Source organism: Rhodohalobacter sp. (assembly GCF_041686455.1).
Taxonomy (GTDB): Bacteria; Bacteroidota; Rhodothermia; order Balneolales; family Balneolaceae; genus Rhodohalobacter.
The window spans coordinates 1-57,671 of the sequence record NZ_JAWLDW010000004.1 but is presented as its reverse complement, the minus strand read 5'-3'; the positions used below and the strand labels follow the sequence as shown (position 1 = coordinate 57,671).

The 57,671-nt window shown below is 41.3% G+C and carries 51 protein-coding genes and 1 pseudogene (1 of these 52 running past the window's edge); 21 read left to right on the top strand and 31 right to left on the bottom strand.

Annotated elements, in window-relative coordinates:
• The 4 genes from ubiE to ACESM0_RS01215 all read right to left on the bottom strand — a co-directional run.
• A protein-coding gene (ubiE, locus tag ACESM0_RS01230) for a bifunctional demethylmenaquinone methyltransferase/2-methoxy-6-polyprenyl-1,4-benzoquinol methylase UbiE (protein ID WP_372902844.1) crosses the window boundary here: on the bottom strand, positions 1–67 show its beginning. Its footprint begins 623 nt before the window's first position; the window shows 67 of its 690 coding nt (coding positions 1–67); it begins with the start codon at positions 65–67; its stop codon lies off the left edge, out of view.
• Positions 68–98: 31 nt separating this feature from the next.
• On the bottom strand, positions 99–710 hold the full coding sequence (locus tag ACESM0_RS01225; protein ID WP_372902842.1) for a histidine phosphatase family protein: 612 nt from the start codon (positions 708–710) through the stop codon (positions 99–101).
• The gene (locus ACESM0_RS01220; RefSeq protein ID WP_372902840.1) at positions 707–1,345 is read right to left on the bottom strand and encodes a hypothetical protein; all 639 of its coding nucleotides are present in this window, start codon (positions 1,343–1,345) and stop codon (positions 707–709) included. Before ACESM0_RS01220 ends, ACESM0_RS01225 begins: the two co-directional genes overlap by 4 nt.
• Positions 1,346–1,415: 70 nt before the next feature.
• Positions 1,416–1,922 (bottom strand): ComF family protein, encoded by a 507-nt coding sequence (locus tag ACESM0_RS01215; protein WP_372902838.1) that lies wholly within the window; start codon positions 1,920–1,922, stop codon positions 1,416–1,418.
• A gap of 335 nt (positions 1,923–2,257) precedes the next feature.
• Between ACESM0_RS01215 and ACESM0_RS01210 the strand changes: the two genes are divergently transcribed.
• The 5 genes from ACESM0_RS01210 (at position 2,258) to ggt (ending at position 10,547) form a co-directional block, all read left to right on the top strand.
• Positions 2,258–3,346: a helix-turn-helix domain-containing protein gene (locus tag ACESM0_RS01210; protein ID WP_372902836.1), complete on the top strand. Its 1,089-nt coding sequence runs from the start codon at positions 2,258–2,260 to the stop codon at positions 3,344–3,346.
• A 21-nt stretch (positions 3,347–3,367) separates the two neighbouring features.
• Entirely contained in the window at positions 3,368–5,362 is a 1,995-nt protein-coding gene (gene ligA, locus ACESM0_RS01205) for an NAD-dependent DNA ligase LigA (RefSeq protein ID WP_372902834.1), read from the top strand.
• 133 nt (positions 5,363–5,495) lie between these two features.
• On the top strand, positions 5,496–7,895 hold the full coding sequence (locus tag ACESM0_RS01200; RefSeq protein WP_372902832.1) for an HD family phosphohydrolase: 2,400 nt from the start codon (positions 5,496–5,498) through the stop codon (positions 7,893–7,895).
• A 3-nt stretch (positions 7,896–7,898) separates the two neighbouring features.
• Complete coding sequence (gene xerD, locus ACESM0_RS01195; RefSeq protein ID WP_372902830.1) at positions 7,899–8,810, top strand: site-specific tyrosine recombinase XerD; 912 nt, start codon at positions 7,899–7,901, stop codon at positions 8,808–8,810.
• 30 nt (positions 8,811–8,840) lie between these two features.
• Positions 8,841–10,547 (top strand): gamma-glutamyltransferase, encoded by a 1,707-nt coding sequence (gene ggt / locus ACESM0_RS01190; protein WP_372902828.1) that lies wholly within the window; start codon positions 8,841–8,843, stop codon positions 10,545–10,547.
• Between the two features lie 111 nt (positions 10,548–10,658).
• On the opposite strand, the gene ACESM0_RS01185 is transcribed toward ggt, so the two are convergent.
• From ACESM0_RS01185 to ACESM0_RS01145, 9 genes are all read right to left on the bottom strand, one after another.
• Positions 10,659–12,323 (bottom strand): sensor histidine kinase, encoded by a 1,665-nt coding sequence (locus ACESM0_RS01185; protein WP_372902826.1) that lies wholly within the window; start codon positions 12,321–12,323, stop codon positions 10,659–10,661.
• 219 nt (positions 12,324–12,542) lie between these two features.
• Positions 12,543–13,346 (bottom strand): sulfite exporter TauE/SafE family protein, encoded by an 804-nt coding sequence (locus tag ACESM0_RS01180; RefSeq protein WP_372902824.1) that lies wholly within the window; start codon positions 13,344–13,346, stop codon positions 12,543–12,545.
• Positions 13,347–14,123, bottom strand: coding sequence for a PhzF family phenazine biosynthesis protein (locus ACESM0_RS01175; RefSeq protein ID WP_372902822.1), 777 nt, complete (start codon positions 14,121–14,123; stop codon positions 13,347–13,349).
• A gap of 79 nt (positions 14,124–14,202) precedes the next feature.
• The gene (locus ACESM0_RS01170; protein ID WP_372902820.1) at positions 14,203–15,378 is read right to left on the bottom strand and encodes a tetratricopeptide repeat protein; all 1,176 of its coding nucleotides are present in this window, start codon (positions 15,376–15,378) and stop codon (positions 14,203–14,205) included.
• An 18-nt stretch (positions 15,379–15,396) separates the two neighbouring features.
• Entirely contained in the window at positions 15,397–16,272 is an 876-nt protein-coding gene (locus tag ACESM0_RS01165) for an alpha/beta hydrolase family protein (RefSeq protein ID WP_372902818.1), read from the bottom strand.
• Positions 16,272–17,183: a pseudouridine synthase gene (locus tag ACESM0_RS01160; protein ID WP_372902816.1), complete on the bottom strand. Its 912-nt coding sequence runs from the start codon at positions 17,181–17,183 to the stop codon at positions 16,272–16,274. Before ACESM0_RS01160 ends, ACESM0_RS01165 begins: the two co-directional genes overlap by 1 nt.
• A 122-nt stretch (positions 17,184–17,305) precedes the next feature.
• Positions 17,306–17,608: a P-II family nitrogen regulator gene (locus ACESM0_RS01155; RefSeq protein ID WP_372902814.1), complete on the bottom strand. Its 303-nt coding sequence runs from the start codon at positions 17,606–17,608 to the stop codon at positions 17,306–17,308.
• A 1-nt stretch (position 17,609) separates the two neighbouring features.
• Positions 17,610–18,527, bottom strand: a complete 918-nt coding sequence (locus tag ACESM0_RS01150) for a sodium-dependent bicarbonate transport family permease (RefSeq protein ID WP_372902812.1) — start codon at positions 18,525–18,527, stop codon at positions 17,610–17,612.
• A 147-nt stretch (positions 18,528–18,674) separates the two neighbouring features.
• Complete coding sequence (locus tag ACESM0_RS01145; RefSeq protein WP_372902810.1) at positions 18,675–19,577, bottom strand: LysR family transcriptional regulator; 903 nt, start codon at positions 19,575–19,577, stop codon at positions 18,675–18,677.
• Between the two features lie 98 nt (positions 19,578–19,675).
• Between ACESM0_RS01145 and ACESM0_RS01140 the strand changes: the two genes are divergently transcribed.
• Together ACESM0_RS01140 and ACESM0_RS01135 are read left to right on the top strand one after the other, a co-directional pair.
• Positions 19,676–21,136: an NADP-dependent isocitrate dehydrogenase gene (locus ACESM0_RS01140; RefSeq protein WP_372902808.1), complete on the top strand. Its 1,461-nt coding sequence runs from the start codon at positions 19,676–19,678 to the stop codon at positions 21,134–21,136.
• Between the two features lie 115 nt (positions 21,137–21,251).
• Positions 21,252–21,926 (top strand): hypothetical protein, encoded by a 675-nt coding sequence (locus ACESM0_RS01135; RefSeq protein ID WP_372902806.1) that lies wholly within the window; start codon positions 21,252–21,254, stop codon positions 21,924–21,926.
• 59 nt (positions 21,927–21,985) lie between these two features.
• Here the strand turns inward: ACESM0_RS01135 and yidD are convergent, their stop codons facing one another.
• From yidD to ACESM0_RS01115, 4 genes are all read right to left on the bottom strand, one after another.
• On the bottom strand, positions 21,986–22,225 hold the full coding sequence (gene yidD / locus ACESM0_RS01130) for a membrane protein insertion efficiency factor YidD (RefSeq protein ID WP_372902804.1): 240 nt from the start codon (positions 22,223–22,225) through the stop codon (positions 21,986–21,988).
• A gap of 13 nt (positions 22,226–22,238) precedes the next feature.
• A complete protein-coding gene (cysS, locus tag ACESM0_RS01125) occupies positions 22,239–23,750 on the bottom strand; it encodes a cysteine--tRNA ligase (RefSeq protein WP_372902802.1) in 1,512 nt (503 codons plus the stop codon).
• 63 nt (positions 23,751–23,813) lie between these two features.
• A complete protein-coding gene (folE, locus tag ACESM0_RS01120; protein WP_372902800.1) occupies positions 23,814–24,518 on the bottom strand; it encodes a GTP cyclohydrolase I FolE in 705 nt (234 codons plus the stop codon).
• Between the two features lie 123 nt (positions 24,519–24,641).
• Positions 24,642–26,600 (bottom strand): aconitate hydratase, encoded by a 1,959-nt coding sequence (locus ACESM0_RS01115; RefSeq protein ID WP_372902798.1) that lies wholly within the window; start codon positions 26,598–26,600, stop codon positions 24,642–24,644.
• 189 nt (positions 26,601–26,789) lie between these two features.
• Here ACESM0_RS01115 and ACESM0_RS01110 point away from each other — a divergent pair, with 189 nt between their 5' ends.
• From ACESM0_RS01110 to ACESM0_RS01090, 5 genes are read left to right on the top strand one after another with little or no spacing between them, the layout of a single operon-like run.
• A complete protein-coding gene (locus ACESM0_RS01110; protein WP_372902796.1) occupies positions 26,790–27,083 on the top strand; it encodes an HU family DNA-binding protein in 294 nt (97 codons plus the stop codon).
• Positions 27,076–28,374 carry an HU family DNA-binding protein gene (locus ACESM0_RS01105; RefSeq protein ID WP_372902794.1) on the top strand — a complete coding sequence of 433 codons (1,299 nt, stop codon included), beginning with the start codon at positions 27,076–27,078 and terminating at the stop codon, positions 28,372–28,374. Before ACESM0_RS01110 ends, ACESM0_RS01105 begins: the two co-directional genes overlap by 8 nt.
• A 33-nt stretch (positions 28,375–28,407) precedes the next feature.
• Positions 28,408–28,719, top strand: a complete 312-nt coding sequence (locus ACESM0_RS01100; RefSeq protein WP_372902792.1) for a Dabb family protein — start codon at positions 28,408–28,410, stop codon at positions 28,717–28,719.
• A gap of 13 nt (positions 28,720–28,732) precedes the next feature.
• A complete protein-coding gene (locus tag ACESM0_RS01095) occupies positions 28,733–29,596 on the top strand; it encodes a CHAD domain-containing protein (RefSeq protein ID WP_372902790.1) in 864 nt (287 codons plus the stop codon).
• Between the two features lie 12 nt (positions 29,597–29,608).
• The gene (locus tag ACESM0_RS01090; RefSeq protein WP_372902788.1) at positions 29,609–29,884 is read left to right on the top strand and encodes a Smr/MutS family protein; all 276 of its coding nucleotides are present in this window, start codon (positions 29,609–29,611) and stop codon (positions 29,882–29,884) included.
• A 735-nt stretch (positions 29,885–30,619) separates the two neighbouring features.
• On the opposite strand, the gene ACESM0_RS01085 is transcribed toward ACESM0_RS01090, so the two are convergent.
• Positions 30,620–33,589: a TonB-dependent receptor gene (locus ACESM0_RS01085; RefSeq protein ID WP_372902786.1), complete on the bottom strand. Its 2,970-nt coding sequence runs from the start codon at positions 33,587–33,589 to the stop codon at positions 30,620–30,622.
• Between the two features lie 222 nt (positions 33,590–33,811).
• Here ACESM0_RS01085 and ACESM0_RS01080 point away from each other — a divergent pair, with 222 nt between their 5' ends.
• Together ACESM0_RS01080 and ACESM0_RS01075 are read left to right on the top strand one after the other, a co-directional pair.
• Positions 33,812–34,504: an SIMPL domain-containing protein gene (locus ACESM0_RS01080; RefSeq protein ID WP_372902784.1), complete on the top strand. Its 693-nt coding sequence runs from the start codon at positions 33,812–33,814 to the stop codon at positions 34,502–34,504.
• Positions 34,505–34,565: 61 nt separating this feature from the next.
• On the top strand, positions 34,566–36,968 hold the full coding sequence (locus ACESM0_RS01075) for an endonuclease MutS2 (protein WP_372902782.1): 2,403 nt from the start codon (positions 34,566–34,568) through the stop codon (positions 36,966–36,968).
• Between the two features lie 78 nt (positions 36,969–37,046).
• Here ACESM0_RS01075 and ACESM0_RS01070 read toward each other — a convergent pair whose 3' ends face one another.
• Entirely contained in the window at positions 37,047–37,283 is a 237-nt protein-coding gene (locus ACESM0_RS01070; protein WP_372902864.1) for a TIGR03643 family protein, read from the bottom strand.
• Between the two features lie 135 nt (positions 37,284–37,418).
• Positions 37,419–37,931, bottom strand: coding sequence for a phosphoglycerate mutase family protein (locus ACESM0_RS01065; RefSeq protein ID WP_372902780.1), 513 nt, complete (start codon positions 37,929–37,931; stop codon positions 37,419–37,421).
• Positions 37,932–38,015: 84 nt separating this feature from the next.
• Here ACESM0_RS01065 and ACESM0_RS01060 point away from each other — a divergent pair, with 84 nt between their 5' ends.
• Positions 38,016–38,900: a glycerophosphodiester phosphodiesterase family protein gene (locus ACESM0_RS01060; protein WP_372902778.1), complete on the top strand. Its 885-nt coding sequence runs from the start codon at positions 38,016–38,018 to the stop codon at positions 38,898–38,900.
• Between the two features lie 8 nt (positions 38,901–38,908).
• Here the strand turns inward: ACESM0_RS01060 and ACESM0_RS01055 are convergent, their stop codons facing one another.
• The 5 genes from ACESM0_RS01055 to ACESM0_RS01035 form a co-directional block, all read right to left on the bottom strand.
• On the bottom strand, positions 38,909–39,637 hold the full coding sequence (locus ACESM0_RS01055; protein ID WP_372902776.1) for a uroporphyrinogen-III synthase: 729 nt from the start codon (positions 39,635–39,637) through the stop codon (positions 38,909–38,911).
• A gap of 16 nt (positions 39,638–39,653) precedes the next feature.
• The gene (locus tag ACESM0_RS01050) at positions 39,654–40,844 is read right to left on the bottom strand and encodes a BamA/TamA family outer membrane protein (RefSeq protein ID WP_372902774.1); all 1,191 of its coding nucleotides are present in this window, start codon (positions 40,842–40,844) and stop codon (positions 39,654–39,656) included.
• Positions 40,834–41,820, bottom strand: a complete 987-nt coding sequence (locus ACESM0_RS01045; RefSeq protein WP_372902772.1) for a cyanophycinase — start codon at positions 41,818–41,820, stop codon at positions 40,834–40,836. Before ACESM0_RS01045 ends, ACESM0_RS01050 begins: the two co-directional genes overlap by 11 nt.
• 131 nt (positions 41,821–41,951) lie before the next feature.
• Positions 41,952–42,815, bottom strand: coding sequence for a bacteriorhodopsin (locus ACESM0_RS01040; RefSeq protein ID WP_372902770.1), 864 nt, complete (start codon positions 42,813–42,815; stop codon positions 41,952–41,954).
• Between the two features lie 110 nt (positions 42,816–42,925).
• Positions 42,926–43,687: a zinc-dependent peptidase gene (locus ACESM0_RS01035; protein WP_372902768.1), complete on the bottom strand. Its 762-nt coding sequence runs from the start codon at positions 43,685–43,687 to the stop codon at positions 42,926–42,928.
• 302 nt (positions 43,688–43,989) lie between these two features.
• Between ACESM0_RS01035 and ACESM0_RS01030 the strand changes: the two genes are divergently transcribed.
• Positions 43,990–45,375: a tyrosine phenol-lyase gene (locus tag ACESM0_RS01030; RefSeq protein ID WP_372902766.1), complete on the top strand. Its 1,386-nt coding sequence runs from the start codon at positions 43,990–43,992 to the stop codon at positions 45,373–45,375.
• Between the two features lie 819 nt (positions 45,376–46,194).
• Here the strand turns inward: ACESM0_RS01030 and ACESM0_RS01025 are convergent.
• On the bottom strand, positions 46,195–46,572 hold the full coding sequence (locus ACESM0_RS01025) for a carboxymuconolactone decarboxylase family protein (protein WP_372902764.1): 378 nt from the start codon (positions 46,570–46,572) through the stop codon (positions 46,195–46,197).
• 110 nt (positions 46,573–46,682) lie between these two features.
• Between ACESM0_RS01025 and ACESM0_RS01020 the strand changes: the two genes are divergently transcribed.
• Positions 46,683–48,161: a hypothetical protein gene (locus ACESM0_RS01020; RefSeq protein WP_372902762.1), complete on the top strand. Its 1,479-nt coding sequence runs from the start codon at positions 46,683–46,685 to the stop codon at positions 48,159–48,161.
• Here the strand turns inward: ACESM0_RS01020 and hemG are convergent.
• Complete coding sequence (gene hemG, locus ACESM0_RS01015) at positions 48,155–49,516, bottom strand: protoporphyrinogen oxidase (RefSeq protein WP_372902760.1); 1,362 nt, start codon at positions 49,514–49,516, stop codon at positions 48,155–48,157. The genes ACESM0_RS01020 and hemG overlap by 7 nt on opposite strands.
• Before the next feature lie 445 nt (positions 49,517–49,961).
• Between hemG and ACESM0_RS01010 the strand changes: the two genes are divergently transcribed.
• Positions 49,962–50,780: an SDR family oxidoreductase gene (locus tag ACESM0_RS01010; protein ID WP_372902758.1), complete on the top strand. Its 819-nt coding sequence runs from the start codon at positions 49,962–49,964 to the stop codon at positions 50,778–50,780.
• 4 nt (positions 50,781–50,784) lie between these two features.
• On the opposite strand, the gene ACESM0_RS01005 is transcribed toward ACESM0_RS01010, so the two are convergent.
• The 3 genes from ACESM0_RS01005 to ACESM0_RS00995 are packed head-to-tail and all read right to left on the bottom strand — an operon-like array spanning position 50,785 to position 54,575.
• A complete protein-coding gene (locus tag ACESM0_RS01005; RefSeq protein ID WP_372902756.1) occupies positions 50,785–51,450 on the bottom strand; it encodes a metal-dependent transcriptional regulator in 666 nt (221 codons plus the stop codon).
• Positions 51,451–51,480: 30 nt separating this feature from the next.
• Positions 51,481–51,987 carry a thioredoxin family protein gene (locus ACESM0_RS01000; protein WP_372902754.1) on the bottom strand — a complete coding sequence of 169 codons (507 nt, stop codon included), beginning with the start codon at positions 51,985–51,987 and terminating at the stop codon, positions 51,481–51,483.
• A 20-nt stretch (positions 51,988–52,007) separates the two neighbouring features.
• Complete coding sequence (locus ACESM0_RS00995; protein WP_372902752.1) at positions 52,008–54,575, bottom strand: PP2C family protein-serine/threonine phosphatase; 2,568 nt, start codon at positions 54,573–54,575, stop codon at positions 52,008–52,010.
• Positions 54,576–54,695: 120 nt separating this feature from the next.
• Here ACESM0_RS00995 and ACESM0_RS00990 point away from each other — a divergent pair, with 120 nt between their 5' ends.
• The 3 genes from ACESM0_RS00990 to ACESM0_RS00980 all read left to right on the top strand — a co-directional run bounded on the left by ACESM0_RS00990 (position 54,696) and on the right by ACESM0_RS00980 (position 57,315).
• On the top strand, positions 54,696–55,454 hold the full coding sequence (locus ACESM0_RS00990) for an NRDE family protein (protein ID WP_372902750.1): 759 nt from the start codon (positions 54,696–54,698) through the stop codon (positions 55,452–55,454).
• A gap of 86 nt (positions 55,455–55,540) precedes the next feature.
• Positions 55,541–56,320, top strand: a complete 780-nt coding sequence (locus tag ACESM0_RS00985) for a glycosyltransferase family 2 protein (RefSeq protein WP_372902748.1) — start codon at positions 55,541–55,543, stop codon at positions 56,318–56,320.
• A 17-nt stretch (positions 56,321–56,337) separates the two neighbouring features.
• The gene (locus tag ACESM0_RS00980; RefSeq protein ID WP_372902746.1) at positions 56,338–57,315 is read left to right on the top strand and encodes a hypothetical protein; all 978 of its coding nucleotides are present in this window, start codon (positions 56,338–56,340) and stop codon (positions 57,313–57,315) included.
• A gap of 11 nt (positions 57,316–57,326) precedes the next feature.
• Here the strand turns inward: ACESM0_RS00980 and ACESM0_RS00975 are convergent.
• A pseudogene (locus tag ACESM0_RS00975) lies at positions 57,327–57,671 on the bottom strand (hypothetical protein); the annotation flags it as partial.

Genomic DNA, 57,671 nt, shown 5'->3' with positions numbered 1-57,671 from the left:
AAATGCCGTTTATCCGATCATAGTCATCGGCAATATCGGCAAACATATTTCTAACTTTTTCACTCATAACTCTACAAAACTTTAAATAAGAATCAATTTCACTTCAAATGATCGGTTTTATTCAGGTACACAGCCTTAAATCCATCGTCATAAACAAGATGATTTACAGCCCCGTTCTGATGTTCAACTTTGTGCATGTTTTCCAACCCGTATCCCAGCCATTTTGATAGCAAGATTCGGATCAATCGGCCATGCAATACATAAACCAAAGTATCACTCTTACGGTTTTCAATATCGCGTTGTATTACGTCATTTGCTCTTTCAAATACTTCGACCGGAGATTCGCCTCCCGGTATCGGTGTGTTCAGGCTGCCGGATTGCCAGATCAGTTTAAGTTTCTTTAAATCGTCTGAAGCATCCATGTATGGAATTCCTTCATATTCCCCGAAATCCATCTCGTCGAGACCTTTTTCACGCACTGTTTCGAGTTGATGCTTCTCGCTAAAGGGTTTTGCTGTTTGCCAGGTTCGCTGTAACGAACTGCAATACAGCTTATCTGCTGTGTAGTTGGTTAAGTAGCTGGATAGTTTTTCTGCCTGGGTCCACCCTGTCTCATTCAGCGGAGCGTCAATGCTTCTTCCCTGTAGCAGTCCCTTTAAGTTATAATCCGTTTCTCCGTGACGCGCTATTAAAAGCCGTTTCACACTCATTTTTTCTTTTTTGTGTTAAAATCGATGACTGCCTGTCTGATTTGCTGATCCAGTTTTTCTACTTCAACCGGCGGAATATCCTCATAGACGGCATATCGTATTAAAACCATCTTTAGTACTCGATCGTTTAACGGAAGTTTATCCCCTTTACGGTTTGAATCGAACTTATCCCAAAGCCTTCTCAACAAGCTTATTTTGAAGAGGAAAAAGTAGATAATTCCAATTGAGACAGCTAAATACATTTCATTGATGCCCATAAAACTAAGAGCTACAGCGGCAACCGAAACCTGAAGAAGTTCTGAATTTAAAATCCTCACCGTTTTTTCAAATACAATATTTACAAATGCACTTTTTCTATGATACCACCAGTAGTGGAAAATAAATGCAATAACTGCTGCCAACCAAGTATCCATAATAAAAGCCAAACCGAGATAGAGTAACATGGCTAATGAATCTGCACTATCAATCCAGGTTACTGCTTTGGAAATCAGACTTTCGAACGAATATTTTTTTAGCAAACCGGGCACGTACTTTTCGACGGTTTCCCTGGTTGCATGGAACCAGTGACCGCCTGAAGTGACGGTAGAGAATGGGGTTTCCAGTATATTTATTGAGTGAGACTTCTTTGAAAACATAATGGCTAAAGATAGCCTCTATTGTGGAGAAAAAGAACTGAAAACCCCATAGATGCTGCAGTTATTCAGTTTACGCTTTTGCTACCGTAACGATAACTGCCGGATTACTTATTTTATGCAGAACGCCGGCTAATTCGAATGTGGTTGCACCTGTCGTAAATACGTCGTCTATGATTACAGGAATCTTGTCTTCTAATTCAATCTTTCCTTTCACCAAAAATGCATTTTTCAAATTTCCCGTTCTTTTTTCAACAGAAAGGCCTGTCTGTGTTTTTGTTCTCTTTACTCGCAAAACAGTTCCCTTTCGGATAATTTTCCATCCTGTCTTTTTTGCAAAACCTGTTGCCAAAGCTCCGGCCTGATTAAACCCCCTTTTTCGCAGCTTACTTTTATGAAGGGGAATCGGAACAATAATCGGTTCAGCATGTCTAAATATTTCATCCAGATATATATGAGACTGCGACAAAAATTTCTCTGCCAATAGACCGCCTAAATCCACACCCACTGACTGTAGATAATTATACTTAAGATTATGAAGCATTTGCTGTAAATATCCTCCTTTATCAAACTTCCACATCGAAAACTGAAGTTTAACAGAATCCGGCAAAATCAGGTCTGGATCGAGTCCAGAATACTCAAACCTCTCTTTGGCGCACCAATTACATAGATGTTTATCTGGTTGCTGAATTGATGAACCACAACATGGACAAATTACGGGAAACAGCAGTTCAAAATATGGTTCCAATATTTTCCACATAGATGAAAGAATAGAATTAAAATATCCTTGTTATAATTATATGAACCATTTTTTCTCCGTTCCTTACAAATTGTGGTACTTTTTAGGTTGAATCTTTTGGAAAGCCCTATATTTAATTAGATTTGATCAGCGAAAACAATTCAAAAACAAATTTTATGCCTTCACTAGGGAAAGATTTAATCAAAATTCGAGAACACCTCGATCTCACTATTCATGACATTCAAAATGCAACGAAGATTCCTCTCTCAACACTGAAATCCATTGAGGACGATTCAATTTTTGAAGAATCAAAAGAGATTCAAACCTACATTAGAAGTTTTGTTCGCACCTATGGCCGTAAGCTGGGGCTCGATGATCAATTGGTTTTGGAAGCCCTGGATGCATTAGAAGTTGGAGGATATGATCATCAGCTTTTAAAAGCCTATCCTGAACTGGCACCCCCTTCAGCAAAACCGGTAGATAAAAAAATTCCGGAAGATAAACCTGCTGACGATTCTGCAGATGAATCAACTAAAAAGAACGAAGTTTTTGATCAAGCTGGAACTTCTCATCAATACGACGCACCTGACGTTACAAATCGTCCAAAAAAATCGAGCCGGCCGGAACCACCGAATGTTCGCAACATAAACTGGGCCGATATGGGGAAGAGATTTTCAACCAACCGAAATAATGCCCCAGTTCGTTTAATTGGTATTGGTCTGATCGTGCTTGTAGTGTTACTTACAACCTACTATATTTTTACAAATGACTTTTTTGCAACAGACGAACCCCAGATTACAAGTACCCCGCCCGCTCCCGAAGAAACTATTCAGGAGGATGAATCCGGAATTCCATTGGAAATCACAGAATCACCCACCCAAGAACCAGAAATTGATGTTCCTACAGAACTGGAAGAAACTCTTTACCTAACCATTTACGCAGCGACGGATCGTCTTGAACCTATACGCGTTTGGAGCGACCTAAAACCCCGGGTAGATCCCTACTGGCTGGAGCAGGGTAAAGCCTTTAATTTTGAGTTCAGCGATACCATTCGTGTTCGTGGTCAATACGGGCGCATGCTTCTTTTCCTGAATGGACACCGGATTGACAATTTCCGTCAGGAGTATTTCAATGAAGAACAGAATTCTGTAGAATTGACACGAGATATTTTTGAAGATGAAGAAAGATGGGCATCACCGGTTCCGCTTGAACTGCCCCCGAACGTAGCCGAACCCGACTCTGTTGTCCTCAGACCATCTTTTTAAAATCACAACTATTTTTCAGGAATGAATAAACAAGAGGCGAAGGCCAGGGCTGAAGAACTTCGAGAGTTGATCGAAGATGCAAACCGGGCCTACTACCAGGAAGCGAAACCTTTCATTAGTGATTTAGAATTCGATCAGGCTTTGGAGGAGTTGCACAAACTTGAGTCCGAATTTGATCTGGATGTGGAAGGATCACCCTCTCAAAGAGTTGGTGAACAACCCAGCAGCGAATTTCCCAACGTTGAGCATCCGCAGCCTATGCTCAGCCTGGACAACACATACAACGAAGATGAACTTCGTGATTTTGACCGAAGAGTGCGCAACATTCTGGGGGATATTGAATTTACTTACGCCGTTGAAATGAAATTTGACGGCGCTTCTATCCGACTTCGCTACGAAAATGGTGTATTTGTTTTAGGTGCCACACGGGGGGATGGCACAACCGGTGACGAAATCACTCAAAACCTGAAAACCATTTCAGACATCCCTCTTAATGTAGACACCGGAATTGAGATGCTTGAAATTCGAGGAGAAGCTTACATGGAAAAAGAGGCCTTTGTACGCTTAAATGAATACCGGGATGAGCAGGGACTGCAACCGTTTGCGAATCCCCGGAACTCAACGGCCGGATCCCTGAAGATGCAGGATCCGCGAGAAGTTGCGAGAAGGCCCATTCGCTTTTTTGCTTTTGATCTTTTACTGGAAGATCAAACGGATTATCCAACTCAAAAATCAAAAATGGATCTCCTTCGAGATTTGGGGTTTCCCGTTAGCAATAATTTTAAGGTGTGCCAATCCATTGATGAAATATTCGGCGTAATTGAAGAGTGGGACGAACTGAGACATCAACTCCCTTACGAGATTGACGGTGTTGTTTTAAAAGTAAATGAAGATCGATACCGCGATGAACTAGGCTATACATCAAAAGCTCCACGCTGGGCTATAGCATACAAATTTGAAGCCGAACAAGCCTCTACCCTTCTCGAGTCTATAACTCTTCAGGTAGGACGATTGGGTAAGATTACCCCGGTTGCCGAACTAAAAGCTGTGCAACTGGCCGGGACAACCGTAAAAAGAGCTTCTCTTCATAACGAAGATGAAATACTCCGTAAAGATATTCGACCCGGAGACACGGTAGTAATTGAAAAGGCCGGAGAAATTATTCCTCAGGTGCTGAGTGTAGTAAATCCTGACAGAGAAGACAGAGCTCCCTCTTTTTCAATGCCTGAAAATTGTCCGGCATGTAACGAAAAACTGGAAAAGCTGGACGATGAAGTAGCATGGAGATGTATCAATCCGCAATGCCCGCCACAGGTAAGGGAACGAATTAAACACTTTGCATCAAGGGATGCCATGGATATTGATGGCCTTGGAGAGGCGATCGTTGAACAGTTGATCGATGAGAATCTTATCTCAACCTATGCTGATCTCTACAAGCTTGAAAAAAAAGACCTTATTCCATTAGAAAGAATGGCTGAAAAAAGTGCACAAAATTTAACTGAGGCTATTCAAAAAAGTAAAGAACAGCCACTGGAACGCCTCATTTATGCAATAGGCATTCGATTTGTTGGAAAAACCGTGGCAAAAGACCTGGCTTCGAACTTTAAATCGATGGATGCCCTGATAAACGCTTCTGAGGAAGAGATGACTCAGGTTGACTCCATCGGACCAAAAATCGCTGAATCAGTTAAGCTGTTTTTTGATCATAAAAAAAATCTTCAATTGATCGAACAACTGCGGGAAGCCGGCCTCAACTTTGAAATGAGTGAATCAGATGTTGTTTCAAACGTATTAGAAAACAAGAAATTTGTACTCACAGGCTCCTTACCATCGTTAACTCGTAAAGAAGCATCGGATTTGATTGAAAAACACGGCGGTAAAACAAGCTCATCCGTTAGTTCCAACACCGACTTTGTTCTCGCAGGTGAGTCAGCTGGCAGTAAACTAAATAAAGCTCAAAAGCTTGACATACCAATTATTGATGAGGAAGAATTTCTGGATATGATTGGCGAATAACCGTGCCCACACTATCTAAACGATAATTATGATTTATCATTAAAAATCAATTTTTGATAGAACCTCACCTTCCCTATACTATGAATCAGGTACTCGTGACACGTTGAGGTTACCTTTCTACTAATCAATCATTATGAGCATTCTTGAAAAATTGGGTTTAGGCCAAAAAACTCGCAATAGTTCACCCAATATTGGAAAAAAGAAAAAACAGAAACTGAAAGAGGCCGAAAAAAAGAAGATTAAATATCTTCGGATTCTCATTTTCTCAGTATTTGTGATTTCTATCCTCATCACATTGCCGCAAACTACTTTTCAGCCGGTGGCAAGCTACACTATAGGTGAACCCTGGAGGTCTGATGACCTGACCGCACCTTTTACGTTTTCCCTAAAAAAATCGTCTTCAGAAATTGAAGAGGAACGGCAGGAGATCAGACAAAACACACCGCCTGTATTTCATGCCGATCAAAATGCAATTGTTTCTATAGATGCCAGAATCGATTCGGTTTACAGAACACTTCAACCGGTTTTAGACAACTATCTGCAATGGCAAAGAGCTAAGCTTAACAGCGAAAGCACTGCTGATGAAGACAGTACCCGATTTTATCAGGAGAGAAGACTCTCAGGTTTGGATCTCTCAGAAGAAGCCTGGAATACAATATTGAACGATTACGAGTCTAAACGGCTGGAATCGTCAAATGAAACCCTGCTGATTGAACAAGTTCAATCAAATGTCCGCAACATTGCCACCGAACTGCTTAACAGGGGAATTGTAGATCGCACAAAATCGAATATTAAGCAGGAAGAAATTATTGTTCGTAATCTTATTGATCGAACTGAACGTACAATCAATGTGGAGCGTACTTTTGATCCAAATGAAGCTTTGGACTACGCAGAATCCCAACTCCAGAGGTCTCTTACAAGCAGTGCTGCCGAAGTAGGATTCGAAGTATTTTCAAAGATTATAGAGCCAAACTATATCTATAGCGAAGAAGATACAGAAACTATTTTAAGCGAAAAGATGGACAACATCGCCACTACAAAGGGTGCCGTTGAACAGGGTGAAATCATCATTCGCAAGGGCGATATTGTAACGGAAGAGCGTGCAAATATGCTGGAAAGCCTCGCCGAAGCGCGAGCAATTACCGCCACAGACCACGAAAAACTACTGCGATTCATTGGCGAGGCACTAGTCATTATTGCTGCTGCACTTGTCTTTCTTTTCTACATCTATCTTTACAGGCTCAAAATTTTTAATAACCCATCCATGTTTCTGCTGGTCTTTATTGTGATGGGGTTATTCATACTAGGAAGCGCGGCTATATATCAGTTAGAGAGCGTTAACAGCTATATAGTGCCTATAGCCGTAGCTCCAATCATTCTCACTATCATTTTTGACTCGCGGGTTGGACTTACAGCAACTATTACTATGGCTATGATTACAGGCATCATACATGATAACAGCTTTGAATATCTGATAGCCACTACCGTTGCCTGTAGCCTCGGTGTTTTTTCTGTGCGAGATATTAAAAATAGATCACAGTTCTTCTTTACAACACCCGGGGTTGTGATGGGAAGTTATCTTTTTGTATTGGGAGGTTTCGCGTTAACACGCTATACCGGTCTTGATCAGTTTTCAACAGATGTACTTTTTGTTGTTATCAATTCAATCTTTATTCTCTTCACCTATCCACTCATCCTATTGATTGAGAAGCTCTTCAAAATCACCACTGATTTTACTCTGTTAGAGCTGGGCGATACCAATCTGCCATTAATGAAAAAATTAATGAACGAAGCGCCGGGAACCTTTCACCATAGCCTCCAAGTGGCGAATCTTGCGGAATCTGCAGCATCAGAAATTGGGGCGAATGGACTATTGTGCCGGGTTGGCGCCATGTATCACGATATTGGTAAAATGGATAAGCCGGCCTATTTTATTGAAAATCAGAATAAGTCGAACGACCACGATAAGCTAAAGCCAAAAATGAGTGCGTTGGTTATTAAAAACCATGTTAGCGAGGGAGTCAAGATTGCAAAAGAACACGATCTCCCGAATGTGATTATTGAATTTATTAAAACGCACCACGGTACCTCACTGATTAAATATTTTTACGGCAAAGCTCAAAATCAGAAAGAGACAATACCTGAAGAAGATTTTCGGTACGACGGCCCTATTCCATATACCAAGGAACAGGGTATTCTGTTGCTTGCTGATGGTGTTGAGGCAGCATCAAGGGCGATGAAGGATCCCAATTACAGCAAGCTCGAAAATCTTATTAACAGACTTATAGACGACAATATTAATGATGGTCAGCTCAGTAACTGCCCTCTTACGTTCAAGCATATACAGACCATTAAAAATTCATTTCTGAATATCCTGGTTGGAGTCTATCACAGCAGGATTGAGTATCCTGAGGAAAAAAAGAAGAAAAAACAGAACGAAGAAAAGTCTAAGCAAGAGGACGATAAACAGACTTCTGCAGAAAACCCTCCAATCGACGAGGAAAAGGACAGTAACGAGAAGAGTGGGATTTAACGGATGGCAGCGTTCGAGTCTGAACTGAAGCAATATTTACAGTTCATCAAACTTGAAAAAGGTTTGACAAAAAATTCGACTCTCTCGTATGAAAATGATCTTCGCAGATATCTTCATTTTGTATCCCATTCGTTAAAAATTTCCGGCCTTGATGGCATTACGCTGAATCACATTGAGCAGTATCTCGAAGAGCTTACCAATATGGAGCTGGCCGTGAGTACGATCGCCAGAAATATTTCCAGTATTCGCAGTTTTCACGAGTTTATTGTAGTCGAAAAGCTGGCTGATGCCAATCCGGCCGAACTCATTGAGTTGCCTAAAAAAGCAAAAAAACTACCTGAGGTGTTGAATCCTTATGAGGTTGAAGCCATTATCAATGAGGCAGATCGAACTACATTTGCAGGTATACGTGATGCTGCAATCCTGGAAACTCTTTACGCAAGCGGGATGCGGGTTAGCGAACTAACCGATCTGGAAATGAACCGCCTTTTTTTTGAAATCGGATTTATTCGCGTTGTTGGAAAAGGAAACAAGGAGCGATTGGTTCCGGTAGGTGAAATCGCACAACAAGCTGTCGAACACTACATCGAAACGGCACGGAAAGAATTTTTAAACCCCAAAAAACCGGGTAAATCAGAAAATAAAATATTCCTGAATCAGCGAGGGGGGCCTCTCACAAGGATGAGTATCTGGAATATTGTTAACAAGTATGCTCAAAAAGCCGATATTGAAAAAAATGTTTATCCCCATATATTTAGACATTCTTTTGCCACTCATCTGCTTGAAGGGGGTGCAGATCTTAGAGCTGTGCAGGAGATGCTTGGACACACCTCCATCATTACAACTGAAATTTATACTCACGTTGATCGTTCATTACTGCATCAGGTGCACAAAGATTTTCACCCCCGAGCCTAAAAACACATCAAATAATCTAACTTTCGTCCCATGTTGAGAATTCTGGTCACGCTGCTTCTATCCGCTCTCTTTTTCATTTCGCAACAAGATCTTTCCACAGCCCAGGTAAGCCAGCCTGAAAACTATCAAAATGGCGTTGTTACTTCTGCCGACCGCTATGCTTCTGAGGCCGGTCTCGAGATACTTCAAAAAGGAGGGAATGCCATTGATGCTGCAGTAGCCGTACAATTTGCTCTGGCAGTCACACTTCCCCGGGCCGGTAATATTGGTGGTGGGGGTTTTATGGTACTTCACACCGATGATGGAGAAATTAATACATTGGATTTCAGAGAAAAAGCACCGTCCAGAGCAACGAGAGATATGTATCTGGATGATGAAAGAGAATTTGTTAGTGATAAAAGTAAAATTGGGGGATTAGCCCCGGGTGTACCCGGTACAGTTGACGGAATGGTTACAGCATTGGAAAGATATGGAACTTTGGCTCTTGAAATTGTGATGGAGCCTGCCATTCGACTAGCTGAGGAAGGATACATTTTAACTCACTCCCACGCCCGATCATTAAACCGGGCCGCCGATCGACTGCGTGAATTTGATGGATCTAAGGAAGCTTTTATCAAAACGGATAGTTCTCCATGGGAAGCCGGAGATCGGTTTATACAAAAAGATCTGGCAGAAACATTGAAACGTATTGCCAGTATGGGGCGCAGAGGATTCTACTCCGGACTCACCGGCCGTTTAATTGTAGAAGAGATGAATCGTGTTGGCGGTATCATAACCCTGCGTGACCTCAGAGATTACAAAAGCGTGTGGCGTGAACCCATTAAAGCGGAGTTTTATGATTACGAGCTATTTATGATGCCACCCCCAAGCAGTGGCGGTGTTGTTATCAAGCAAGTACTGAACATGTTGGCCGAAATGAATATTGATAACTATAGCCTCAACAGCGCCGATTATGTTCATCGACTTGCCGAAGCGTTACGCAGATCATTTGCAGATCGAAATTACTGGCTTGGAGATCCTGACTTTTTTGAAATTCCGCTTTCAGAGCTACTCGATGAAAATTATTTATCGAATCGTATATCTGATTTTAATCCTGAATTAGCATCTTCGAGTGACTCCGTTACTCAAGGTCAAGTCAATAGCGTATTGGAAAGTGATGAAACCACCCATTTTAATGTAGCAGACCGATATGGAAATGTTGTTGCCGTAAACACTACACTGAATGGGTCCTTCGGAAGTTTCGTAACCGTAACCGATGCAGGTTTTTTGTTGAATAATGAAATGGATGATTTTTCAGCGAAACCCGGAGAACCCAATATGTTCGGGTTGATCGGGGCAGAGGCCAATTCCATTGAACCTGGAAAGCGCATGTTGAGCAGTATGAGTCCGACCATCGCTCTTAAAAACGGCAGGCCGGTTTTTGCAGGAGGCGGTGCCGGCGGACCCAGAATCATCACCGCTACACTACAGAATTTTCTGAATATGGCTCTTTTTGAAATGAATGCCGAGCAGGCTATTGCAGCTCCCAGAATTCATCATCAATGGTTACCGGACAGGCTTTTTGTTGAAGGGCTTTATTTTTCGGATGATACTGTTAAAAAATTGGAATCATATGGTCATCAAGTGCAAAAAATTGGCAATATAGCACTCACTCATATCATCATGATTAATGAGGAAGGCAGTGTAATGAGCGGAGCTTCGGACAGTCGGGGTGATGGCTATGTAGCGGGGTATTAAAGAATGTAAGTACGATATAAAGGAAATGAATTTAGCTATATTTTGAATTCACTTTATTACTAAGACAGAAGAAATTTCTTTTTCTAAATTCTTATCCCTAACTCAGGTTCATTAACCCGCTTCTGAATCTATCTTTTCTTCCTCAATCACAACTGAGCTTTTATTTGTTTCCAGCGGGTTTATGGGAAAGAGAATTGCGATAGAGTTTTTATGATCATCCAGGATCATTTCTCCTTTAATTTGTTTGGTAAGCGAACGAACCAATTTCATACTCAGCTCTGTTTTGTTCTCCCAATCGAACAAATATGGTGGTAACTGTCCATTTTCCCGAACCACAATATAAAACTGTTCCGTATCTGAGTAGAGATCGATACTAACCACTCCTTCTACATCATTTTCATATACATTTTCATAAACCTGACTTAAAATCTCGTTTATAACCATACACACAGGAACTGCACGTTCCAAGTCCATAAGCAGATCACCGGCATGAAGTGAAATATTAGCCCCAGTATTCTGATTGCGATAATCTTGCTCAAGCCGGTTCGATAATTTGATCACATAAGATTTTAAATTCAGTGAATTATGACTTCCACTTTGGGAAAGGAGTTCATGCAGTAAAGAAATAGCCCTAATTCTGGATTTGGAATCTCTTAGCGTTTCAACCAATGAATCATCCCCGGTGCGTTTCAGCTGAAGCTCAAAGAGAGCCAGAATAATACCGAGGTTATTCTGAACCCTGCCATGAATCTCATTCAGTAGAAGGTCTCTTTCAGATACTGCTCTTTCTAAATCAACCTTTTGTTTTTCGAGCTTTGAAGTCTGTTTTGTAACCTCATCACGTAAACTGTTATTCCATGAGGAGACCAGATAAATACCGGTAAGACCGACAGTTATAATTATACCTATTGAAATCCAAAAAATGAGTTGATACGACTCTGTTGCCTGAAAAACTCGCTCTGCGACTATTACTTCAGAGTTCACAACTGCCTCGGTAATTCCGCGATTTCCTAAAATCCGTCCCCCTACTACAAACATAAGCACAACTACAACCACAGAAGATATGGCTCCATAGATCCACCCAAGTGTAACTTCTTGCCTTGGAGTAGGTTTCATCAAATGGTTATTTCTCAATTTTAGAATAGCAGGTGAAAATATGGATAGAAGAGGCCCTATAATCAAAATTGACTGAAAAAATGCGCCGGTCCACCAGCCATTCCAAATCTTGACGGTCAGAACTGCATCAATACCCTGATTTAAACTCCACACAAAGGAACCCAGCGAGCTTGCCATAGCTGCAACCAGTGAAACCACCGTATAAAATGCAATACTTTTAATACTTCGCAGATCGATGGATGCCGGGACACAGTGATATGCCAATGCATAAATTCCAAGTCCCAGAACAAATGAGAACGCAAATAACAATGACCACTCAATGGGCATTTCGGCAGAAAAGGCAATTACAAAAGATGAGAGAAATACCGGAATAAACCCCCACTCAAAACCAAACCAGAACAACAGCAGTGATCCAATGATAAGCGGTGGATAGATTAGAAAAAAAGTAATAACGTTTACCTGATCTACATTCACTGCTACCCAACTCTCAGGTATCATTGACAAAACCGAATAGATTGATAACCCTATCAAAACAACCCATCCTATTATGGTTGCTATAACTTTCAGTTTTTCACTCTCTAGTTTTCCTAAAAGCTGATCTAGTGCTACCGGATTCCAATAGTAGTTTTTTTCTCCATTTTTAGTGCCCTTCTCTGTCATATGCCCTTTATTTTATTAGAATATTTTAATATATCATTTTTAAAACGTTTCAGCACACATACTGTTGAATATTCTAATACTATCTGTGGCATAACGGATTAATACCGGCGCGCCTCTTAAAATTGCTAGTTATTTAAAAGTAAGGGGGATTCGAGTATACGGTAAGGTTACAATCACTGTGTGTGATTATTCATATCTGAAAACTACCAAAGCAGTGTTTTACAGCAAGTTCCAGATCATCGACAGTGCTACGGCAATCATTAAAACAGAAAAACCCATTTGCACTCTGCTTGCTGCCGTTTTTTTATTGAGTTTCACACCGAGAAAGCCTCCGAAAAAAGCTCCCACAACCAGTGGTAAACTTGTTCCAAAATCGACATATCCAAGTGTAAAGGCGGTAACTCCTTCAGGTGAACCGGATAACATTGCAAATTGAAGCCACCCTGAAAGTGAAATCAAGACAATTGCTAAAGATGAGATACTAATGGCTTTTGAAATGGAGAGTCTGTACCAGAGATTGAGAATGGGGACCAATACGACTCCGCCCCCTACACCTGCCATTGACGAAATCAATCCGCCAAAACCGCCGGCTCCAAATTGTTTGAGCAAACCCGGATTTTTGGCTTTTAATTGTAGTGTTACATTCGATTTACTCCTCCGGTAGAATAGGATTGAAACAAATATCAGCAAGATCACAAAAAAGGAGACAAACACATCCTCTGTATAAAAACTGCTGGTAACGATACTTTTTCCAACATAAACCCCCAGGGATCCTAATAATCCAATTATAATTCCCTCCTTCCAATGAGCATTTCTATGGTTTCTTTGCTGTATGGAACTGCTTGAAGCTGCAATAAATGTACAAAATAGGGATGAACCTATCGTCCAGGAAACAGGTGAACTCACTTCGAGCGCTGTAAAAAGAAAAAATAGAATAGGTGAAAAAAGTAAACCTCCGCCTACTCCAAAAAAACCGGCAATAATTCCGGCTATCACCCCTAAAATGAGCAGCAAAATAAACATTTAGATCTGTATTGATCCTGTCATATAAGTGACGGCCGACCCGCCAATTTCAACTCGATCACCCAGCTGTATACAATGAATTTGTCCACCCCGCTTTGAATGCTGCCGAGCCACTAACTCTTTTTTTGATAACCTATTTGACCAGAATGGAGTCAATAGTGTATGTGCCGAACCCGTAACAGGATCTTCGGGCACACCCACCGAAGGAGCAAAAAATCGACTGACAAAATCAACATCTTTCCCCGGTGCAGTAACAATAATACCTCGTGCCTCCATTTTTTCCAGAATTCTAAGATCCGGTCTCATTTTGGCAACAGTCTCTTCATCACTCACCAATACCAGCAAATCCACATTCATTCCTGTGAAAATTGGAATGGTTCCCAATGCATCGGGTATTAATTTCGGAACCGGAATTTTATCCGGTGGCTGTGATGGAAAATTCATCCAATAGAGATCGTCTCGTTTTTCAACAGTCAGCAGGCCACTGTTTGACTCAAAACGAATCACTTTCTCGTTGTACCCTTCATGCTCAAAAAGCACATGTGCTGTAGCTAACGTAGCGTGGCCGCAGAGGTCAACCTCGGTTGTAGGTGTAAACCACCGAAGACGATAGGATCCATCTTTGTTCTGAAGATAGAAAGCTGTTTCTGAAAGATTGTTTTCCGATGCTATTTGCTGCAAAGTACGAACATCAGGCCAGGTAGTAAGAGGTACGACAGCAGCCGGATTACCTGAAAAAATATGTTCTGTAAACGCGTCAACTTGAAAAAGTTTCATCTGTAGATCTTTTTCTCAAAATGTACAAAATAGAAATGAGGATTACACTTTGTAACCAAAATTACAAAAGTACAGAAAGTTAGTTCAACACCTCTATTCGCTGACGAGCCATACGTTTTGCCTCATCATTGTTCCCCTGTTCCAAAACCTTCTGATAATATTGAGCCGCCTCTTCAGAATTATTCATTCTCTCACTTGTCCTTCCGGCTTGATATGCGGAGAGAGCCTGAAGGGGACGCCCCCCCGGATTTGGAAGCTGTTTTCCTATATCGTATGATCTTTTAAAAGAATCCCGTGCCTCATCTAAATTACCCATTTGATACTCTGCCAGCCCCAGCCAGTAATGAATCTCTTCCTCTAAAATATTTCTGTCCTTTTCAGGTAAATTTGCGCTCTTTTCAAGAATCGCTTCTGCAAATTCGATGACCTCCCTGTACCGTTTTAAATGATTCAAAGTTCGTGTATAAAGCCTGCTATAAAATGTATTTTTAGGATATTGGTTTACCAATTCATGAAAATGACCAAGAGCTTTCTTGTAGTTACTTTCGTAGTTCAAATGAATATTACCCAAAAAGTATGTAGCCTCAGGTCTTGCAAAAACGCCTTCTTGTGATGCTATTTCCAACTGTTTGAGCCCCTCTTCCCGGTCACCATCAGGCAAAAACCATGAAACCGCACGCACCACCGGATAATTTTCAGGTATGTAGGCGGCATAGTACCGTTTCATTCCCTCTGCAAAGGTGTTATCCGCTAAACCGGGAACCACTTCCATGAGCCTGGAATAGGCTTGATAGGCTTTTCGCCCAATATTGGCTGCCGTCAGCCACTCTTCCCTGTTTGAATAATGGCGGGCCGTGTATCCGTTGGCAGTCGCCCGGATAATGAGTGCATCAGGATGATCGCGATGTCTTCTTAGTAATTTCGAAGCTTCATAGTCTGCCTTCTTCATCACATTGAAGAATTCTTCATCGTGCTCTGTGTTGTGAAGATCGTTTAGCACCGTCCACCACAACTCCATGCCATCCCACAATGTCCACAAAGGGTGATCAGGATGTGATTCTATCCAGGGCTCGAGAATTAGCCTGGCTCCTTCTTGATTTTGATTATAAAGAGAGTCAATGGCCGCTTGCGCGTCAACTTTGAAGTTTTCATTCTCGATAAGAGCCGCTGTTTGCCCGGCAGATTGAGACACGCTTAGCAGACTAAATAGAATAAATAGTACCAAACCGTTAAGTTTAGAGGTCAGAAGACGCATAATTGAAAACTGTAGATGCTACTTAAGATTTTTCAGAAACCAACCTTCCGTCAAATCAAGCACTTCTTCAAATGCCTTTGGAAAGTTCTCCTCTTCAAACGGGTGAGCAACATTAAACGTATGGCCGGCATTATTAATCAGACGTACCTCTTTTTGATCAGCCGGACAAGCTCTGTAAAGCTTTTCTGACTCGCTGTATGGCACAGCTTCATCATCCTTTCCGGCAATGAACATCGAGGGGATATGCAGTTCTTCAACCCTTTTTATCGCCATCAGACGGTCTGCGTTGGCTAAGGCATCATCATACACCTCTTTACCAATTTTCATGATCTGATTAGTGCGCGAATTTTTGATCTCTGTGTAGCCTTTCGTTTTCCAATCGTCAATCATGCTGTCACTCCAGCGATCATTGTAATTGGCCACTGCACTCCAGGTCACCAGAGTCATTATTTCTGAATATTCTGCTGCTGCTGCTACAGCTGTGTGTCCACCTCGGGAATGGCCGATAATTCCAATTCGGTCCGAATCCAAAACAAATTTATCAGACGTGATTTCTTTACTTTTTACGGCTTCAATGATTATCCCAACATCATCCAAGTCCCTGCTGAGGGTCTCTTTTTCAAACAGGTTAAGCTGATCAAAATCCATCATGTTTTTACCGACCCCGTTGTAGGAAAAGTTCATTGCCAGCACCCCAAAACCGACCTTTGAAAGCTCTTCGCATGCATCGGGAAAAGCACCCCAGTCTTTAAATCCCTTAAAGCCGTGAATGAAAATGATGAGTGGCAGAGAGGATCCTGAAGCTGAGAAGGGAGTATAAAGATCGTAATAGATCGGCAATCCTCCCTCTGATTCTACAGCGCCGGATTTTTTATCTACTCTACTTGCTTTCATCAGCCCTCTTTGTTGAAATCAAGTGTATCCAGTTTAACAAGTTTCCGAAGATCATTAATCTCTTTCTGTTTGAGATAACGCCATCTTCCCACCCGCATGTCTTTATCGTTTAAACCTGCATAACGTACTCGTTTTAGCTTTTTCACTTCTGCATCAAAATAATTAATCATGCGTCGGATCAGATGATTCCGGCCTTCAAACACCGTGATGATAATAATATTGGGTTTGTATCCACTTCTTTGAACCTTTGTCGGTTGAATAGGGCCGTCTTCCAACTCAATTCCATTTCTCATCTCAATCAGCTCGTCATCCGTTAAAATTCGGTCCGTTTCCACCTCATATGTTTTTTTCACCTTGTAACTCGGATGCATCAGCCTGTGAGCCAGGTCACCGTCATTTGTCAAAACCAGAAGTCCCATAGTATTTCTGTCCAGTCGACCTACCGGATACACTCTATAGCCGGTAGCGTCTTCTATCGCGTCGAGAACGGTATTTCTGTCTTTTTCATCATCTGTAGTGCTGATTGTATCTTTACCCTTATTCAGCAAGATGTAAACAAATGGCTCCAGTGAAACTCGTTGGCCATCAACCTCAACCTTGTCATCCGCGGATACTTTAGTGCCAAGCTCAGTAACCACTTTGCCATTGATTTTAACCTTTCCGGCTTCGATATATTCGTCTGCATCTCTTCTGGAGCAAAATCCGGCATGAGCAATAAATTTGTTCAGCCGAATTTCATCCCTGAGATAACTCTCCTGTTCAGCCCGGTTGGACCTGTCGGGGCCCTTTCTTGCTTTTTTGGCTTTTCTCGGTTTGGACGTACTTTTCTTCTGGCTGAAAGGCTCTTCCTTTCCTCTTTTTCTGTCGGGTCTTTGTTGGCGCTGTGGACGTTCCGGGCGTTTTTTCTTCATTTTATTAAACTAAAAAGTTAAATCTAATTTTTTATAAGGTGCTCAATCTGCCTAAAGATAACAATCATATGGCACCTGATTAGCAATTCCAATAGTGTGCTAAATCTCGAAAAGTTTTAAGGCTAAATGTATTTATCTCCCCTTACTACTTTTACAGGGTTTGCATATACTATAACAGCATAATTTTCGAAGTAGTGTTCAGCAACTTGATCGATTATGTTATTTCCTACTTCTCGACTTACCACGGCTTCAATTTTGATATTTTTGCCTTCAAAATCACTAACCCTTGTACCTCTTGAGCCCTCTCCCTCAACATCCGTAATTGTGTATCCTTTACCGCCATTTTTCTTGATCAGATCTACCAAATCATCTCTCAAAATTCTCTCAGATATAATGGTTACCAAAAACAGTTCTGTTAACTTCATATTAACCTCCAAACCAAGTTGCAATTACATAGTATAATGGAATACCCAGCGTAATGTTAAAAGGAAAAGTTATTCCAAGTGATGCTGTAAGGTAAAGTGTAGGACTTGCTTTTGGTAATGCAATTCTTACAGCTGCAGGGGCTGCAATGTAACTCCCGCTGGAAACCATAGCGGCAAATACAGAACTGCCTGCTACACTTAGACCTGACCAGAGCCCTACTAAAACTGCCATAAACCCAAAGAGGATAGGCACTATTATTCCAAATCCCAACAAGAAAAAGCCCGCTCTTTTCAAATCACCGAGCCTGCGTGCGGTAATCATCCCAAGTTCCAGTAGAAAAAGCACTAAAGCCCCCTGGAAACCATTTACAAAAAATGGGGCTACCGGTTCAAAACTTTTAGGACCTGCCAAATATCCAATTATCAATCCTCCAAGCAACAAAATTATACTGCTGCCTGTTACAACTTCGTGAAGTGCTTTTTTAACAGAACCTGAACCTGAATTAATAATTTGAGGTATCATCAAAGCAACAATAATTCCCGGCACCTCCAGCAATGCAACAAGGGCAGGAAGAAAACCCTCGGGAGAGTCTCCTAAACTTTCAGCATAGCTGATAGCAGCTATGAATGTTACTGCCGAAACAGAACCGTAATGTGCAGCAATACCCGCCGCGTTTGAGACATCAAATTTACCCATATATCTCAATACTGCATATGCAATGAGTGGGGTTAAAATACCTAAGGAAATTGTAGCAACAACTGGCCAAATGAAGTCAGAAAAAGCCGTAGTGCTAAGTTCAACCCCCCCCTTTAATCCAATTGCAAGCAGCAAGTAGATCGATAAGGCCTTATAGATAGGTTGCGGAAATTCAAGATCACTCTTAACTACTTTTGCAACGATTCCCAAGACAAAAGCCATCACAATAGGTGATGTAAAATTTGATAGCAGAGATTCCATTAACAGTATTATATTTTTTTCAACTTAAAACCATCGAAACTAAATAAAAAAACCGGGAAATATAAGAGCGAAGTAGCCCTATTCTAAAAATTGGTAAACGAATAAAATTCAACTTATGATTGCGTGGATATTTTTATTCTTTGCAAATTGAATGAAACTCCTTGCAACCGGGCTCAACTTTTTACCTTTGGGATAAACCAATTTCCAGTTATTCACATAGGGTAAACCTTTAACGTCCAAAACAGATATTTTGCCCATTTTTTCTTCATTTAGCAAGCTGTATCGCGACACTAATGAAATTCCTATTCCAGCCATAATTGCTTGTTTCACAGCTTCGTTCGTACTCAACTCCATTACAATTTTTGGATTAATGCTTTCCTGATTTAATAAACTTTCCATCACCAGTCTGGTTCCAGACCCTGTTTCCCGGATCAAAAAGTCGTACTTTTTAAGATCTTCCCACTGGATATTTTTTTTATTTGCAAGATCATGATTGGGTGAAGCAGCCAGCACCAATGGATTTGACAAAAATCCGATCTGCTCCAACGCTATTCCCTCTGGCAATTGTGAAAAAACAGCCAGGTCACATGCATTTTCTTTTAATTGAGACGCAACTTCAATTCGGTCTGTTACTTTTAAAGATATCTGTACGTGAGGCAACTCATCTCTGAATTTTCCAAGGATGTAAGGCATGAAATATTTCGCGGTTGACACCACCACAATACTTAATTTACCCTTCATCACCCCTTTTAATTCATCAAGCGCCATCTCCAAAGACTTAAGCTCACTCTTAATTTTCTTCTGTGAGTTATAGAGCTCAACTCCTGCATCAGTCAAGTAAAGCTGCTTACCTATTACCTCAATAAGGTCAATGTCGAAGTGTTCCTGTAATTTCTTTACCTGAATTGAAACCGCAGGCTGACTCATAAATAGCTCTTTAGCTGCTTTGGTAATGCTTTTGTTTTTTGCCACTGATGCAAAAACGTCCAGTTGATGTAGCGTAAATGACATAAACGATAACTTATGATTATAATCATTTATGTTAATTATTATTTATACAAAAAGCACCCTATTTTTTCGCCGCATATTCAACATTTAAACAAAAAATAATGAGCTTTACGAAAACAATTACTGTGGCGCACGGAGACGGAATTGGTCCTGAGATAATGGATTCTACCTTAAAAATTCTAGATGCGGCTAATTCTAATCTCATTTATGAGTCAATTGAAGTAGGTGAAAAAGTTTATAACAAAGGTATTAAAGCGGGGATCGAAGATAAAAGCTGGGACATAATCTCAAAGAATAAAATTCTGCTAAAAGCTCCTATTACTACCCCCCAGGGAGGCGGTGTGAAAAGTTTAAATGTAACATTGCGAAAGACTCTCGGCCTTTTTGCAAATGTAAGGCCATGCAGGGCTTACCATCCATTTGTTAAAACCAAACATCCGGATATGGATGTAATTGTAATCCGCGAAAATGAAGAAGATACATACGGCGGTATCGAGCACAGACAAACCTTTGAAGTATACCAATGCCTTAAATTAATCACCCTTCCCGGTACTGAACGAATCGTACGCTACGCTTTTGAGTATGCAAAATCGAATGGCCGAAGTAAAGTAACCTGTCTTACAAAAGACAATATCATGAAACTGACGGATGGTCTTTTTCACGATGTGTTTAAAACAGTTTCCAAAGAGTACCCACACATCGAATCAGAAAATTTAATTGTGGATATTGGAACTGCCAGACTAGCAGACACTCCTGAGCGGTTTGATGTAGTAGTTATGCCGAACTTGTACGGAGATATTGTTTCAGATATCACAGCTCAGATTTCAGGATCAGTGGGTATGGTGGGCTCAGCAAATATTGGAACAAAAACAGCTATGTTTGAAGCAATTCATGGATCAGCCCCGGATATTGCCGGCCATAATATTGCAAATCCTTCGGCTCTCATTCAAGCTTCTGTAATGATGTTAAGGCATCTTGGGCAGTTTACTCAAGCGGATAATATTCAAAATGCCTGGCTTAAAACTCTTGAAGATGGAATTCACACTCCTGACATATTTAATAACGACAGCAAGCTCAAAGCTTCCACTCAAGATTTCACCCAAGCTGTAATCGAGAGATTAGGACAGAAGCCGGCAACACTTTCAAAAGTTTCTACATCCGGAGCCGTTAATTTTCAGATCCCGGCATTAAAATTGAGCAGGTCAGAAAATAAACCTTCTGCAACTCAAAAAAGGACTCTTACCGGAGTGGACGTATTTATCTATTGGGAACCCCAAAATATAAATCTACTTGCTCAAAGACTTAATGACGCAGCCAGTGAGGAGTTTGAACTGACCATGATTACAAATCGAGGTACAAAAGTATGGCCAAATGGTAATCCAGAAACTTTTTGTACAGATCATTGGCGATGCAGATTTAAATCTATGAATGGGAAAGCCACTCAGTTCAAAGTTGTTGATCTTCAAAAAAGATTAACCAAACATGCTATAGATATCATTAAAACGGAAAACCTTTATCTGTTCGACAATGAACCCGCCTTTTCGTCCGGCCAAGGTGAATAAAATCGATATAGCAGTTAGTCCGTCGTCCATTTGCTATCAGAAATGCTTTTCAGCTCAATGAAACTGACTTGCCTTTTCTTTAAATTTAGATGCTATTTCTAATTAATAAGTAAAAATGATAGACAACTATTTCCCTAGAGCAGTACCCATTCCCAAACTCCAAGAATTTGTACTAGAAAAACTATCTAAAAAAAACTTAAACCAAAAAAATACACTTTGGGCAACCTCGGTTTGTAGTGACGAAGTTAATCAGAGTCTTCATCAGCTAGATGAATATTTTGAAACATTTGGGCCTTTTATCCTTGGGGGTATTTCAGGAATCCCTTTTGCGGGCAAGACTGGTTTTAAAGCTTTTTCAAGCCATATACCAGATAATGGAGGTGCTTTTATTGTCTATGGACCTCATGTTGGAATTACTCAAGAAGGTGAAATCGGAAAAGTACACCGGGCCGGGCAACAACTTAATACTTCAAGTTGCGGTTCAGTCATAGGAGCACTCAATACATTAAAAAATAATGAGAATTCTAAAAAGCCACAGTATGATTATCAACAGGAGGAGGTGAAAAATCTTCTTCGAAAAAATTGGAAAAAACTTTCCAATTCAGAAGACCAAGTCATAACTGCTACTGAAATAACATATGATGAGATTAAACATGAAATCAGGGAAATCATCACTTCCTGTCTTTCCTATTTAGAAGGTAAGCCACTGTTGGCCGTCGGCGGAATATTGATCAATACAGACCCCTCTGATGAAGACTTATTTGAAATCAGAGATATAGATTGGTATTAAAATGCTTCTTAAACATTTAAAAAAAAGTAGCGGCCAAGCTATATTTTAAAGACGTTGGATTATAAACTTCCGTCGTCATCATCCTTTTTTTTCGGTACCGGATCGTATCCTGAACTACCCCATGGATGACATTTCGAAATTCGTTTTATACCCAGCCAAGTACCTTTCAAAACTCCCCACTCCTCAATGGCTTCAATTGTGTAGTTAGAGCAGCTTGGTACGTGCCTGCAGCTTGGACCCATAAAGGGAGACAAAATCGCCTGATAGATCTTAATCAGACCTACAAAAATCCATTTCAAGACTTTTTGGATACTATGAAGCATTAAATTCGTAGGTGGTGTTTCCGCTTTTGTCGTCCTTCAAACGGATCCCAATTTCCAAAAGGTCATCCCTGATTTTATCAGATGTGGCAAAATCTTTCTTCTCTCGAGCTTCAGCACGAATTTCAATCAGAAGTTGAACCAGCTCATCCGTTTTACTATCGTCTGATTTGGTGTGCGCCTTCAAGCCCATCACGTCAAATACAAACTCATTCATAGTTTTGGAAAGAGATGTAAATGCAGAAATAGATAGTTCAGATTTATTGATTTGACCATTGTGGAGTGCATTCACTTTGCTGCTCAAATCGAAGAGTGCAGCAAGAACGAGAGCCGTGTTAAAATCATCATTCATGGCTGAATGACAACGATTGCAAGCGTCCAGAATTTCATTATCTATTTTTCCATCAGTACCGTTTTTGGGCGGATCCATTTTGTTCAGGGTATCTACGGCATTCATCAGCTTTTGATAACCTTTTTCTGCAGCAGCAAGTGCTTCGTTTGAAAAGTCTATTTTACTTCTGTAATGACTCTGAAGCATAAGAAAGCGCACTACCATAGGATCATACGCTTTATCCAGTTTTACATGGTCACCGCCAAAGAGCTCTTCCAGATTTATAAAGTTTCCGGCACTTTTACTCATCTTGGAACCGTCTATGGTCACCATATTGTTGTGCATCCAGTAGTTCACCGGATCGTGGCCGTGAGCGCCTCTGCACTGAGCTATTTCAGCTTCATGGTGAGGAAACTGCAAGTCCAGCCCGCCGCCATGAATATCAAATTTTTCTCCCAAATATTTCGTGCTCATCGTGGTGCACTCGAGGTGCCAGCCGGGAAATCCAACACTCCATGGTGAACGCCATCGCATGATGTGCTCCGGATTCGCCTTTTTCCAGAGTGCAAAATCGTACGGACTTTTCTTCTCTTCCATTCCTTCAGTGCCGCGACTGCCAACTTGTAAATCTTCCAGAACTTTGCCCGAAAGTGTTCCATAGTCGTTACTCTCACGATATTTCATCAAATCGAAATAGACACTTCCATTTACTTCGTAAGCGAATCCGTTTTCCAAAATTTTTTCAATCAGCTCAATCTGTTCTATGATGTGGCCAGATGCCGTCGGTTCGATACTTGGCCGAATACAGTTCAGTGCATCCATACCTTCATGGTACTTTATGGTGTAGGTCTGAACCACTTCCATCGGTTCAATCTCTTGTAGACGGGCTTTTTTAGCAATTTTGTCTTCTCCCTGTTCAGCCTCTTCATTTTCGAGATGTCCTACATCTGTAATATTCCGAACATATCGAACTTTATATCCAAGATGCTTAAGGTATCTGTAAACAATATCAAAAGTGATGGCTGCCCGGGCATGTCCTAAATGTGGATCTCCGTAAACGGTTGGACCACATACATAAAGACCAACAAAAGGCGGCTTGATCGGTTCAAACAGTTCTTTATTTCGTGATAAACTGTTGTAAAGATGCAGTTTTGATTGCTCCTTCTGTGCCATTGTTATCTTTTAAAGATCCTGAAATTGTTGATTATCCTAAAATATTAACCGAACGATTTGGTATCAGGCCATATCGGTTTGAGTTTTAATATAATCAATAAACCGTTGCTGAGTTATCTCATCCTTGAATTGGCCTCTGTAATCAGTAGTAACCGTACTGCTTTCCCTGTCTTGAATTCCACGTGTAGAAACACAAAAATGCTTACTTTCGATAAATACAGCCACATCCTTCGATTCCAATGCAGTTTCCAACTCATCTGCTATCTGCAATGTCAATCGTTCCTGCACTTGTGGACGCCGGGCATAATAATCCACCACCCGGTTAATTTTAGACAGTCCGATAACTTTGCCGGTACTGTAATAGGCAACGTGAGCCTTCCCAATGAATGGCAAAAAGTGGTGCTCACAAAAAGAAGTTACATTAATATTTTTTACCACAACCATATCGCCATACTCATACTTGTTGCCAAATTTTCTGGCATCCGGACGATTCTTAGGGTTCAGGCCTTTAAAAATTTCCTTCACGTACATTTTGGCAACACGTTGGGGAGTACCGCTTAAACTCTCGTCGTTCAGGTCTAATCCCAAAGCTTCCATAATTTTGGCGAAATGTTTTTCAATCACTTCAATTTTTTCGCCATCCGTTAATTCAAAAGCGTCTTCTCTAAGTGGTGTTTTAACAGAAGTGGATATGTGATCATCTCCAATTTCGTCTGCTTCTGTATGGTCTAGTTCCAGTGAACCGACTGCATTTTTTTCTTTACTCATTGATTAAAAAATCTGTGTATAAATATCTTTTTTTTCAGCTTTAAAGTTACGGGTTCCTGTTTCAATATCATAATAGATGAAACGATAGAGACACATCACTAAAAGCTATCATAACGGTTCAAATTAAGCCTTTTCTTTTTTAAAAGTATTAATTACTCCACCGTCCAACAGCGATTTTAACTGCCGCCCGCTCAATGTATGTCGTACGGTAAATTCACTGTCTTTCGTAACGTTCTTAACCGTTATTTTTTCTCCGGATTTTAGCTGCTGCCTGATATCCTCAACTTTTAGAATATCTCCCTGATCGATTGACTCGTAGTCATCATCATCGATAAATTCGAGAGGAGCAATACCAAAATTGGCCAGATTTTGCCACCCTATGCGGGCGTAACTTTTGGCAATAACAGCACGCTGCCCTAAATATCTTGGAGCAATTGCTGCATGTTCACGGCTTGAACCTTGTGCATAGTTCTCACCCGCAATAACTACATGCCCTTCATATTCTTCATTTGCCTCAATGGCCCGGTCATAAAATGATTCATCTATAACTGTAAACGAAAATTTACTGATTTCAGGGATATTGCTTCTGAAAGGCAATACCTCTGCACCTGCCTTCAGGATACCATCTGTCGAAATATCATCTCCCATTTTTAAGAGCACCGGAACTTCAAAATCGGAGAGCTCTTCAAAGTCGGGCATTGTTGAGATATTCGGTCCTTTTTTAAGCTCTTTCTCTTTTCCGTTTTCTGAGGGTGCCAGGAGCATGTCTTTATTGATAATGTAATCTTCAGGGTCGCTGTACTTTGGCCACTTGATATCAAACAGCTCTTCAAGCCGTCGCGGATCCGTGATTTCGCCGGTCAATGCAGAAGCAGTTGCCGTTTCAGGACTTACCAGAAAAACGGAGTCTTCTTTAGTACCCGATCGATCCGGAAAGTTACGCGGAACCGTTCTTAAACTATTCTGACCGCTCGCTGGCGCCTGTCCCATTCCAATACAGCCGTTGCATCCCGCCTGGTGTATTCGTGCACCTGACTGCACCAAATGAAGCATCACCCCGGTCTTAACCATATTCTCGATTATCTGTCGTGATGTTGGATTAACGTCTAAACTTACATCATCATGGATGCGCTGATCTTTTACAATTTCTGAAGTTATCCAAAAATCCCTGTATCCCGGATTTGCAGACGAACCGATGTACGATTGATAGATCGGCTTACCTTCAACTTCTGAAACAGGTACGACATTACCCGGACTGCTTGGAAGGGCAATCATTGGTTCCAGTTCGTCCATAATCAATTCCTCATAATCATCGTAAGACGCTCCTTCATCTGCTTTCAATTCGCTCCACTGATCCTCGCGATCATTTTGCTTCATGAAACGGCGTACTTCATCATCAGAAGGGAAAACCGTAGTTGTAGCACCCATTTCAGTACCCATGTTGGCAATCACATGCCGATCCATTGTACTAAGCTCTTTTAAGCCTTCACCAAAGTATTCAATAACGTAGCCCCGGGCTCCTTTCACATCGTATCTTCTCAACATTTCGAGCACGAGATCCTTGGCACTGACCCAATCGGGTAATTTCCCTTTCAATTCCACACCAAGCACTTTTGGCATCTTTAAATACATCGGTTCTCCAGCGATAGCAAAAGCTACGTCAAGCCCACCTGCTCCCAAGGCAAACATTCCCATACAGCCCGATGCAGGTGTATGGCTATCAGACCCTGCAAGTGTCTGGCCGGGTGTAGCGAAATGTTCAGTATGTACCGGATGACTCACTCCGTTACCCGGCCGAGAGTACCAGATTCCAAATTTATCAGCCGCAGATTTTAAGAACACATGATCATCCGGATTTTTATTATCAGTTTGAAGAAGATTATGATCTACATACTGACAAGAAATTTCCGTTTTAGCCCTGTCCAGCCCCATAGCTTCCAACTCCAGCATCACAAGTGTACCGGTTGCGTCCTGCGTTAGTGTTTGATCAATTTTTATACCAATCTCCGCCCCAGGTTTTAATTGTCCTTCAACCAAGTGTGATTCTATCAGCTTTTGGGTAACATTCAGTGCTTCAGACATAAAGAGTACTTTTTTATTAACCTTTTGAATAGTATAAGGTTATCATATAAAATATCGTTCAAAGTGATATTGTTATGGCTTTATTTTTTTACTGGAAATCTATAAAATGCTGTTAACTTCCATTTTCTGAGTTTGTTAGGAATTTTCGGCAATTTTTTCGTTTATTGAATAAACTGATCATCTGCAGTTATGACTTACCGTGAACTCATAGACCAACTCGCCGATTCTTCCGGCAAGTCAAAAGCTCAAACCAAAGAGCTTTTAGAAGATGCTATCTCCGTACTTTCCAGTCAGCTTGCCCGTGGTAACGGCGTGACAATTCCTGACTTGGGAACATTTGGTTGTAAAGTGAAAGAAGTTCAAAAAGTATACAGTCCCCACTATAAAAAGTATATGCTCATTCCTCCAAAGCGGGTTGTTGAATTTAGCCCCTCATCTGTTCTAAAAGATGAACTAAAGTTTGTGGGAAAAGAAGATGAGTGAAAAAATTACTTTTAGTGAGCTGGTTGATCTCATCGCTGAGCAATCAAAACAGAGCCAGGCCTCCACAAACAGTTTTATCGGTGAACTCGTTAATATTATCGAGTCCGGACTGAGGAAAAGCGGATCTGTAAGTATTTCAGGTTTTGGAAAATTTGAACTACGCTGGATGAATGAGCGCCCCGGAGTAAACCCACAAACGGGTGAAGAAATTACCATTCCGGGTCAGAACAAAGTTGTCTTCAAGCCTTACAAAGCACTCCGCGAAGATGTGAATCGTCCATATTCTAAAATGGAGCCTCAGATTCTGGATGAATCGCCAAAAGATTCGTCGGACAAAAAATCTGATGATCTCGAAGAAAATACTCAGAAAACGGTCGGCGTTTCCTCAGCTGAAGCGGATGATGGCAACGACTTCTTGATAGAGCGCCCCAATCCTGTAAAAGGTAAGTCTGAGCTCAAATCTGCCGAAGATTCCGATGAAGAGAAAAAGACGGAGCAATCTTCAAAACAGGATGATAATGAAGAGGTCAAGCCAGACCAAGAAAAGTTTGATCCTTTTCCTGTGGGTACAGGCAGTGATAAAGGTTCTAAAAGCAGTGATGAGCCAAATGCTGTTCAGCCAAAATTACCGGCCGATCAAAATATGCCCGCTTTAAATGCAGGTAAAAAAACCAGAATGGCAAAGCGCGCTCAGGATTCAGAAAAGATTAACTGGACCTACGCTGCGGCGGCCGTAATCGTCGCTTTGGCTATTTTTATCATCTTCCTTGTCTCCAGGCAATATATTGGTAATGACACTCCTCAGCTGACATCTGAACCAGAGCAGATAACAGCACCTGTAACACCAGCCCCTGAGCTCAATGAAACTAATGAAGAAACTGAGCCTCCGGCCTCAGAGGCTGAGACTGAGACCGCACCTCAGGCTGAAACCGAGATTCATACAGTAGATTCAGGTGAGTCACTCTGGAGTATTTCAGAAACTGATTTGGGGGATCCCTATCTATGGCCTATGATATATGGGCTAAACCTTGATCAAATTGACAGCCCAAATATCATTCCGGTTTCAGCTGACCTGACTGTACCGGTAATTTCTGATCCCGATAACCTTTCGGAATCAGAGCTCGAACAGGTTGCAGAGGGATACCTCGCCGTATATCAATGGACCAAAACCAACAACCCGGAAGAGGCTAAATATTTCCTCTGGGCTGTAGGGGTCTTCTCACCGGAAATGCTCGATCTCGCAGCTTCAAGCGTTGATCAAGCAGATCTCACTTTTGCAAAAACGAGATAAAACCAAATTAACAATCCTAAATTTGAGGAAACTATGATACGTCATATAGTAATGTGGAAACTACAAGATGAAGCCGCAGGCGCTACCAAAGAGAAGAATGCCGAAAAGATGAAACTCATTCTGGAAGGCCTTCGAACCAACATTGAAGAAATAAAAGATGTTGAAGTAGGTATACAGATTAACCAGGACGACCCGGATGCACTTGATGTAGTTCTAATTTGTGATTTTGAAACAGATCTGGATTTTCAAATGTATACCAGAAATGCACACCATAAAAAAGCTGTAGAGTTTATAAAACAGGTTGCTGAAAGCCGATATACGGTCGACTATAAGGTTGATTTATAAATTAAGTAAGATTTTGGAGCAACCTTCATTTATTATACCTGAGATTTCACTGGATGATCATCTCAATGATAAGCTTTTAACTATAGCTGATTTATTGAAAACTGAGCTGCTACGCTCAGTTCAGCTTCACGATAGAGATATCGTGGAATCCACTCATCTTACCCGAAAACGCCTGAAGTTACTTCGGGCGTTTTTAAAATTGCTTAAAAAGTGCGGGAATCCAGACCATTCAAACAAGCTTAACGTCACATTCAAAAGTTGGGGGCAGTCCTTATCAGAGCTGAGGGATATTCATGTTTACAGAATGTTTATTGAAGACATCACACCTGAATATTCTAAAAATGTAGACACCAGAGTACTTCACAAGATAAAAGAAATTGCCAGTTCTCAAGTTGACCAGCTGGAAAATCAATTGGTAGTTAAAGATGAAATCTTTAAAAATCTTGAACTTCAGATTAGCAGTCACTCGTCTTTAAAAACATTCATCAATTCAAACACATTTGATACTGAATGTATTTTAGAAGGTTTTAAAATTTCATTCCGGAAAAGTCACCAGGCGTTTAAACAAGCTGTAGCATCCGAACTCTCAGGACCATTTCATGAATGGCGGAAGCGGCTGAAAGATGTTCAATATCAATTGGCTCTTTTGCGATCTCAACAAACCCGTATAAATATATCCGAACCGGATGTAGAACGGATCTGTGAAACACTCGGAAAAGATCAGGATTTGAATAACTTTATCCATTGGCTGCACTCACTGAATCTGAAGCCAAAACCTGTAAATCGATTGATTCATCACTTAAAAAAATCTCAGATTGAATTGAAGCGACAGCTTATTATTGAAGGGCAAAGATTTTATAAACACTCATCCGTTTGATTTTTGACATCTATGGATACTGATGAACCACATGAAATTCCCATCAACGGTGTATTGGACCTCCACTACTTTGCGCCGGAAGACCTCTCCACACTGATTGATGAGTACATTAATGCCTGCCTTGAAGAGGAGATCTACCAGGTGCGGTTTATCCACGGTAAGGGAATTGGTAATGTCAGGAGAAGTGTCCACGCTCTGCTCGAACGTAATCCACACGTAACCGGGTACCAGATTGCAGATGGATCAGGTGGCGGCTGGGGTGCTACAATTGCGAACTTGGAGCCTTAATTTGCAGTAATCTGTAATTTGAGTCGTCCCTGCGGGACTTTATAAATTCTTGACCTCATTTTTCTACTACCCATGTGTTGTCCCTAACGGGACAATGAATTAGTAATTAAATTCACACTCGGTAGTAAACTTCTCAACTCCTAAAGCAAATCTAAGCTGTTTATTTAAGGATACTCATAGGGTAAAATCAAAATTCGACGTCCAACTCGGGGGCGTAACATGGGTAGTAAAAGAATTATCCCACCCCCATAATCAGTGCCGTAAGGCACGAGACGTTGGATTTCATGGTTAAACCAATGGTAGTGCTTCATTTCGTTTGAATAGGGGGAGCAACGTATGGCTTATGTTGCATTCAAGCCATTTCTGAGATCACATTTTCTTCTAATTCCATTTTCAATCCCTTCAGAATTTACCAAACTGCTCTCTTTTATTTTTCTACACATGTGTTGTCCCTGACGGGACAATGAATTAGTAATTAAGTTCACACTCGGCAGTAAACTTCTCAACCCCTAAAGCAGAACTAAGCTGTTCTTTCTATGGGTGGGTCATTGAGTCAAAACCTAGATTCAACGTCCCCTGGGCACGTAACATGGGTAGAAAAAGGATAACCCCTACCCTTTAATCAGTGCCGTAAGGCACGACACATTAGACCGGATGTAATTAATTACAGAAAACACAAAACAAAAAAAGAGGCCCGAAGGCCTCTTTTAATAAATTAATATTTCATGCAAGTACTTAGTTCAAGAATTGGTCAAACGTCAGGGAGATATAGTAGATCGCACCAAGGTTTGGTCCGCCGTAATTCAGAAAATGACGGTTATTCAGGATATTTGAACCACCGGCCTTCACTACCGTTTTCATATCAGGAATACTGTATGTGACTTGAGCATCTAACGTGCTTACATCAGGCACTCGCCCGCTGGCAAAAGAGGATGTCCAGTTAAACGCTTCCTGCCATCTATATGTCAAGTTGAAGCCTATCTGATCGGTAAGACGACGGTTACCAAATGATACATTCACCTTGTGCTCCGGTGTATTGTAATCAAAGATAAACTGGTCTTCCCTGTCGGTTACCAGCTGATTCCAGTTGTAGTTTGTACTCAGCAGAAATCCTTTGGGAAGACTGTAATCTACTCCCAAAACAGCACCCTGAGACTTCACTGTCTCATCCACGTTTGTGTAGAGCTGGAAAGTGTTCGACGCATCACCGGAAAGCAGTGAGGCTGCCGTTTGCACATTCTGTTGAATCGCAGCTGGGTCCTGAGCCGTGAAATCGATTGGCCCTGCAGCGCGTCTTACCCTAAACTGTGCGATAAAATCGTCATAAATGTTATAGTAATAGGCGGCGTCAATCATAAGCCTGTTTCCAAGCAAACCTTTGTATCCGATTTCATAGGATTGAATCTGTTCAGGCTTAACAGGATTGAACTCTGTGAATTGCCCGGATTGTAGCTCTGTATAAGCTAACTGATTTCCACTCAGAAATTCATTGGTAAATTGTTCTACTGACTCCAGGGTGTATCCGTTCTCAGTCACATTGTACTTCTCAGCGAGATAAGGCAGACCACCCAATAATCTGGCAGTCAAAACATTCAGATCTATATATTGACCCTGTGTAGTTGGGTTCCTGAAACCTGTCTGGTACGATGTACGAATGTTATGCCCGTCTGCTACTTTCAGAACAGATGAGATACGAGGATTGAACTGTCCGTCGAAGTTCTCATTTTTATCGTAACGCAGGGAGCCGGTCAGTCTCCATCTGTCGTCGAAAAGAGACTTTGCAGCCTGAAGATATCCGCCATATTCACTGATATCTACCCCTCCGTCACCGTCATCAAAAATAGTTCCATTCGATCGAAGCTGATATTGACGGTAACTGAATCCAACTTGAACATCTGCAAATTCGATCTCGTTTTTGAAGTCGTACTGACCTTCTGTATGGAGAAATCTTGATTTGTCATCAAATCGAGCTCCATCAGGAACCGTACCTTCTAAAGCCGCACTTTTAGCCGCTTCAAACTGTTGCGTACCCGGCATAAATCTATTCGCGTCAACGGCATTTCTTGCCGAACTATGCAAGTTTGCTAAAATATTTGGATCTGATAATAAAGATTGAACTACTGCAGGATCATAAGTTGTGCTTTGCTCAGTTACGGCGTACGTTTGTGCTAAGCCTTGTATAAAAGCTCCACCATAGTTAGCATACCAGTCTTCAGTTCCCAGATATGCATCGTTAACAGCAAAACCGACAAAGTCTGCTATGTAGGATTCTCCTGAATCTTCAAAAGTTCCATACGCTCGAACCATAAAATTATCTCCGTCCAGCTGAAGTTTATGCTGCTGGATATTAAAGTCCTTCAGGCTATATCGCTGAGCACCACTATAGATAGAAGTACCGTAGCCATAGTTCATTGAATAGCTCGCTTCAACATTGTCCGTAATTCGGTATTGCAAAGATGTATTAAACTTCAGATTCTCCGCATCGTGATCCACAAGGTGCTCTTCTCTGTATCCGGTTCTCGCCACCGGTTGTGATGGAAGACTCTGCGCGAACTGCTGAGCATCATTTGCTGAAAAACCTGCTTGCATTAATCCTTGCGTAACTGCCTGAACAAAATCCTGGTTAAAACTTAATAATCCAATATTGAATGTACCGTCATCACCATACAGGTGTACCCCGTCGTAGGCCGGATTTTGTCCCGGATTACTAGCGAAATTAAGGTCGGAATTTTTATCAGAATAGTTAATACCTCTCCAGTCATCTGCCTGGCTATAGGAGAAGTTCAGTTTATAAGCAAAACGATCACCCACAGTATCTGCCCAACGAATAGAAGACTCAAACATGTGGCGCGGATTGTTCGGCTCCCCAATATCACCATCACTGTCAATATGGTTTACACCGTTTCTCACAAATACGCTTAATCCGGGGTAGCGAAACGGGCTTTTGCTGTTAACCAGCAGGATTCCGTTAAACGCATTTGGCCCGTAAAGTGCAGAAGATGCACCGGGAATAAATTCCAGACTCTCTACGTCCAGCTCAGAAGGTCCGTTCAAATTCCCGATCGGGAAGTTAAGCGCCGGAGCCTGAGTATCCATTCCGTCTGTTAGCTGCACCATCCGGGTGTTACCTGTGGAGTTGAATCCGCGGGCATTAATAATCTGAAAATTAATACTGCTGGTTGTTACATCAACTCCCTTCAGGTTTGCAATACCTTTATAGTAGTTATCAGAAGCGGTCTGATTGATCGCCAGAATGTCCATTCTTTCGATGGATACCGGTGCCTCCATAATGCTCTCCTCAACCCGGGAAGCTGACACTACAACATCAGAGCCAAGGAATGTCTCTTCAACCAGTTCGATTCTCAAATCAGATACGTTCGATTCCGTAATTTCAATTTCCTGGGTTCGATATCCTACAATAGATACCACAAGAGTAATGGGCGGATCGTCATTTACATTGAGTGTAAACTCACCTTGAGCATCAGCAGCCACACCTACTACACGACCTTTTACTGCAATATTTACACCTGCAAGGGGCTCGCCTGATCCGGCATCAACAACTTGCCCGGTAATAACAATTTGCTGATCCGTTGATATTTCGTCGTAAGATGTGCTGGAAGCACTCGAGTACTCTGCACCGGCCAATCCCGCGATCAGCATAAGAGAGAATAATCGAATAACTGAATTCCGTATCCAATCTTTCATAGATTTCAGATTTAATTAATGATTTAGGGGTTTGCTATTTGCAACATCGAATGTAAACCGTTTCCCGATGATTTGTCAACTATAAATAAAACTCAATTTTTGGTTAATGCAAGCGCTTCCAAAATAATTTTTATACTGCCCCAATCGTATTATATGTTCCATCTGAAACAATTACTTTTAAAGTATATTGAACCAACCAAATAAATCTAACTGATACTTTATATGATAAAAACAGATCTGCGCTACATTGTTCTTCTATTTCTTTTCCTTTTTGCAGGGTGCACCTCACCGGAAATATTGACAGGACAGGATACTGCTAGACTGATAACCATTGATGCCACAGGCGAAGTTTTTGCGCCTGCCGATGAGATTATTTTCAATATCACCATCAATCGCTTTGACGAAGAAGCAAGCAAGGCTTTTGAGAATCATAAAAATCTGGAGCAATTCCTAACAGAACTGATCATTGAACATAATATTGACGAGGAGTACATCAATGCGTATCCAATCAGTATTTCTCCGCGACGACATTCTCAAAATACAGGGTTTGAAACACGACAGAGTGTATCTATCCAATTGCAGGATTTAGATCAATTTGAGTCGATGCAAATTACCCTGATTGAGAATGGCTTTGATAATTTTTCAGCCAACTTTTCAACATCATCTGCAGAAGAAGCACGCAATGAGGCTTTGGAAAAAGCCGTTGAAAACGCACGCAGCAAAGCCCAAATATTAGCTCAGGCATCCGGCATGGAGTTAGGCGGTGTCCACAATATTGATTATACCTCTTCTAAAGGAGTTGTTCGCCGGGATATGGCCATGATGAGTGCTGAATCAAACAGCGGCTCCCTAATTGTCATGCAGCGGACTATACCCATTTCTGAGAGCGTCAGGGTTCAGTTCAAAATGAATTAAACATCATTTATTCACCATTATAGATTCGATTTTAGGCGGAAAGATTGCGAACTTTCCGTCTATGGCTAAACAGATACAACTATTCCCTGGAAACAGCTCTCAAAAGATTGGTTTTGAGAGTATAAGAGAGGCAACTCTTCGAAAAAGCTTCACCCCTTACGGGCGTGAAGAGATTGATAATTTGTCTCCCACATCCGATCGGAGTACCGTTGAGCGCAGACTTTCTGAATCCCGTGAGTGGACAAAAATTTTACAAAGCGGATCGAGGCATCCCTTGACGGTATTGGACGACGTTCGCGAAATACTTAAGGACAGCCGTTTAAAAGGGACTATTCTACCACTCGATGATTTTCCGGTTATTCTGCAAAATGCTCGCCTGGCCCGCCTGATCACCAATTTTTTTAAACGACTCGAATTTGATACTCCGTCGCTTCAGAAAATTTCAGACCGCCTCGTAAATCTGAAGCCGCTTGAAGAAGCCATTCAGCGTGTGATTACAGAGCGTGGAGAGCTAAGGGATGATGCAAGTCGCGAACTACAGCAGATTCGTGGAAAGCTGAACAGAGAGAGAAGCAAACTTCGAAGTACGGTTCAGCAAGTGATGAAACGGCTCGCTAAAGATGGTATGACCTCAGATGAGGGAGCAACCATTCGTAGCGGGCGTATGGTTATTCCTGTTCAGGCAGAGTATAAGCGCAAAGTAGAAGGATTTGTACATGATGTTTCGTCAACCGGCCAAACAGTTTACATTGAGCCGGTCCAAGCGCTCCAGATCAATAATGAGATCCGTCAGCTGGAGGCTGAAGAGAAGCGTGAGATAGAACGCATCATTCAAAAACTAACGGATCAGGTGAGGACATACAATGAAGAGCTGGAGCTGAATTGCACCTACGTAGGCGAATTGGACGCAATTCACTGCGTTGTAAGTCTGGGGCTGGACCTTGAAGGCACCATTCCGGTTTTATCTGGTAACAATCATTTAAATCTGATTCGGGGCAAAAACCCCAACCTGATGCTCAAAAACAGATCACTTCAGGAGCCTGAACCCGTTATCCCTCTCGATCTGGAGCTTTTAGAAAATGAGCTGGGGCTGGTAATCACGGGGCCTAACGCGGGTGGTAAATCGGTTGCCATGAAAACCACCGGATTGCTCTGTATGATGTTGCAAGCCGGTTATCCCATTCCTGTACAGCCCGATTCTGAACTGCCCGTACTAAGCGGACTCTTTGTAGATATCGGGGATGACCAATCCATAGAGAATGATTTGAGTACATTTTCATCCCGCCTCAACTGGATGAAAACCACATTGGACAGAATGGAACCGAACTCTCTGATCCTCATTGACGAGGCCGGAGCAGGTACAGATCCCGAGGAAGGCGGTGCACTATTTCAGGCGTTTGTTGAGGAGGTGATCAATAAAGGTTCAAGAGTAATTGTAACCACACACCACGGATCATTAAAAGTATTTGCTCACGAGAACGAAAAGGTTGTAAATGGTGCGATGGAGTTCAATCAGGAGAGCCTTTCGCCTACCTACAGATTTAAAAAAGGTGTGCCCGGAAGCAGTTACGCTTTTGAAATTGCTGATCGCATGAATCTGCCTCACGAATTAATGGATAAAGCCCGGCAGCTTTTGGGTGAACAGAAAGACTCAATGGGTGACCTGTTAATTAATCTGGAAAAACAGATGCAGGAAGCCGAAGAGCTGCGTTCAACCTTTCAAAGAAAACTCATCGAAGCGGAGAAACAGGAGAGGATTTACAGGGAACGTTCGGAGCAGATCGATAACAAGCGAAAGGGAATTATTGAAAAAGCGTACAAAGACGCTGAAGAGATCATGAAAGATGCCAATCGGCGGATCGAGGAGGCGGTTGAAAAAGTAGTGAGTGAAGGCCGGGATAATAAAGACAAAATCCATGAGGCTCGCTCCGACATTCAAGAGGCAAAAAAGGAGATTCATACGTTTAAAGATGAATTTGAAACAGAGAGCGAAGAACCTGTACGAAGCGATGAAAAACCGGAAGTCGGTGATTTTGTAATCATCGGCGATGGAACCACCGGTGGAGATCTTATTGAGCTTTCAGGTAAGCAGGCAACCGTTTTGGTGAATGGAATGAAGATTAAATCCAAGCTGAATAAACTCACAAAAACATCGCCTCCAAAAAAGAAGAAAAAGAGCAGCTCACGATCATACGGAGGCTCTCAGGATATCGACCTCTCTGTAAAACCGCGGCTTGATCTTCGCGGAAAACGGGGTAATGAAGCCATCAAAGAGCTTACCATTTACCTGGATAAGGCAATTGCCCGTAATTTACAGCAGGTTGAAATTGTGCATGGCAAGGGTGAGGGAATTCTACATAAACTGGTTCACGAATATCTCGAAAAACGTGATGGTGTAAAATCTTTTGATATTGCCCCGTTCGAAAGTGGCGGCAGTGGATGTACCGTGGTGGAGTTGGGATGATGTCTTTTCCAAAGCCAACTTCATTCACTGCTTCACAAACAGCGCAAAGTCGAAACACTTTGATAAAGAAAAATCCAATCAGTAGGGACTGGTAAACCGGTCTACATCGTCTTTGCGTAACTTTCGGTGTTTAGTCGATCGCCCGGTTACCCTTTTGCGCCACATTTTGAAGCTCGACGGTTTCATCTCCTTTCTCATCAGTTCAATAACTTCTTTTTCACTGAGGCCAAATTGAAATTCAATCGCGTCAAATGGGGTGCGATCCTCCCACGCCATTTCAATAATTCTGCTGATTTTATCTTTCGAGAGTTCCATGTATTTCTTTTTGGGATGTAATGCTTCTATGGTCCAAATCATTTCATAAGACTAATAATAATCCCCTCTCGAGACGGGATTAAGGGGTGTGTAAACCGTAAGAAATTGATCAATTGATTTAATTTTGCTTTGAATTCAATATCTCAAATGCAGCAGCTCACTCTCACCACCACCTGCTATAGTAATAATCAAAAGGTTATCGTAGTCTGACTCATCGAATTTATCAGCAAAATGTTCCCTGCCCAGCAGTTCATTTGCAAAAAAGGGAGTTGTGTTGGAATGGCCGCTTACCAAAACGGTTTTGCCAGTGTTTGAATTTAACATTCGCTTTACTTCCTCTTCCGTTTCATGTGGTTCGTAGAAAACAATTTCAACACTGTTTTGATCGGCGATTTTACGAACGGTTTCTCGGGTTCTAATTCTATCAGAAGAATAGACTGCATCGAACGATATATTTTGAAGCATCTCTGCAAGCCGTTCTGCACGCTGATATCCTTCCGGTGACAACTCCGGATCCGCACTATCATCAACTTTTTCGGCGTGCCGAACCAGGACAAACGTAGTAATGTCAGAGTTTTGTTGTGCAACCGACGGAAGTGATGCAGTTAGTAAGAGTAGGCTGAGTAGCAGAAGAGATTTATATTTCATTTTTCCTTGTATAGTTAAAGATTCACAATATATTTACACCAAGTTAACAGCCACTTACGATGTTCATGATAAAATCGAAAATATATGCGCCATCTTCCCATTCTTTTTTTAACAGCATTCATCACCATTTCTTGTACCATGGAACAGTCTGACACATTTGATCTGCAGGGACACCGTGGAGCACGCGGAATTATGCCTGAAAATACGATCCCGGCCTTTTTAAAAGCGGTAGACCTTGGTGTTGACACCGTAGAGTTTGACGTTGTAGTTACTGCTGATGGCAAAATCCTGGTTTCTCATGAGCCGTGGTTTAATCATCTGTTCAGCACAAAACCCAATGGCGAACCTGTTATCGAATCTGAAGAGATGGATTTCAACATCTATGATATGACGTATCAGGAGACTCAGCAATTTGATGTTGGTAAACGCGGAAATCCCAATTTCCCTGATCAACAATCGATGGAAGTAACCAAACCGCTGATGACAGATGCGATTCAAGCCGTAGAAGAGTATGCAAGTAAAAATGATCTTCCTCTTCTTCACTATAATATTGAGACAAAAAGTCGTCCGGAATGGTATGGCGAATATGTGCCCGGTCCCGAAGAATTTTCAAGATTACTTTTCGAAGAGCTCAATGAACTTGGTGTGCTGGACAGAGTCATTATTCAATCTTTTGACCCATCAACGTTAATCGCGTTCAAACAGCTGGCACCCGAGGTAAGACAGGCGATGCTTGTAAGTAATGATGAGCTCCCGGATATGTACATCAACCTGCTAGGATATACACCCGATATCTGGAGCCCCGATTATAAGTTACTCGATGCAGAATCTGTATCTGAACTGCAAGCGAAAGGAATGAAAGTAATCCCATGGACAGTAAACACCGTAGATGAAATGAGAGAGATGCTTCGGATTGGTGTAGACGGATTCATCACCGACTATCCCGACAGTGCTGCTGTTCTAAGATGAGCCCCAAATTAAATTTCATCTAAAACTTTTGCTATCGAAGCCCACGATCCTTTTGCAAGATAATCCGGCTTTAATCCCTCTTTTTCCATTGTTTCGGCAACTCCCAAACTGCCGGCCACAATAGTTTTAGCTGACAGATCCAAATCCGGAAAAGCTGTTTTGACACGTACATAAGAAGATCTGTTGTGAAGCAAAACGATCTCAATTGGATTTTTACCGACTTCAGATTTATAGTCTTTCAAAATCTCTTCCTCCAAAGTAACTTCTTTACAGACCGAAAATTCAGCCACGGGCATTTGAAGTTCTTTGAGAAGCCCGGGCATCTCCTCCGTTTTATTCTCTGCAGTGGGATAGAGTGTGTTCCCCTCCTTCGATATACGAAGCATAAACTCTAATATATCGATCGGTTTTGCCGGCTCCCGCGGCTGTATTGCCGGAATACCAAACTCTTCCAGAAACACGGCTGTAGGCTTGTCCAAAACAATATTTACACGGCGGCGTACTTGCTCTACCATCGAATTCTGCTTCATCCATTCAGAAAAATATCTGGCATTACGCAGATTACCATGTATGATAAAAGAAAACTCGTCTATGTGATCTTGAATCTGTTTTGATTCCTCTTCATTTACATGGTATTTAAAATTTTCCAGGGGTAAATGTAGAAACTCTTTCTTTTTTGCTAATTCAAGCAAAAAAAACTTTGCTGATGTATCTCTGTCTGCAGTAAAAAGGATCATTAAAAAACGAATTAAATTAAAATATGTAGCCTATTCCGATATATATCTGGGTTGATTCATCAGAAAATCCAATATCACCCCGCAATATAAAATCAGGGTTAAATATTGAGATTGCACCGCCAAAACCGAATGTGTGTTTCCAATTATCAAATAAACGGTTGCTGTCATTTTTCGAAAACACCCTTCCACTGTCCCAGAATAGCTGCGTTCCCAATCTGACTTCATCTTCAAGGAGTGAAAATAACCAAGATCTTGCTTCCAAAACATGAAGTATAGAGCTGTCACCTAAAAATCGATCTTCATGGTAACCACGCAGACCATATTTATCGGCAAGTGATGAACGTTTCCAAAAAGGCGCATCACCCATTAAGTGCGTACCCTGAATTTTTTGAGCTATCAAAACTTTAGGCATTAACTCTACATAATTTCGCAGTTGAAGATGAACCTTGGCATAATTAAACTCGCTTCCGGTGTAAGGCCCGCTAAACTCGATTCCAGCCTCATAGCGATATCCCTCAGTAGGATTGAACTCACTGTCACGATCTTCTGCAATCACTCCAAATCCAAAACTATTAAGTAGTTGTCTGTTATCTCCGGCAGGTTGCTCTATAGCAAATAGTGATTCTTCTTGCCGGTTTGAAGCATCCAGATATGAAAAGCCTAATTCAATATATCCATCAAATGTCCCTTCGAATCCATATTCAGTTACTCCTTTTCTATAACGTGCAGCCAATTCAATTACCCTTTTTTCAAAAAAATAGTAGTCTTGATTATATAGTCGACTGGAAAAGTCCGTTTCATTTCCTATACCAAAGTAATTAGCACGTTTGTAACGTTCTGCAATTACAGAGTATTCGCTTCGAATATCACGACCAAAAAAACGCGTTCGCTCATAATTTAATTCACTGATTAAGTCGGCTCTTGTAGATAATACTATGTCTGCCTTCAGGTTACTTAAAAAGGGAGACCGTCCATCACCGTAATTGAATCTCTGAAGCACCACTCCTCCAACAAATCCGGTGTCACTGCTGTATCCAAATACCGGAACCAAAGAATAGTGAACACCACCCTTTTTGTCTTCTTCATCAGGAAGGTTGAGAATCTGTGCATCAACTGAACCGGCTGTAAGGAAGGATACTCCTAACAAAAAATAAATAAAACGGTAAACCGTCTTTAACTTAGAATAGACTGCTAAATTAATCTTCATTCCTAAAAATAATCTCTCCACTTTCCACATCAATTATATCTCTCTGTTCAAAATTGAATTCATTAATATTGATTGTCTCACCGGGAGCAGAAACAACTCTTTCTACACCATAAATTGTAACAGGAATCCCCTCTTCTGCATGTTGAGCTCTCTCTGTTGTTTTAAGTCTTGTTGCATAACCGCCAAACACTTTTCCGGTACTGCTGTGGTCAATAACTATGGATGTATTATCATCCAATCCAATGCCAAAGTATTCATCTCTGTCTTTTTCTGACGAAATTCTCGCCATAAAGCTAATGAACCTGCCCAAGCGATCCCGTTCAGAAAAGTGACTGTCTGTAATTGTGTTGTCGAACGATGAGAGTTCAAACAGACCTTCTGATATGCTAATATACTCATGATAAGGATCAGACAGTGCTTCATCCGAACGAACACTTCCTGAACAGCCATCATAAATCATATCTCCCATTATCGCCAGCCCGGCACTGCCGCCGCCAATACCTCCGCCCCTTTCGACGAGCTGGTTGATGGCGTAGTGCAGATTAGAATCTCTCCAGTTTACGTACACGCACTGATTACCGCCTGCAAAGTATATGATCTCACTTTGATCAATAATTTCCACAAGTTCCTCACTATTTGCCTCTTCCTGGGACTGAACTGTGGCAGTTGCACATGAATTGACATGATCCAATTCCATCAAAAGATCGCACTCGGGAGTAGCTGAACCGCCTGATGCAGATGATCCTGCAAGCACCACAATATCCACATGTGAATCGGCTAAAGTATCTAAAAAGTACTCAAAGGAAGAGAGCGCCGGCATACCTTTGCCCATCAGATAGATAGAAGGGCCTTTCAAATCCGGTTTTACAGGTTCTTCGTTACCGGATATAATAATATTTACCGATGATTCCGGTGCAGGTGGAGGTGTAATACTTTCCTCAGAACATGCCGCTGAGAAAGCGAAAAAAACAAACAAAAGTAAAGTGGCGAGTTTCTGAAATATCATTGTGCAAATATAACAATCTGAAACCACTGATACGTATAATAAAAAAACCCCTCCACTGCAAAAGTAGAGGGGTTTTAATAAAGAGTAATAAATTTAAGAAATTAGAGAGCGCTCTCCATATCCTCAAAGTCATATCCTTCTGCTTTGCTCATTTCCTGAGCTACCAGAGTAAGCAGTATACCGTAAATTACTTTAGAACCTACATCAGCAATGGTATATGTAATGTGTCGCGCTACAACCAGAGTCTCGCTCAAGACCGGCTCAAGTCCGCCAAACGTTAGGTAAGGCATCAGGTACGCGCCCGGATAGAGCATCCAGGTGAAAAGGAATAACTTCCAGATTGTGCCAAGATATTTCTGTGCTTTTGGAGGTGCTCCTTCCTGGCCTTCAGAAATTACTTTTTTCATCAGGTATAGAATATGGAAGAAGAAAAGCGTTGAAACTGTACCCCAGATGAAGAACAATGTTGGATCTGTTACTTCATAAAATTGGCCTACATACCCGGTAAGAATCATTGCAGTACCAGAGAACCAAAATCCATTTCGAACTGAGCTGAAGTCACTTTTGGTCAGGGTTACTACAAACAGAATCTGAAACAGCAACATCGGAACATCAATTAACCAGTTTAAATAACGATAACCGTTATTAAACAGGTCGGCTCCTTCATCCAGCACATATCGGGCAGAGTCTGCATCATAAGTAAGCATTCCTGTCCAGTTTTGCTGTTGTACAAGCAGCAGCAAAAATGCTGAAATCATTACAACTACAGATAGAACTGAAGATATTCTGTATTTCGGTTTTACGGTCTTAATGGTCAAAACAAAGTAAAGCAACCCTGCCAACATAATCGCGTAACCGAGAGTAAGAACGTGGGCCGACATTTGGTAGGCCATTTCCGTAAACCCGGATTCCATCGCGACATAGTTTTCAAAGGTCGAATTCCCTAAAGAACTAATTAAATCCATGACGATATAAGGTTAATTAAAGTTTATGCGAGCCTTAATTTTTAAGACTTACCCCGACTCAACACACCGTCATTTAAGAAAGTTCGTCAACTAATACATTTTTAATCTTATTATTTCCACCGTATTGGATCCAGCCGATAAAAATTCTGAAGCAGGATATATAGCTTTTTGTTCTCTTGAAGAAGTTTTTCAGGCCGTTCAAAAAAGAGTTCTGTCGCAACCGAAAAGAACTCTGCCGGACTCTCCGCACCATACAGATCCAGAAAAGAGTGCTTGCCGGTAAACCTTAAATTTCGATATGCTTTTGCAATGACCACTGTCCATTCATCATCGCGTAGGGTATCACCGTTTTGATCGATACCGGCTGTAAGCCCATATCGATCATCCAGAAAGTGTGAAAATTCGTGATAAATCAGATTCTGGCCACTCCCTCGATCCTCCCCGTAGAGTTGTGATTCAATATCATTCCAGGATAAAACAATCACACCGGCATGCCAATATTCTCCTTTTCTGTTCTCATATCCCTCTTCAATAAAACCACCATCTGTTTCCTGGTTTACAGGTGCAAAATAATCATCCGGGTAGACAAGGATTGATTTTAAATCACCGTAATAGTCTGCTTTCTCCTCTAAAATTAAGACGGATGCATAAGCTGCTATAACAACTTTCATCTCTTCCGTCAATTTTAATCCCCCGCATCCCTCAAAATATTTTTCATGAAGCAGAACTTTCATTCGGTCATGAAGCAAATCTTTATAGCCGGAGGGTAACTTATTATAAATGGGCACTTTTCCGTACAAAATTCTCAGCCGCGCATCAGACAGTGGTTTGGCTGTCACCCATTTTCTGATAAAATATTGGATTAGAGGCATATTGATTACGAATTGTGGTTCATCAGGATACCATAACAGTTCGAAATATCAAATCGTGCTTTGTACTGAAAATTGATTGGAGAGTAAGTATCAAATATCCTACATTAAATTTATAAATAAGACGAATGGAAAAAATTACACAAACATATCAAATAATCAGCTACAGCTTAATAGCTGAAGATATTGTTATCAGCCCCCACGCATACCCGTCTTTATAATTCTCTCCTTTGCTAATACTGTCTGTTAAGAAGACAGATTGTTCTACCTATTTAACATTCAAATCAAATAACTGATTAAAAATCATGAGTAACGAGAAAAAAAGATCCTGGGCAGAGCCCTACAAAATTAAGATGGTTGAACCGGTAAAAATGACAACTCCGGAGGAGCGCCAAAAAGCGATCAGGGAAGCCGGTTATAACACTTTTTTATTAAGATCAGAAGATGTTTACATCGACCTTCTAACCGATAGTGGTACATCAGCGATGAGCGACCGGCAGTGGGCCGGGATGATGCTCGGTGATGAAGCATACGCCGGAAGCCGTAACTTTTATCACCTCGAAGATGCCGTTCGGGAATATTATGGCTATAAGCATATCGTGCCAACCCACCAGGGACGCGCTGCAGAGCATATAATCTCTCAGCTAATGATTGAGGAGGGGGACTTTGTTCCGGGCAACATGTATTTCACTACAACCAAACTGCATCAGGAGCTTGCCGGCGGTACATTTGTGGATGTCATTATTGATGAAGCTCACGATCCTGAGAGTGAACATCCGTTTAAAGCAGACATTGACCTGAGTAAACTTGAGAATTTGATCAAAGAGAAAGGAGCGGATAAAATTCCGTATGTCTCCATAGCAACTACAGTAAATATGGCCGGTGGTCAGCCCATCTCACTTGGTAACCTAAAAGAAGTTCGGAAGCTGACTCAGAAATATAACATCCCGATTGTTCATGACATGACCCGGGTGGCAGAAAACGCCTATTTCATTAAACAGCGAGAGCCGGGTTATGAGAACAAATCCATTAAAGAGATTGTGAAAGAGATCTGCTCTTTAACCGATTCGGCAACGATGAGCTCCAAGAAGGATGCGCTGGTTAATATAGGTGGATTTCTTGCCCTTAATGATGATGAACTTTTTGATAAAGCACGCAATATGGTTGTGATCTATGAAGGATTGCACACATATGGTGGAATGGCCGGCCGTGATATGGAGGCATTGGCAATCGGTATTTCAGAGTCAGTCGATTACGACCATATCCGCGCAAGAGTCGGGCAGGTTCAATACCTGGGCGAGAAACTGCTTGAGATGGGGATTCCGATTGTAAAACCGATTGGAAGCCACGGAATTTTTCTGAATGCTAAAAAAATCCTTCCGCAATTAAGTCAGGATCAGCTTCCTGCACAATCGCTGTCCGCAGCACTTTATCTCGATTCAGGTGTTCGTGCCATGGAACGGGGAGTAGTTTCAGCCGGACGAAATCCGGATACCGGAGAGCATAACTACCCAAAACTTGAATTGGTTCGCCTTACCATCCCGCGCCGGGTTTATACACAGGCCCACATGGATGTTGTAGCCGAATCGGTCGAAGCAGTTTATAATAACGCGAAGGAGATTAAAGGTCTCAAATTTGTATATGAGCCGGAGTATTTGCGGTTCTTCCAGTCCAGGTTTGAGGTTTTGTAAGTCACTAATTCTCTTAATTAAACCCTTCAAGGGTTCAAAACCCTTGAAGGGTTTTTTATTTCCACGCTCCAAATTGAAAAACACCTGCCATGCCTGCGGCACTTTCTCATCTCCTATCTTTCAATATTCCCAACAATGAAATGTGGGGCTAAGGGATAATTCGTGTCTAACGACACTTGGTAGCAGCCGGAACAAATTTCATTTAATCGGGCATTTTCAATAGCAAAAACAATTATTAAGAGTAACAATCGATTTAACGTCAATTCGATATAAAATCACTGAATTTGGCCATATGAGAAGTCCCCCTTCTTGAGAAGGAAGGGATTTAGGTAAATGGATATTCATTAGGAAAATTCTATGGACACCCCTCTCCCCGAGGCTTCGGCGCCCATTTTAGGGGAGATTTGGTCAAATCCGTCATTAGCTTTCTTATATCGAACTCATATTATTTATCAAGTCTATGGCACTTTATTGTGAGAGTTTAGCATTGTCTACAGGATGGAGATGTCTCGACTCCATTCCTGTTCACTCCGTTTGCCTGCATTCCGCTCGACATGACAACATCATACATGGAATAAAAAAACAGGGCTGTTCAGCTAATTGCTGAACAGCCCTGTTTTTCTTGTATTTTATTTGATTGTCATGTCGAGCGAAGTCCTGACGCTCTTTGTCGGTACGGAGTCGAGACATCTCCTGATGACAGGCTGCTAATCCAAATGGCGTAACAAAGCCAAACTCATAGCCACAGGTTTCAACCTGAGGAACTCTGCGGGTTCGTCTGTCCCGAAAATCGGGACGAGAGGCAGTTATTAAACCGGGTTAATCCCTCTCAACTTTAAGGGCTCCCTCGCCTTCAAGAAATTTGAGTGTTTCTACGGCATGACGCATATGTGGAATAACAATACTGCCGCCAATTACCAAAGCAACATTCATCGCATCTATAATCTCATCTTTAGTAAAACCACTCTTAGCACACTGTTCCAGATGATAATCAATACAGTCATTGCAGCGAAGAACGGCAGAAGCAACCAATCCAAGTAACTCTTTTGTCTCACCCGAAAGCGCCCCATCTCGATACGTATTGCTATCTAGGTTGAAGAATCGTTTCACACCAAGGTGATTGAGATCCATAATTTTATCGTTCATTTCAGAACGTTTTTCGCGAAATTCTTCCAGTCGATTTGTTTTTTTAGACATATTCGTTTTGATTAGAGCAAATGGTACATTGAAGTATCTAACGTCGGCAAGTTACAAATTTTCATCACGTGATATTCAGACGGAATTCCTACAAACATAAGCTGGTGGCCATGGGTGATAGTCTCGCCCAAGGGTTTAAAAACGGTGGTATCTACCGAACAGATCTCAGTTTCCCTGCACTGCTGAGTCGCGCGATGGGTGATGATATTCAAATGAATCTGCCCTCTTTTTCTGCTCAGGCGGGAATCCCCATCAACATGGAAATTCTTGTTCGTGGCCTGGAAGATGAGTTTGGTGATGAGATTAACCTGTTTAATTCCGTTCAGGCCGGCCATCATGTCTACTCTACGCTAAAAAGGATCAAGTCCTATTGGGAAGGTCAGATGATCTCTCTTAAAAATGAAGATCAGCAGACACCTTATCACAACCAGGCAGTCTGGGGATTTTCTATTAGCGACAGCTGGTTATTGAATGAAAAGTTCTGCCGTGAATTTATTCGTAACAACAAGCCTCAATACTCTGTGTTTAGCGTACTGCCAGATCAGGCTATGTATACAACTGCTCGTTTAGTTCTGAACCCAACCTTTGGTAAAATATTCGAAAATCACAGCCAGATTGATAATCTCAAAGTACTGAGTAACGATGGAGGAATTGAAAACCTTATCGCCTGTCTGGGCCACAACAATATTATTGGAGCCGTCACAAAAATGAAGATTGAGTTTTCTGAGGAGAACGATCTGAATGTCCCATTCAATGAGAGAAGGTGTACCGTATTCCGGCCGGATCATTTTGAACAGGAGTTAAGAACGTTGTATGAAAAAATCAGCGAGTTAAATACAAAAAGAGTCTTTGTACCAACCATTCCGTATGTAACTATTCCCCCGGCCATTCGCGGTGTCAATTTGGGTGATTGCGCGCCCGAAGACGGCTATTTTGATTACTATTCCCGTTTCTGGATTTGGGACGAAGATTTCAACCCCGACAAACATCCGCACTTAACCCGCGATGACGCAATTAAACTGGATGAAATAGTAGACCAGTATAACCACAGTATTAAAAAACTGGCTGATGAATATGATTTTGTGGTTGTTCCCGTAGCACGGTATGTACAGGCCGCCGCTAGGCGACGGCACCTCCCCGAAACCATATCACCATTTCCGGACGGGTTTATCGAAGCACTGAAAAAAAATCCCAAAACATCATTTATGATAAATGAAATGGGAGAGCCCAACATCAGTACAGATTATCTGCGAATTAATGAGAAAACTGGAAAAGTAGAAAAAGGAGGAATCTTCAGCCTCGACGGTCTCCACCCTTCTACCGTTGGCTATGGCTTGATCGCCAATATCTACAAGATGAGCATGGAGAAGCGTGGTGTAAAATTTAAAAATGAGATAGACTGGGATTTCGTGATTGAAAACGAAACACTATTAACTGATCCTCCGAAATTGCTTCACAATCTAAGACTACTGCTGCGGTTCCTCGCCCTCGGCAGACAAGAGAAGCTAATGATGTTTGGGAAAGGACTGCTGCAGGAGATGGTTGAAGTATTTTCAAGCAGTCCCAAAGTGGAAGAAGAACATCAGTAACTTACGCTTCCGGCCAGCTGGTCCGCCAACTTCAACCCATTCTTTATACAATCCGGTACAGATATTCCATTCCTGAAATTACCGGCTAACGTAAGGCCTCTCTTTCGATCTTCAATATTTTTGATAGTATCCAGAATTTCATCGTAGCCTTCATGATATCCCGGAATTGATTGTGGCCAGTAGACATGGTCTTTAAATTGCGGTTCTCCCGACAGGCCTATCAAATCATTAAGCTCCTTTACAACCAGCTTCAGTAACTCTTCACTATCCTTCCCGGCTAATTCTGGCTGACGGCCACCACCTACAAATACGGTTATTAAATGCATATCCTTAGGAGCACGCTCATCAAAAAGAGTGGAAGAGAACAGGGCTCCCAGAATGTTTCTGTTCTCCTGTTCGGGAACCAAAAACCCAAAGCCATCAAGTTCGTGTTTAACATCCTCCTTTTTAAAACCTAAAAGCAAAACAGATAGAGGCGGATAGTTCACCTTTTTCAAAGTTTTCAGTTCTTGATCCGTAACGGGCGCGATTTCTTGATTCAACTTATAAATCGGGGTATTTAAAATAACGTGATCATATGGCCCAAATTTCCCCAAACTGCTTTCTACCGACCATTCTCCATCCTCTTCGGTAACCGACCGAACTTCGTGATTCAGGTACATACTGTTGAGCTGCTCCGCAATAGTTAAGGGAAGTTGCTGCATTCCTTTTTCAAAGGAGATTAATTCCCTATCTATTCTACCCTTCTCCTTTCTCTTTTTTGATCCGGCAAAAGTACCCCAAATCAGTGAACCGTACTCTTGTTCAAGGTCATCCATCATCGGGAATGCGTGTCGAAGAGATAAATATTCCGGACGATTGGCATATATCCCGGCAACAAATGGATTAATAGCGTAATCCAGCATCTCCTTGCCCAATCGCCTCTCCACAAATTCTGCCACTGTCTGATCGCGATCACTATTTTTAGGTACAAATGGTTCTGCCAGCACTCGTAATTTCCCTCCTAAACTAAATAGGGGAGTTGTTACGGCTGATTTTAAAGAGGACGGCAGAGGTTCCAATACACCGTTTTTTACCACAAACCTCTTGCTCGCCTCAGGGTTAGCAGTTTTTTTCTCACCGTTCAAACCAAGTTCTGAAATGAATTCGGCTACCATTCTATCTTTTAGGAGTAGTGTATTGGGGCCGTATTCAACCTGCCAATTGTCCTCTTTAACCGTTTTAATTGCACCGCCAGGTTCCGCCTTTCGCTCCAAAACATCAACTTCCACACTAAATTTCTGGAGTTTCCATGCTGTAACCAAACCTGTAATACCGGCTCCGACAATGGCTACTCGGTTAATTTTTTTTGACATATACATCTATTTTTAAAAACTAGATTTTCATTCATGAATAGATCCATTCTATTCAATACCTAAGCTGAAAATAAAATTACTTCCTGTCTATTTCTCCAATTCAGCTTAATTGTAATTGATTGAAAGAAACGGCTAAAAAAGAATTACTCCTGTAATACGATTGATAATTTTATCGTGGTTCACATCACTCTTTTAGAGTGCAACGCAAAGATAAGTGATAATACAGGTGAAACCAGCTACATAAGAAGTCAAATCTACAAAAATTAAGTTAAGCAGATATTAATAGAATTCTGAGAAGTCAGAAAGGTGATACATTTAAATTTTGCAGATCTGTTGTAAAACGAAAACAAATGCTTCTTTCGTTATAGACTCTTTTTTGTTTAATCACCTTTTCAATTCTGCCCTGTTGTGTTTACATTCCAAACCCATTTAAATAATGACTACCATGACTATTTCAGTACTAGGGTGTGGATGGCTTGGATTTCCATTGGCCCAAAATTTATTGAGAAAGGGTTTTACCGTGAAGGGTTCAACCACATCCGTAAAAAAACTAAAAGAGATCAAACAAACCGGTATTCAGGCTCATTTGATTGAGTTACCCAAACAGCTTGAGGATGAGGAATCAAAAAGTTTTTGGTCTGCAGATATCTTATTTCTGAATATACCTCCCGGTCGCGGCATCAAAGATGTTGAGAAAGATTACCCGAAGCTTATTCAAAAAGTTGCTGATAAGGCAGAAAGAGAACATATCAAGTGGATCATCTTTGCGAGCTCAACATCCGTTTATAGTCCGTTTGGAGGAATCACTAAAGAGGAAGACGCAGAGCCCGGTAATGCTGCCCGGCCTTCGGGAGAAGCAGTCTTAAAAGCTGAAGATATTCTCAAAAAATCAGGACTGGATGTTACAATTATCAGGTTTGGCGGATTGTATGGATATGGCAGGCACCCGGTAAAATATCTTGCCGGAAAGAAAGGGCTTTCGGATGCAGCAAAACCTGTAAACCTTATCCATCAAACGGACTGTTTGAATATAGTTTCAGAAATTATCAGGCTGGATAAAAAGAACGAAATTTATAACGCCGTTTCCGATGGGCATCCTCCCAGAAAAGAGTTTTACAAATCAGCTGCTCAACATTTCAATTTACCGGAACCTGAATTCACCAGTCAAGAAAAAGCGGACTATAGAGTCGTTTCAAACGATAAGTTAAAAAAGGAATTAGAATACACCTTTTCATATCCAAATCCGATGGATCACACTCCATAACGGACTACGCACGGTTTACCACAAAGATATCTGATGCTACATTAGCACCGATCACCACTTCATTCTCTCCTTCAACAGATATATGAACAGGGCCATCAAAAGGTTCTCTCTTAATAATCTCAATCTTTACGCCCGGTATCAGATTTCTTTCTTCCAGGTAACGAAGAAGGTCCGGATCCTGATTTTTTACCCTTCTGATTACACATGAAGTCTTTTCTTTAATCTCCATCAATGAAAAAAGGTGAACTTTGGGCATCTTCCCATCTTTTCCGGGTATTGGGTCTCCGTGAGGGTCAAACTGTGGGTTATTGAGCAGTTCCGCAATTCGATCTTCAAATTGTTCTGATATATGGTGCTCCAGCTTTTCAGCCTCCTCATGCACTTCATCCCAGGAGTAACCCATCATCTCTGTTAAATAAAGTTCAATCAATCGATGATGACGAATAATTTCAAGAGCAATTTTTTCTCCCGCATCGGTTAATCTGGAGCCATAGTAGGATTCGTAGTTCACCAGCCCCATTTTAGACAATCTCTTCACCATATTGGTCACGGATGCACCGGCTACATTCATCTCCTCAGAAAGTCTCGAGTTAGAGACTCCACCCTCTGACTCATTTTCGAGCTTATAGATAGCTTTTAAATAATCTTCAACGGATTGACTTCTGGACATGAACAAAAATTAAATTACTGATACGTAGGACTAATTATTTTGATACTCCTGAAAGGTCTGCATAAGGTATTCATCGCTGCCAACAAACTTTAGAAGACTGGAAAACATCTCCGCTTCGATAAAACCGGGCTGAGAACCAAGAATGCTGCCTTCCTTATTCAGAAAATAGGTTGTCGGAACGCTCTCATTTTCAAGTGCACGGGCAAACTGCGCTTCGGTCATTTCATTTCCATGATAGCTTACCATTTGATCCGACTCCACATTGATTTTGACCCATATGTAGTGATCAGAAATCGCCTTGATTACATCATCATTCTTGTACACTTCTGAATGCATTCTCTGGCAGTAAGGACACCATTCGGCATAAACATCAACCAGAATTTTTTTATCGGATTCAGGTGCGAGTTTCAGAGCCTCCTCGAGACTGATAGGTTCAGGGGTAATTTCAACATCCTGAGCCACTGATTGCCGGGAAGAAAAGAGTAACACAATCATTAAAAAAGTTAAGGCAATTAGTATGTGTAAGAAATTCTTCATGTAAATTGATCTGAGTGATTTTACTTCTTTTTGATGACTACAAGAGTCATATCATCGTGTTGATTGGTACCATCTCCAAACGTGTAAAGGTCTTCAACTATTTTATTCAAAAGAGTATCTGCATTTGATTCCTGGTAGGTTTCGATAAGTTTTTTAAGCCTGTTATCGCCATAAAATCGATTTACATTATTGGTTGCCTCAACAACACCATCAGTGTACAATATTATAATATCGTTTTGCTGAAAGTCTAACGACAGTTCAGAAATGTTTTCCCTGAAGATTTTATCCTCAGTTATTCCTAAACCGATACCTTCGGGCGTGTAGGTGTACAGTTTCTTTTCCTTGCTTTTAAAGAAAAGAAGTGGATTGTGCCCTGCTCTCGAAAAGGTAAATCGATCCCTTTTCACATCCACTACACCAAATATAAGAGAAATAAAAATCCCTTTGCCGGCATTCTTTTTAAACAACTTATTGGCCCTGGCCAAAACCGTTACAGTAGATTCAAAGTTTTCACAAACGGCATGAATCACACCTTTTATAAAGGTCATAAAAAAAGCAGCCTGTATTCCTTTTCCGCTTACATCACCAATTGTTACACCAAGCTGATCATCTTTCAGAGAGATAAAATCGTAGTAATCTCCTCCGGTTTCATAAGCCGGCTTACATACTGCAGAAATATCCAGACCTTCAAAATTCGGTGTACTGATGGGTAAAAATGACTGCTGAACTTTACGCGCAATCTGAAGTTCTTGTTTTATCCGTTCACTCTGAGCTAGCTCATCAACATATTCAGGCACAAAATTGGGAAGTTCCTTTTCAGTCTTTCCGGTGCTTAAAGAATATCCTCCATAAACCAGGCCCACAAGCGCAAGCAAGATATTCGTAAAGAAAAGGATGGCGTCAGGTGATTGCGATATCACCCAACCCGGGGCCGTAGCTAGATGATTGGCAAAAAAGAACAGAGTAATAAATACTGTTAGGAAATCATCGCGAATATAAATCCAGCCCAAAACTAATCCAACGATAGCTAACAGTACAAACTCCACGTAAAACGGACCCACGCTTGCGGCAAGAGGGTTCATAATTCCAAATATCAGCCCAACAAGTAAAACAAGAGTTACAGAAGAATCTGCAATCTTTTTCATCTTGCCCAAGAATACTAGAAAAATTAACTGAGCTACCAGAAAGAAAACGGCTATGTTTGTCAGCATTAATACAATATTAGCCAAGTATCTATCGTCAGAAAAAAAGACCGGTTCGGCTGTAAGGTAACCGTTTGGCATAATAGAATAGGCTAATGCCCATATACCCGCTAAAATAAACGAGTAGGCAATACCTCTGATAAAAGAGAGGCCAACCGGTTTGTTGAAAAAATGCCCTATTCTAAGCAGATCAATCGTCTGTAGCTTTTCAACCCAGTTTTGACGGGTTATAGAGTCTGATATGGCTGTAACAAGGAAGTAAATCAGGGATGTAAAAGCTGCGGTCACACCCGCCGAAATCATGACCATTGAGATGAAATTAAAATCGATACTCCCCGAATTATTGAAATGCTCAAAAGTCAATTGCGACAGCATTACCAACGGAAAAATAAATCCGGCTAAGACGGCAACCAATATTGCGGCTTTTGTGTCAATCAATCTCATTCTGAAGCGGATTATAAACAGAATAAGAATCCAGAAAACCAGCAATAGTAATACTGCACCCCTGATACCCGAGATTATAGTATCCCATGAAGTACCGGCAGCTTCATCTGATCGTAAGCTATTGTTTAGCGATAGGAGAGCTCCCGTAGGCAGAACGGTAACGCTCAGATCAATTGTTTGATTGATGACATCATCTTCGATCGAATAGACAACCTTTGCGGCATCTGTTAATTCTAAGGTGACTCTTTCGACTTGCCTTAACTGAAGATCGGTTATCGGCCAACCGGTATTCTTTAAATGATAATTCGCCATTTTTTCCGCCACATCTGTACCCATCTGGGTTAGACCACCGTGTTCTTCTTCTGGGTTCAGCACAGTTTGAGCCGACGAAAACTGAAACTGTATTCTGTCGAACAGTGTGCTGTCAACCGATTCAGCAGGTATTTCCGGATGCTCAATATCTAATGCGTAAGAGAGCACTTCTGTATGAAAAAAGTTTTCAGGAATTAGGTTATCTGAGTTATTCAGTGATCGCAACTCACCATTCTCATTGAGATCCACTTCTATACTTCTGAAATTTCCAGGTCCCATGGAAAAATCATCCGTATCTACCTTCTCTACCAAAAATTCAGACCGCCAGAAAAAAACCGGAAACTTATTCCTTTTCTGTTCATCTGAGTAGAAATCCTGAAAATCAGTTTGATACTGCAGAGAATCCAGTAACGAAGTTTGTACGCGAAATAATGTATTTGGCTCCACTCCTGCCTGATATCCCAGGGATTGAAGAATCTCCTGAGCGTGGGTTGAAGCCCTCTCCTCACCCAAAGAAGTATCCGCTTTACTTAAAGGATGCTGAATTCCATACAACCAGAAAAAAGTCAGCGCGGCTAGAATACCGGCTGTCAGTAGTACAATATCTCTTTTTGTTGTATCGGGATACAAATTTAAAGCAGGTTAAGAAGTTATTGATTAAATATGGAGATCCATTAATTTACATCGGAATTTAAGAAACAAAGTTTCAAAATTTTTTGTGTTATTAAAAAAGTTAAATCACCTGTTTTTATGTGTCTAACCGTTTTTGCATATCATGTTCATAAAGAGTACCCTCTCTTGTTGGCAACCAACAGAGATGAGTTTTATGAACGGCCAACGCGTCCTGCTCAATTTTGGGAAAATCATCCGGATCTGCTGGCCGGTAAAGATTTAAAAGCCGGAGGTACATGGTTGGGTATTACTAAAAATCAACGGTTCGCGGCATTGACGAACTACCGGGATATCACAAGTCTTAAAGAAAATGCCCCCAGCAGAGGGTATCTTGTCACAGATTTTTTGAATTCCGATATCGGACCTGTTGAGTTTTTTCAGTCAATAAAGCCTAAGGCTACAGCTTATAACGGGTTCAATCTATTATTTGGTACTACCGACAACCTTTACTATTTCAACAATCAACATCTCGAGCTTCGGGCATTAGAACCCGGATATTACTCATTAAGCAATGCTTTTTTAAGCACAAAATGGCCCAAAACCGAAAAGGCACTATCTGATTTCAAAACGCTGGTTGAAGACAACAAACTTCAGGAAGAATCGCTATTCGAACTCCTTCGCAGTACAAAAACTTTTCCTGATCACAAGCTGCCCTCTACAGGACTTCCTCTAGAAAGAGAACGAATGGTCTCTTCTATATTTATTCTCTCAGACGACTATGGAACTCGCTGCTCAACACTTCTTTTTGCCAACCCGGATGGAGATACAACCTTTATCGAGAAAACATATCAACCCGGTTCCCTAAAGGTAGTTCACTCTGAACACCACAGCTTCTAGCTTTTGAGCACTGCCCGTTTCTCAAAAATTATTGGTACTATTCGACACAACAAGACCTTTTTTTTTAACTTATTTAACCAATTCAAATGCCACCAACAGAGGATGATAAAGTCAGTTGCCTGATTGTAACAGCAAATCGGAAAAAGTTATTGAGGCGCTCGCTTCTTTCTTTGAAAAACCAAACACACAAAAATATTGAAGTTGTGGTAGTTGACAACGGTGAAGAAAAAGTTGAAGAGCTGTTGGATCTTTTTCCTGAAGAGCAGGTCAACTATACCTTCATTAAGCCTTCTCCCAATAATATTCTGGGTGAACTTCGGAATATCTCATTAGAAAATGCGACTGGCGACTATATGATCTGCTGGGATGATGATGACTGGTTCCATCCCAAAAGAATTGAAATTCAGCTCCAGACACTCCGTTCCGGTTTTGATGCATGCTGCCTCGAAGGAAATATTTTTCATATCGACTCTCCGGATCTAATCGACCATCCATATATCGGCCGGCTTCCTGATGGCTCACCAAGCTCCATAATGCACAGGCGAAACGATCAAATCCGCTATCCGTCGATGCGACGCGGTGAGGATACCGTTTATCTAAACCAATGGATTGGGCAAGGCAGATATAAAATGCTCGATCTCAGCTATGCATACCTTTTTGTACGGGTTTTCCATGGGAGCAACGTATCCGGGAAAAAACACTTTTTGCGCAGATTAAAGAATTCACCCAAAAACTGGATTCAGTTTATGTGGTACGCAAAAATTAAGGGAGATCTGCTGGGACATCCTAAATTTAAACTATCCCGGGTGGAACAGGAATCGTTTGAAATGTTCATAAGAGACTCTAGAAAGCTCGGTATTCTTTGAGCGAAAAATTTCAAGATATGTTAGAGTCACTAAAAATCGGATTTCAATCATTTCAGAAAAAATTCAAGGAATTCAGGCAGTCACCGCATGGTAAAACGTTTTTCAAATACCTGTCTTATGCAGCACAGGTACTAATTATTGCCATCATTGCCGTTCAGCTTACAGGAATTGGCTGGGGCAATATTATCAATTCTCTTCCCACTACACCCTGGTTTTACGTTCTTTTTCTCTTTATCTACTTTCTGCTTCCATTTTCGGAAACCCTGGCGTATAAAATTACCTGGAACATTCCCTACTGGAAAAGTCTGAATATTTTTATCAAAAAGAGAATTTTCAATAAAGATGTGATGGGGTATTCCGGTGAGATCGTACTGATGCAGTGGGCTTCTATTCACACTGAAAAGTCAAAAAAACAGATCTTTAAAGATGTGCGGGATATGAATATCATCTCATCTGCCGCATCCACAATTATTGCATTCGGGTTATTGGGGATTCTTTTCCTAACCGGTCAAATCAAGGCTTTAGACAGACTGATTCAGCGCGACTTACTGGCAGGCACCACACTTTTGGACTATCTGATTGTTGGTATCATTGCGATTATTCTGGCAGCTGTTATAGCCCGATTCAGAAAATATCTCTTCAGCATGCCGGCTACAACTTCAATAAAGATTTTCTCCATACATTCAATCAGAATGATCGTTCTTTACGCCGCTCAAATTCTGCAGTGGCATATTGTCCTTCCGGAAATCAGCCTTGAGATTTGGTTTACATTTTTGAGCGTAAATATCATTATCAGCCGGATCCCAATCATTCCGAGCCAGGATCTTGTAGCTACCGGAACCAATATTGAAATCGCAAAAATCTTACAGGTGCCCGTAGCTCCCGTAACCGGTATTTTCCTTGTCCATGATGTGCTTGGTAAAGTGTTGAATTTTAGCCTGTATCTGATTCTCACAATTACCGGTAAAAAAGGAAAGTCTGAAATTCAATTATAAATTGATACGGCCTACTCTGTTAACTCTTCCCAAACCCGATCGGCAAAGTCATAAAAAGGCTGTTTTTGGTGATGCCATCCGAAGTGCAGGCAGTAGGGAGTCACTTTCATATAGTCGCCCTTACCGGGAACCAAAGAAAAAAATGAAATCAAAAATTTTCGAAGCCATTTGAGTTGGATCGCCTTAAAATCATACACAAATCGGTCGTTGTAAAGAGTACATTCAATGGCAGTAAAATCGTAGTTATGTTCAGTATAATCCTCTATATAGTCAAGCTGCGGACTTTCATAGCCATTTAACCAAGGTAAAATCGGAATTCTAAGTTTTGACAGCGCCATGCCCAGACTCCACTCACA

Excerpts from the sequence above, each read along its gene's own strand:
- ACESM0_RS01165 (WP_372902818.1), bottom strand. The coding sequence starts at position 16,272 with ATGAAAGCAAGTAGAGTAGATAAAAAATCCGGCGCTGTAGAATCAGAG.
- ACESM0_RS01225 (WP_372902842.1), bottom strand. The coding sequence starts at position 710 with ATGAGTGTGAAACGGCTTTTAATAGCGCGTCACGGAGAAACGGATTAT.
- ACESM0_RS01180 (WP_372902824.1), bottom strand. The coding sequence starts at position 13,346 with ATGTTTATTTTGCTGCTCATTTTAGGGGTGATAGCCGGAATTATTGCC.
- ACESM0_RS01160 (WP_372902816.1), bottom strand. The coding sequence starts at position 17,183 with ATGAAGAAAAAACGCCCGGAACGTCCACAGCGCCAACAAAGACCCGAC.
- ACESM0_RS01140 (WP_372902808.1), top strand. The coding sequence starts at position 19,676 with ATGAGCTTTACGAAAACAATTACTGTGGCGCACGGAGACGGAATTGGT.
- ACESM0_RS01215 (WP_372902838.1), bottom strand. The coding sequence starts at position 1,922 with ATGTGGAAGTTTGATAAAGGAGGATATTTACAGCAAATGCTTCATAAT.
- ACESM0_RS01200 (WP_372902832.1), top strand. The coding sequence starts at position 5,496 with ATGAGCATTCTTGAAAAATTGGGTTTAGGCCAAAAAACTCGCAATAGT.
- ACESM0_RS01005 (WP_372902756.1), bottom strand. The coding sequence starts at position 51,450 with ATGTCCAGAAGTCAATCCGTTGAAGATTATTTAAAAGCTATCTATAAG.
- ACESM0_RS01080 (WP_372902784.1), top strand. The coding sequence starts at position 33,812 with ATGATAAAAACAGATCTGCGCTACATTGTTCTTCTATTTCTTTTCCTT.
- ligA (WP_372902834.1), top strand. The coding sequence starts at position 3,368 with ATGAATAAACAAGAGGCGAAGGCCAGGGCTGAAGAACTTCGAGAGTTG.
- ACESM0_RS01035 (WP_372902768.1), bottom strand. The coding sequence starts at position 43,687 with ATGCCTCTAATCCAATATTTTATCAGAAAATGGGTGACAGCCAAACCA.
- hemG (WP_372902760.1), bottom strand. The coding sequence starts at position 49,516 with ATGTCAAAAAAAATTAACCGAGTAGCCATTGTCGGAGCCGGTATTACA.
- ACESM0_RS01030 (WP_372902766.1), top strand. The coding sequence starts at position 43,990 with ATGAGTAACGAGAAAAAAAGATCCTGGGCAGAGCCCTACAAAATTAAG.
- ACESM0_RS01070 (WP_372902864.1), bottom strand. The coding sequence starts at position 37,283 with ATGGAACTCTCGAAAGATAAAATCAGCAGAATTATTGAAATGGCGTGG.
- ACESM0_RS01155 (WP_372902814.1), bottom strand. The coding sequence starts at position 17,608 with ATGAAGTTAACAGAACTGTTTTTGGTAACCATTATATCTGAGAGAATT.
- ACESM0_RS01065 (WP_372902780.1), bottom strand. The coding sequence starts at position 37,931 with ATGAAATATAAATCTCTTCTGCTACTCAGCCTACTCTTACTAACTGCA.
- ACESM0_RS01210 (WP_372902836.1), top strand. The coding sequence starts at position 2,258 with ATGCCTTCACTAGGGAAAGATTTAATCAAAATTCGAGAACACCTCGAT.
- ACESM0_RS01135 (WP_372902806.1), top strand. The coding sequence starts at position 21,252 with ATGATAGACAACTATTTCCCTAGAGCAGTACCCATTCCCAAACTCCAA.
- ACESM0_RS01040 (WP_372902770.1), bottom strand. The coding sequence starts at position 42,815 with ATGGATTTAATTAGTTCTTTAGGGAATTCGACCTTTGAAAACTATGTC.
- ACESM0_RS01145 (WP_372902810.1), bottom strand. The coding sequence starts at position 19,577 with ATGTCATTTACGCTACATCAACTGGACGTTTTTGCATCAGTGGCAAAA.
- ACESM0_RS01050 (WP_372902774.1), bottom strand. The coding sequence starts at position 40,844 with ATGAAGATTAATTTAGCAGTCTATTCTAAGTTAAAGACGGTTTACCGT.
- folE (WP_372902800.1), bottom strand. The coding sequence starts at position 24,518 with ATGAGTAAAGAAAAAAATGCAGTCGGTTCACTGGAACTAGACCATACA.
- ACESM0_RS01020 (WP_372902762.1), top strand. The coding sequence starts at position 46,683 with ATGGGTGATAGTCTCGCCCAAGGGTTTAAAAACGGTGGTATCTACCGA.
- ACESM0_RS01010 (WP_372902758.1), top strand. The coding sequence starts at position 49,962 with ATGACTATTTCAGTACTAGGGTGTGGATGGCTTGGATTTCCATTGGCC.
- ACESM0_RS01000 (WP_372902754.1), bottom strand. The coding sequence starts at position 51,987 with ATGAAGAATTTCTTACACATACTAATTGCCTTAACTTTTTTAATGATT.
- ACESM0_RS01115 (WP_372902798.1), bottom strand. The coding sequence starts at position 26,600 with ATGTCTGAAGCACTGAATGTTACCCAAAAGCTGATAGAATCACACTTG.
- ACESM0_RS01100 (WP_372902792.1), top strand. The coding sequence starts at position 28,408 with ATGATACGTCATATAGTAATGTGGAAACTACAAGATGAAGCCGCAGGC.
- ACESM0_RS01150 (WP_372902812.1), bottom strand. The coding sequence starts at position 18,527 with ATGGCTTTTGTCTTGGGAATCGTTGCAAAAGTAGTTAAGAGTGATCTT.
- ggt (WP_372902828.1), top strand. The coding sequence starts at position 8,841 with ATGTTGAGAATTCTGGTCACGCTGCTTCTATCCGCTCTCTTTTTCATT.
- ACESM0_RS01085 (WP_372902786.1), bottom strand. The coding sequence starts at position 33,589 with ATGAAAGATTGGATACGGAATTCAGTTATTCGATTATTCTCTCTTATG.
- ACESM0_RS01075 (WP_372902782.1), top strand. The coding sequence starts at position 34,566 with ATGGCTAAACAGATACAACTATTCCCTGGAAACAGCTCTCAAAAGATT.
- ACESM0_RS01175 (WP_372902822.1), bottom strand. The coding sequence starts at position 14,123 with ATGAAACTTTTTCAAGTTGACGCGTTTACAGAACATATTTTTTCAGGT.
- ACESM0_RS01090 (WP_372902788.1), top strand. The coding sequence starts at position 29,609 with ATGGATACTGATGAACCACATGAAATTCCCATCAACGGTGTATTGGAC.
- ACESM0_RS01105 (WP_372902794.1), top strand. The coding sequence starts at position 27,076 with ATGAGTGAAAAAATTACTTTTAGTGAGCTGGTTGATCTCATCGCTGAG.
- cysS (WP_372902802.1), bottom strand. The coding sequence starts at position 23,750 with ATGGCACAGAAGGAGCAATCAAAACTGCATCTTTACAACAGTTTATCA.
- ACESM0_RS01060 (WP_372902778.1), top strand. The coding sequence starts at position 38,016 with ATGCGCCATCTTCCCATTCTTTTTTTAACAGCATTCATCACCATTTCT.
- ACESM0_RS00980 (WP_372902746.1), top strand. The coding sequence starts at position 56,338 with ATGTTAGAGTCACTAAAAATCGGATTTCAATCATTTCAGAAAAAATTC.
- ACESM0_RS01185 (WP_372902826.1), bottom strand. The coding sequence starts at position 12,323 with ATGACAGAGAAGGGCACTAAAAATGGAGAAAAAAACTACTATTGGAAT.
- ACESM0_RS01055 (WP_372902776.1), bottom strand. The coding sequence starts at position 39,637 with ATGATCCTTTTTACTGCAGACAGAGATACATCAGCAAAGTTTTTTTTG.
- ACESM0_RS01025 (WP_372902764.1), bottom strand. The coding sequence starts at position 46,572 with ATGTCTAAAAAAACAAATCGACTGGAAGAATTTCGCGAAAAACGTTCT.
- ACESM0_RS00990 (WP_372902750.1), top strand. The coding sequence starts at position 54,696 with ATGTGTCTAACCGTTTTTGCATATCATGTTCATAAAGAGTACCCTCTC.
- ACESM0_RS00985 (WP_372902748.1), top strand. The coding sequence starts at position 55,541 with ATGCCACCAACAGAGGATGATAAAGTCAGTTGCCTGATTGTAACAGCA.
- ACESM0_RS01170 (WP_372902820.1), bottom strand. The coding sequence starts at position 15,378 with ATGCGTCTTCTGACCTCTAAACTTAACGGTTTGGTACTATTTATTCTA.
- xerD (WP_372902830.1), top strand. The coding sequence starts at position 7,899 with ATGGCAGCGTTCGAGTCTGAACTGAAGCAATATTTACAGTTCATCAAA.
- ACESM0_RS01110 (WP_372902796.1), top strand. The coding sequence starts at position 26,790 with ATGACTTACCGTGAACTCATAGACCAACTCGCCGATTCTTCCGGCAAG.
- ACESM0_RS01220 (WP_372902840.1), bottom strand. The coding sequence starts at position 1,345 with ATGTTTTCAAAGAAGTCTCACTCAATAAATATACTGGAAACCCCATTC.